General features: G+C 60.0%; 56 protein-coding genes, 6 tRNA genes and 1 pseudogene (2 of these 63 only partly in view). 13 read left to right on the plus strand and 50 right to left on the minus strand.

Annotation, left to right across the window (positions count from 1 at the left end; genetic code table 11):
* The 13 genes from AB4N44_RS09240 to AB4N44_RS09300 form a co-directional block, all read right to left on the minus strand.
* Positions 1-89, minus strand: the 5' end (the start) of a protein-coding gene (locus AB4N44_RS09240; protein ID WP_460109184.1) for a TatD family hydrolase. 703 nt of this gene lie to the left of the window's left edge; only the first 89 of its 792 coding nucleotides appear in the window; it begins with the start codon at positions 87-89; the stop codon falls past the left edge of the window.
* A gap of 14 nt (positions 90-103) precedes the next feature.
* Entirely contained in the window at positions 104-460 is a 357-nt protein-coding gene (locus AB4N44_RS09245) for a PilZ domain-containing protein (protein WP_460109181.1), read from the minus strand.
* A gap of 42 nt (positions 461-502) precedes the next feature.
* Complete coding sequence (locus AB4N44_RS09250; RefSeq protein ID WP_127929330.1) at positions 503-1486, minus strand: DNA polymerase III subunit delta'; 984 nt, start codon at positions 1484-1486, stop codon at positions 503-505.
* A complete protein-coding gene (gene tmk, locus AB4N44_RS09255) occupies positions 1479-2111 on the minus strand; it encodes a dTMP kinase (RefSeq protein WP_127929331.1) in 633 nt (210 codons plus the stop codon). Before tmk ends, AB4N44_RS09250 begins: the two co-directional genes overlap by 8 nt.
* A 19-nt stretch (positions 2112-2130) precedes the next feature.
* Entirely contained in the window at positions 2131-3312 is a 1182-nt protein-coding gene (gene mltG, locus AB4N44_RS09260; RefSeq protein ID WP_316916911.1) for an endolytic transglycosylase MltG, read from the minus strand.
* A 2-nt stretch (positions 3313-3314) separates the two neighbouring features.
* A complete protein-coding gene (pabC, locus tag AB4N44_RS09265; RefSeq protein WP_460109178.1) occupies positions 3315-4130 on the minus strand; it encodes an aminodeoxychorismate lyase in 816 nt (271 codons plus the stop codon).
* The gene (gene fabF, locus AB4N44_RS09270) at positions 4130-5374 is read right to left on the minus strand and encodes a beta-ketoacyl-ACP synthase II (RefSeq protein ID WP_064120373.1); all 1245 of its coding nucleotides are present in this window, start codon (positions 5372-5374) and stop codon (positions 4130-4132) included. The genes pabC and fabF overlap by 1 nt, the downstream gene beginning before the upstream one ends.
* A 108-nt stretch (positions 5375-5482) precedes the next feature.
* Positions 5483-5719, minus strand: coding sequence for an acyl carrier protein (acpP, locus tag AB4N44_RS09275; protein ID WP_003175607.1), 237 nt, complete (start codon positions 5717-5719; stop codon positions 5483-5485).
* A 196-nt stretch (positions 5720-5915) separates the two neighbouring features.
* Entirely contained in the window at positions 5916-6659 is a 744-nt protein-coding gene (gene fabG / locus AB4N44_RS09280) for a 3-oxoacyl-ACP reductase FabG (protein WP_034155354.1), read from the minus strand.
* 16 nt (positions 6660-6675) lie between these two features.
* Positions 6676-7614, minus strand: a complete 939-nt coding sequence (gene fabD / locus AB4N44_RS09285; RefSeq protein WP_460109175.1) for an ACP S-malonyltransferase — start codon at positions 7612-7614, stop codon at positions 6676-6678.
* A 123-nt stretch (positions 7615-7737) separates the two neighbouring features.
* A complete protein-coding gene (gene plsX, locus AB4N44_RS09290; RefSeq protein ID WP_150775179.1) occupies positions 7738-8748 on the minus strand; it encodes a phosphate acyltransferase PlsX in 1011 nt (336 codons plus the stop codon).
* 4 nt (positions 8749-8752) lie between these two features.
* Positions 8753-8935 carry a 50S ribosomal protein L32 gene (rpmF, locus tag AB4N44_RS09295; RefSeq protein ID WP_003179396.1) on the minus strand — a complete coding sequence of 61 codons (183 nt, stop codon included), beginning with the start codon at positions 8933-8935 and terminating at the stop codon, positions 8753-8755.
* A gap of 13 nt (positions 8936-8948) precedes the next feature.
* Entirely contained in the window at positions 8949-9476 is a 528-nt protein-coding gene (locus AB4N44_RS09300; protein ID WP_038364482.1) for a YceD family protein, read from the minus strand.
* A gap of 105 nt (positions 9477-9581) precedes the next feature.
* Between AB4N44_RS09300 and AB4N44_RS09305 the strand changes: the two genes are divergently transcribed.
* Entirely contained in the window at positions 9582-10160 is a 579-nt protein-coding gene (locus AB4N44_RS09305) for a Maf family protein (protein ID WP_460109173.1), read from the plus strand.
* An 86-nt stretch (positions 10161-10246) separates the two neighbouring features.
* On the opposite strand, the gene sppA is transcribed toward AB4N44_RS09305, so the two are convergent.
* The 3 genes from sppA to rluC are packed head-to-tail and all read right to left on the minus strand — an operon-like array spanning position 10247 to position 12869.
* Positions 10247-11236, minus strand: coding sequence for a signal peptide peptidase SppA (gene sppA / locus AB4N44_RS09310; protein WP_273915748.1), 990 nt, complete (start codon positions 11234-11236; stop codon positions 10247-10249).
* Between the two features lie 24 nt (positions 11237-11260).
* A complete protein-coding gene (locus AB4N44_RS09315) occupies positions 11261-11923 on the minus strand; it encodes an HAD-IA family hydrolase (RefSeq protein ID WP_053122618.1) in 663 nt (220 codons plus the stop codon).
* The gene (gene rluC, locus AB4N44_RS09320; protein WP_038364486.1) at positions 11910-12869 is read right to left on the minus strand and encodes a 23S rRNA pseudouridine(955/2504/2580) synthase RluC; all 960 of its coding nucleotides are present in this window, start codon (positions 12867-12869) and stop codon (positions 11910-11912) included. Before rluC ends, AB4N44_RS09315 begins: the two co-directional genes overlap by 14 nt.
* A gap of 699 nt (positions 12870-13568) precedes the next feature.
* On the opposite strand from rluC, the gene rne reads away from it, so the two are divergent.
* A complete protein-coding gene (gene rne / locus AB4N44_RS09325; protein WP_460109170.1) occupies positions 13569-16805 on the plus strand; it encodes a ribonuclease E in 3237 nt (1078 codons plus the stop codon).
* Between the two features lie 270 nt (positions 16806-17075).
* Here rne and AB4N44_RS09330 read toward each other — a convergent pair whose 3' ends face one another.
* The 12 genes from AB4N44_RS09330 to AB4N44_RS09385 form a co-directional block, all read right to left on the minus strand.
* Positions 17076-17672: a nucleotidyltransferase family protein gene (locus AB4N44_RS09330; protein ID WP_460109167.1), complete on the minus strand. Its 597-nt coding sequence runs from the start codon at positions 17670-17672 to the stop codon at positions 17076-17078.
* The gene (locus AB4N44_RS09335) at positions 17669-18649 is read right to left on the minus strand and encodes an XdhC family protein (protein WP_316916917.1); all 981 of its coding nucleotides are present in this window, start codon (positions 18647-18649) and stop codon (positions 17669-17671) included. Before AB4N44_RS09335 ends, AB4N44_RS09330 begins: the two co-directional genes overlap by 4 nt.
* On the minus strand, positions 18649-20970 hold the full coding sequence (locus tag AB4N44_RS09340; protein ID WP_460109164.1) for a xanthine dehydrogenase family protein molybdopterin-binding subunit: 2322 nt from the start codon (positions 20968-20970) through the stop codon (positions 18649-18651). Before AB4N44_RS09340 ends, AB4N44_RS09335 begins: the two co-directional genes overlap by 1 nt.
* Positions 20967-21437 carry a (2Fe-2S)-binding protein gene (locus AB4N44_RS09345; protein WP_003227073.1) on the minus strand — a complete coding sequence of 157 codons (471 nt, stop codon included), beginning with the start codon at positions 21435-21437 and terminating at the stop codon, positions 20967-20969. Before AB4N44_RS09345 ends, AB4N44_RS09340 begins: the two co-directional genes overlap by 4 nt.
* Before the next feature lie 314 nt (positions 21438-21751).
* Positions 21752-22771, minus strand: a complete 1020-nt coding sequence (gene murB, locus AB4N44_RS09350; protein ID WP_460109162.1) for a UDP-N-acetylmuramate dehydrogenase — start codon at positions 22769-22771, stop codon at positions 21752-21754.
* On the minus strand, positions 22768-23232 hold the full coding sequence (locus tag AB4N44_RS09355) for a low molecular weight protein-tyrosine-phosphatase (protein WP_127929342.1): 465 nt from the start codon (positions 23230-23232) through the stop codon (positions 22768-22770). Before AB4N44_RS09355 ends, murB begins: the two co-directional genes overlap by 4 nt.
* Positions 23232-23996 carry a 3-deoxy-manno-octulosonate cytidylyltransferase gene (kdsB, locus tag AB4N44_RS09360; RefSeq protein ID WP_127929343.1) on the minus strand — a complete coding sequence of 255 codons (765 nt, stop codon included), beginning with the start codon at positions 23994-23996 and terminating at the stop codon, positions 23232-23234. Before kdsB ends, AB4N44_RS09355 begins: the two co-directional genes overlap by 1 nt.
* Positions 23993-24178 carry a Trm112 family protein gene (locus AB4N44_RS09365; RefSeq protein ID WP_003174668.1) on the minus strand — a complete coding sequence of 62 codons (186 nt, stop codon included), beginning with the start codon at positions 24176-24178 and terminating at the stop codon, positions 23993-23995. Before AB4N44_RS09365 ends, kdsB begins: the two co-directional genes overlap by 4 nt.
* Positions 24179-24199: 21 nt before the next feature.
* On the minus strand, positions 24200-25210 hold the full coding sequence (gene lpxK / locus AB4N44_RS09370) for a tetraacyldisaccharide 4'-kinase (protein ID WP_150750552.1): 1011 nt from the start codon (positions 25208-25210) through the stop codon (positions 24200-24202).
* Entirely contained in the window at positions 25210-25638 is a 429-nt protein-coding gene (locus tag AB4N44_RS09375) for an ExbD/TolR family protein (protein ID WP_127929345.1), read from the minus strand. Before AB4N44_RS09375 ends, lpxK begins: the two co-directional genes overlap by 1 nt.
* Complete coding sequence (locus tag AB4N44_RS09380; RefSeq protein WP_007908216.1) at positions 25635-26270, minus strand: MotA/TolQ/ExbB proton channel family protein; 636 nt, start codon at positions 26268-26270, stop codon at positions 25635-25637. The genes AB4N44_RS09375 and AB4N44_RS09380 overlap by 4 nt, the downstream gene beginning before the upstream one ends.
* Positions 26271-26370: 100 nt before the next feature.
* A complete protein-coding gene (locus AB4N44_RS09385; RefSeq protein ID WP_460158206.1) occupies positions 26371-28605 on the minus strand; it encodes a DNA internalization-related competence protein ComEC/Rec2 in 2235 nt (744 codons plus the stop codon).
* 136 nt (positions 28606-28741) lie between these two features.
* Here AB4N44_RS09385 and AB4N44_RS09390 point away from each other — a divergent pair, with 136 nt between their 5' ends.
* The gene (locus AB4N44_RS09390; RefSeq protein ID WP_007908202.1) at positions 28742-29260 is read left to right on the plus strand and encodes a DUF2062 domain-containing protein; all 519 of its coding nucleotides are present in this window, start codon (positions 28742-28744) and stop codon (positions 29258-29260) included.
* A gap of 135 nt (positions 29261-29395) precedes the next feature.
* Here AB4N44_RS09390 and AB4N44_RS09395 read toward each other — a convergent pair whose 3' ends face one another.
* The 4 genes from AB4N44_RS09395 to AB4N44_RS09410 form a co-directional block, all read right to left on the minus strand.
* Positions 29396-30175 (minus strand): ABC transporter permease, encoded by a 780-nt coding sequence (locus AB4N44_RS09395; RefSeq protein WP_008087860.1) that lies wholly within the window; start codon positions 30173-30175, stop codon positions 29396-29398.
* Complete coding sequence (locus AB4N44_RS09400) at positions 30172-31104, minus strand: ABC transporter ATP-binding protein (protein ID WP_127929347.1); 933 nt, start codon at positions 31102-31104, stop codon at positions 30172-30174. Before AB4N44_RS09400 ends, AB4N44_RS09395 begins: the two co-directional genes overlap by 4 nt.
* Positions 31105-31227: 123 nt before the next feature.
* On the minus strand, positions 31228-31851 hold the full coding sequence (locus tag AB4N44_RS09405) for a glutathione S-transferase family protein (protein WP_460109158.1): 624 nt from the start codon (positions 31849-31851) through the stop codon (positions 31228-31230).
* A 43-nt stretch (positions 31852-31894) separates the two neighbouring features.
* Entirely contained in the window at positions 31895-32554 is a 660-nt protein-coding gene (locus AB4N44_RS09410) for a transglutaminase-like domain-containing protein (protein WP_127929349.1), read from the minus strand.
* Between the two features lie 248 nt (positions 32555-32802).
* Here AB4N44_RS09410 and AB4N44_RS09415 point away from each other — a divergent pair, with 248 nt between their 5' ends.
* Both AB4N44_RS09415 and AB4N44_RS09420 read left to right on the plus strand, forming a co-directional pair.
* Positions 32803-35250, plus strand: a complete 2448-nt coding sequence (locus AB4N44_RS09415) for an acyl-CoA dehydrogenase (RefSeq protein ID WP_127929350.1) — start codon at positions 32803-32805, stop codon at positions 35248-35250.
* Positions 35251-35324: 74 nt separating this feature from the next.
* On the plus strand, positions 35325-35732 hold the full coding sequence (locus AB4N44_RS09420; protein ID WP_103307272.1) for a PA2817 family protein: 408 nt from the start codon (positions 35325-35327) through the stop codon (positions 35730-35732).
* A gap of 63 nt (positions 35733-35795) precedes the next feature.
* Here the strand turns inward: AB4N44_RS09420 and AB4N44_RS09425 are convergent, their stop codons facing one another.
* Entirely contained in the window at positions 35796-36794 is a 999-nt protein-coding gene (locus AB4N44_RS09425; protein ID WP_127929351.1) for a LysR family transcriptional regulator, read from the minus strand.
* Positions 36795-36884: 90 nt separating this feature from the next.
* Here AB4N44_RS09425 and AB4N44_RS09430 point away from each other — a divergent pair, with 90 nt between their 5' ends.
* The 3 genes from AB4N44_RS09430 (at position 36885) to AB4N44_RS09440 (ending at position 39010) form a co-directional block, all read left to right on the plus strand.
* Entirely contained in the window at positions 36885-37511 is a 627-nt protein-coding gene (locus AB4N44_RS09430) for an alanyl-tRNA editing protein (RefSeq protein ID WP_460109154.1), read from the plus strand.
* 88 nt (positions 37512-37599) lie between these two features.
* The gene (locus tag AB4N44_RS09435) at positions 37600-38370 is read left to right on the plus strand and encodes a 2OG-Fe(II) oxygenase (protein ID WP_127929353.1); all 771 of its coding nucleotides are present in this window, start codon (positions 37600-37602) and stop codon (positions 38368-38370) included.
* A 1-nt stretch (position 38371) separates the two neighbouring features.
* A complete protein-coding gene (locus AB4N44_RS09440) occupies positions 38372-39010 on the plus strand; it encodes a LysE family translocator (RefSeq protein ID WP_460158207.1) in 639 nt (212 codons plus the stop codon).
* A 127-nt stretch (positions 39011-39137) separates the two neighbouring features.
* Here AB4N44_RS09440 and AB4N44_RS09445 read toward each other — a convergent pair.
* The 6 genes from AB4N44_RS09445 to AB4N44_RS09470 form a co-directional block, all read right to left on the minus strand.
* Positions 39138-39213 (minus strand) — tRNA-Gly (locus tag AB4N44_RS09445).
* 2 nt (positions 39214-39215) lie between these two features.
* A tRNA-Glu gene (locus tag AB4N44_RS09450) sits at positions 39216-39291 on the minus strand.
* Positions 39292-39348: 57 nt separating this feature from the next.
* Positions 39349-39424 (minus strand) — tRNA-Gly (locus AB4N44_RS09455).
* Positions 39425-39427: 3 nt separating this feature from the next.
* A tRNA-Glu gene (locus AB4N44_RS09460) sits at positions 39428-39503 on the minus strand.
* 104 nt (positions 39504-39607) lie between these two features.
* Positions 39608-39683, minus strand: a tRNA-Gly gene (locus AB4N44_RS09465).
* A 2-nt stretch (positions 39684-39685) separates the two neighbouring features.
* Positions 39686-39761 (minus strand) — tRNA-Glu (locus AB4N44_RS09470).
* Between the two features lie 383 nt (positions 39762-40144).
* Between AB4N44_RS09470 and AB4N44_RS09475 the strand changes: the two genes are divergently transcribed.
* Positions 40145-40903 (plus strand): hypothetical protein, encoded by a 759-nt coding sequence (locus tag AB4N44_RS09475; protein WP_460109151.1) that lies wholly within the window; start codon positions 40145-40147, stop codon positions 40901-40903.
* Between the two features lie 906 nt (positions 40904-41809).
* Here AB4N44_RS09475 and AB4N44_RS09480 read toward each other — a convergent pair.
* The 4 genes and pseudogenes from AB4N44_RS09480 to AB4N44_RS09495 all read right to left on the minus strand — a co-directional run bounded on the left by AB4N44_RS09480 (position 41810) and on the right by AB4N44_RS09495 (position 46239).
* The gene (locus AB4N44_RS09480; protein ID WP_410479234.1) at positions 41810-42691 is read right to left on the minus strand and encodes a methyl-accepting chemotaxis protein; all 882 of its coding nucleotides are present in this window, start codon (positions 42689-42691) and stop codon (positions 41810-41812) included.
* Between the two features lie 27 nt (positions 42692-42718).
* Positions 42719-43777, minus strand: a pseudogene (locus AB4N44_RS09485) (methyl-accepting chemotaxis protein); the annotation flags it as partial.
* Positions 43778-43886: 109 nt separating this feature from the next.
* A complete protein-coding gene (locus tag AB4N44_RS09490) occupies positions 43887-45287 on the minus strand; it encodes an aminotransferase-like domain-containing protein (RefSeq protein WP_127929357.1) in 1401 nt (466 codons plus the stop codon).
* A gap of 190 nt (positions 45288-45477) precedes the next feature.
* Entirely contained in the window at positions 45478-46239 is a 762-nt protein-coding gene (locus tag AB4N44_RS09495) for an SDR family oxidoreductase (RefSeq protein ID WP_016983635.1), read from the minus strand.
* 237 nt (positions 46240-46476) lie between these two features.
* Here AB4N44_RS09495 and AB4N44_RS09500 point away from each other — a divergent pair, with 237 nt between their 5' ends.
* Complete coding sequence (locus tag AB4N44_RS09500; protein WP_150750545.1) at positions 46477-47481, plus strand: NADP-dependent oxidoreductase; 1005 nt, start codon at positions 46477-46479, stop codon at positions 47479-47481.
* 127 nt (positions 47482-47608) lie between these two features.
* Here the strand turns inward: AB4N44_RS09500 and pyrF are convergent, their stop codons facing one another.
* The gene (pyrF, locus tag AB4N44_RS09505) at positions 47609-48307 is read right to left on the minus strand and encodes an orotidine-5'-phosphate decarboxylase (RefSeq protein ID WP_162483045.1); all 699 of its coding nucleotides are present in this window, start codon (positions 48305-48307) and stop codon (positions 47609-47611) included.
* Between the two features lie 296 nt (positions 48308-48603).
* On the opposite strand from pyrF, the gene AB4N44_RS09510 reads away from it, so the two are divergent.
* The 3 genes from AB4N44_RS09510 to xopAW all read left to right on the plus strand — a co-directional run bounded on the left by AB4N44_RS09510 (position 48604) and on the right by xopAW (position 51492).
* Positions 48604-49353 carry a response regulator gene (locus AB4N44_RS09510; RefSeq protein WP_446730731.1) on the plus strand — a complete coding sequence of 250 codons (750 nt, stop codon included), beginning with the start codon at positions 48604-48606 and terminating at the stop codon, positions 49351-49353.
* On the plus strand, positions 49353-50402 hold the full coding sequence (locus AB4N44_RS09515) for a sensor histidine kinase (protein WP_077574101.1): 1050 nt from the start codon (positions 49353-49355) through the stop codon (positions 50400-50402). Before AB4N44_RS09510 ends, AB4N44_RS09515 begins: the two co-directional genes overlap by 1 nt.
* A gap of 235 nt (positions 50403-50637) precedes the next feature.
* Positions 50638-51492, plus strand: a complete 855-nt coding sequence (gene xopAW / locus AB4N44_RS09520) for a XopAW family type III secretion system calcium-binding effector (RefSeq protein WP_460109145.1) — start codon at positions 50638-50640, stop codon at positions 51490-51492.
* Positions 51493-52054: 562 nt separating this feature from the next.
* On the opposite strand, the gene AB4N44_RS09525 is transcribed toward xopAW, so the two are convergent.
* From AB4N44_RS09525 to AB4N44_RS09550, 6 genes are all read right to left on the minus strand, one after another.
* Positions 52055-53107 carry an AI-2E family transporter gene (locus tag AB4N44_RS09525; RefSeq protein ID WP_150775981.1) on the minus strand — a complete coding sequence of 351 codons (1053 nt, stop codon included), beginning with the start codon at positions 53105-53107 and terminating at the stop codon, positions 52055-52057.
* Between the two features lie 69 nt (positions 53108-53176).
* Complete coding sequence (locus AB4N44_RS09530) at positions 53177-53983, minus strand: DUF4892 domain-containing protein (RefSeq protein WP_095120607.1); 807 nt, start codon at positions 53981-53983, stop codon at positions 53177-53179.
* A 115-nt stretch (positions 53984-54098) separates the two neighbouring features.
* Positions 54099-54953, minus strand: a complete 855-nt coding sequence (locus AB4N44_RS09535) for an alpha/beta hydrolase (protein ID WP_160041438.1) — start codon at positions 54951-54953, stop codon at positions 54099-54101.
* A complete protein-coding gene (locus AB4N44_RS09540) occupies positions 54950-55756 on the minus strand; it encodes an alpha/beta fold hydrolase (protein WP_127929363.1) in 807 nt (268 codons plus the stop codon). Before AB4N44_RS09540 ends, AB4N44_RS09535 begins: the two co-directional genes overlap by 4 nt.
* A 275-nt stretch (positions 55757-56031) precedes the next feature.
* Positions 56032-56475: a hotdog fold thioesterase gene (locus tag AB4N44_RS09545; RefSeq protein ID WP_077574107.1), complete on the minus strand. Its 444-nt coding sequence runs from the start codon at positions 56473-56475 to the stop codon at positions 56032-56034.
* Positions 56476-56506: 31 nt separating this feature from the next.
* On the minus strand, positions 56507-57003 hold the 3' end of the coding sequence (locus AB4N44_RS09550) for an AMP-binding protein (protein WP_460109141.1). It continues 1159 nt past the right edge of the window; the window shows 497 of its 1656 coding nt (coding positions 1160-1656); its start codon lies beyond the right edge, outside the window; its stop codon occupies positions 56507-56509.

Consider the following 57003-nt stretch of genomic DNA (forward strand, 5'->3'; position numbering starts at 1 on the left):
TGCCGGGCTGCATCAAGTGCGGCATCCAGCGAACCGTCATGGGCGGCGAGGTCGAGGCGATCAAGGTGACAATGGGAATCTACGAGCATAAAAAGACGGCTACTTACATCGTATGAGTGGGACGGTCGGACTTGAGGGCTCCGGCCAGATGGGTTTCGATGCGACTGCGCGCGGTGTTGTCACCATCGTTGAACTGCACGCCGACACCGGCGGCGCGGTTGCCTTGCGCACCTTTGGGAGTGATCCAGGTGACTCTGCCGGCAACCGGAATCTTCTCGGCCTCGTCCATCAGGTTGAGCAGCATGAACACCTCGTCGCCCAACTTGTAGCTCTTGTTGGTCGGGATGAACAAGCCACCGTTCTTGATGAACGGCATGTAAGCGGCGTAAAGCACCGACTTGTCTTTGATGGTCAGAGACAAAATACCGTTGCGCGGGCCCGGGCTGACAGATTCATTCATGCTCACCTCCACTGCTGATGCTCAGAGTCTAGGTACACATTCTTATCTTTGACCAGGCAATCCCGCCCATTGCACCAACAATGCTTCAAGCAACAGCGCCGGATTGAGGTTGGCCTTGCTCATGACTTTCTGGCGCTGGGCGAGGATCCAGTCCTGAATCTCGAGTACTTTGCCTTGCGCACTTTTCTGCGCCAGGTACTGCACGACTTTACGCATGTCGGTCAAACCAAGACCCGCTTCATCCTGCGTCAATTGATAACGCAGGATCAGGCTCGACCAATCGCAGAACCAGTCGAACAGGCGCAGCATCGGAATGCTTTTCCATTCTTCGGCCAGTTGCGTCGGCGATTGCTGCTGTTTGAGCAACTTCTTAACGCCTTCGACCACTTGCGCACGCTGCTCGCGCACGCCCTGAGACTGCAGACTGACCGCCATCAGCGGCGATCCGGCGGCCAGCGTCAGCAGTTCGACACGTTCGTCTTCGGAGCAATCCGGCAAAGCCTGAGCCAGCCATTGCAAGCTCATCGCCTCGCCCGGCAATGGACAGGCCTGCTGCACGCAGCGGCTCTTGATCGTCGGCAGCAAACGGCTGGTCTGATGGCTGACCAACAGCAAAACCGTATCGCCGGACGGTTCTTCAAGGCTTTTCAGCAAGGCGTTGGCAGCGTTGATATTCATCGCCTCGACCGGCTCGATCAGCACCACTTTGCGCCCGCCCAGTTGCGCGGTCTGCACCACGAAGCTGACCAGATCGCGCACCTGATCAACCTTGATGGCCTTGTCGGCTTCTTCAGGTTCGAGGATGTAATTATCCGGGTGACTACCGGCCTTGAGCAGCAGGCAGGATTTGCACTCGCCGCACGCGTCCGGCGTCGGCCGCTGACAAAGCAGGCTGGCCATCAACCGTTCGGCCAACGCGCGCTTGCCGATGCCTGCCGGGCCGTGGAGCAGATAGGCGTGCGCGTGCTGCTTACGCCCGGCCAGTTGCTGCCAGAGGCTGTCCTGCCACGGGTAGGCCTCAGCCACGGGCCAGCTCCAGCAAATTCGGAATCAGGGTATCCAGCGATTGTTGAACCTTGACCAATGGCTGACCGGCATCGATGCGCACATAACGCGCAGGATCCGCTTCAGCACGCTTGAGGAAGGCACTACGCACAGCCTCGAAAAACGCCCGACCTTCCAGCTCGAAACGGTCCAGACGACCACGGGCACTGGCGCGGGCCAGGCCGATTTCCACCGGCAGATCGAAAATCAGCGTCAGGTCCGGTCGCAGGTCACCCTGTACAAAGGTTTCCAGCGTGGCGATACGCTCCAGCGACAAACCGCGACCACCGCCCTGATAGGCATAAGTCGAATCGGTGAAGCGATCGCACAGCACCACCGCACCACGGGCCAGCGCCGGGCGAATCACTTCGGCCAGGTGCTGGGCGCGTGCAGCGAACACCAGCAACAGCTCGGCATCCGGGTTCATGACTTCGTCGGCCGGGGCCAGCAGCACGTCACGGATTCGCTCGGCCAGCGGCGTACCACCGGGCTCACGAGTCAGTACCACTTCGATACCGGCGGCGCGCAGGCGCTCGGCGAGGTATTCGCGGTTGGTGCTTTTGCCGGCGCCTTCCGGGCCTTCCAGCGTAATAAACAAGCCAGTCACAGGCAGTCCTTAATCAAAGTCATTGCGTGTTTTGTGGGGCGGCGGCTTCCGGTGCCGGGGTCGGCGCAGGCTCCTGAGCTGGAACCTGCGGCAACGCTTCCGGCGCCGTATCCGGTGATGCACCTGGAATCGCTTCTTCCGTCGCCGGAGCCGCTTCAGGCGCTACCGCCGGCGCTGGGCTGGAACGGTAATCCGCGCGGCGCTTGAGCTGATACTCACGCACTGCATTGTTATGCGCATCGAGATCATCAGAGAAGACATGGCTGCCGTCGCCACGTGCTACGAAGTACAGGCTGGTACCTTCGACCGGATTCAGCGCTGCGTGAATCGCCTCCCGACCGACCATCGCAATCGGCGTCGGTGGCAAGCCGGGAATCACGTAGGTGTTATACGCCGTCGGCTCCTTCAGGTGTGCGCGGGTCAACTTGCCGGTGTAGCGATCGCCCAGGCCATAGATGACGGTCGGATCGGTCTGCAACTGCATCCCCAAGGCCATGCGACGCACGAAGACACCGGCGATCTGCCCGCGCTCCTGCGGCACACCGGTTTCCTTCTCGACCAGCGAAGCCATGATCAGCGCTTGATAAGGTTCGGTGTACGGCACATCGGAGGAACGACTTTCCCATTCTTTCGCCAGAACTTCATCGAGGCGGTCAAAGGCTTTCCTCAGCAACTCGGCATCAGACATGCCACGCACGAAGCGGTAGGTATCGGGGAAGAAACGGCCTTCCGGGAACAACCCTTTATGACCAATCTTCGCCATGACGTCGCTGTCGCTCAAACCGTTCAGGGTCTGCTCGACCTTGTCATCCTTGGCCAACGCCGCGCGCACTTGATGGAAGTTCCAGCCTTCAACCAGGGTCAGGCTGTACTGAACCACATCGCCACGCTTCCACAAGTCGATCAGACCGTTAACGGTCATGCCTGGCTGCATGCGGTATTCACCGCTGTGGATCGGCGTGCCAGCGAGGTTGAAGCGCCAATACACCCGCAGCCAGAACGCGTCCTTGATGACGCCATCCGTTTCGAGTGAAAGGAAAGTCCGGGTTGGTGTAGAGCCTTTCGGCACATCCAGCAGTTCTTCCTGCGTGATGTTCAGAGGCTGTTCCAGTGCACTGTGAATCTTCCAGGCGCTGGCGCCCATCAACAGCCCTGCCAGAACCAGTCCGGTTTCCAGCAGCAGCAAAAGTTTACGTCTCAAAATCAGGCATCCAATAGGGCGCGGGCAATGGTTTGCAGTTTACGGGTGAGCGGGCCAACCGGCCAGCTCAGTGCAGCACAGGCGCGTACCGGCCAGACGCCATACACGCTGTTGCAGACAAACACTTCATCGGCCCATTGCAGCTGTTCGAGGCTGATGTCGGCGATCTGCGTGGGGATGGCCAGTGACTCGGCCTGAAACAATATTTCGGCGCGCATCACACCGGCGACACCGCAGCGTTTCAGATCAGGCGTAATCAACACGCCGTCGCGCACGACGAACAGGTTGCTGAATACCCCTTCAATGACGCGACCGGCCTGATCGAGCATCAAGCCCTCGGCGTGCTCGCTGTCCTGCCATTCGGCACGGGCGAGAACCTGTTCAAGGCGATTGAGGTGTTTGAGTCCAGCGAGTAATGGCTGTTTCGCCAGGCGTGTGCTGCACGGGAACAGGCGAACGCCTTGTTCAGCATGAACCGCAGGATAAGCCGCAGGAGGATTGCCTTGCAGAATGCGTCGGCCCGGCGCCGCCGGATCGGCAGCATAACCACGCAAACCGTCGCCACGAGTGAGGATGAGTTTGAGCACGCCCTCGCCCATCGCTGCCGCGTAGTTCAGCAGCTCATGGCGGATCAGTTCGATATCCGCCGCGATGGCCAGACGCGAGCAGCCATCGGCCAGGCGCGTCAGGTGTCGATCCAGCAGGATCGGCTGGCCGCCACGCACGGCGATGGTCTCGAACAGACCATCGCCGTAAGCCAGGCCGCGATCTTTCAGCGACAGAGCGTCAGCCGGTTGACCGTCGACCCAGCAGTCCATCAGCCTGCGAACCGACGGAACGCCAGAGTGCCGTTGGTGCCGCCAAACCCGAAGGAGTTGGACAGCACGACATCGATGTCCATGTTGCGCGCAGTGTGCGGCACGAAATCGAGATCGCAGCCTTCGTCCGGCTCATCGAGGTTGATGGTCGGCGGTGCAACCTGACTGTTGATCGCCAGCACGCTGAAGATCGCTTCGACCGCGCCCGCAGCACCCAACAGGTGACCGGTCATCGACTTGGTCGAGCTGACTGCCAGCTTGTAGGCGTGCTCACCGAACACCGACTTGATCGCGTTGGCTTCGGCGAGGTCGCCGGCCGGGGTCGAAGTACCGTGGGCGTTGATGTACTGCACTTGATCGACGTTGATCTTCGCATCGCGCAACGCATTGGTGATGCAGCGTGCAGCACCGGCGCCGTCGGCAGGAGGCGAGGTCATGTGGAACGCATCGCCGCTGGTACCGAAGCCGATCAGCTCGGCGTAGATGGTCGCACCGCGTGCCTTGGCGTGTTCCAGCTCTTCGAGAACCAGTGCGCCGGCACCGTCGGACAAGACGAAACCGTCACGGCCCTTGTCCCACGGACGGCTGGCGCGAGTCGGCTCATCGTTGCGGGTCGACAGCGCACGGGACGCACCGAAGCCGCCCATGCCCAGACCGCACGCGGCCATTTCGGCACCGCCGGCAATCATCACGTCGGCTTCGTCGTACATGATGTTGCGCGCCGCCATGCCGATGCAGTGCGTACCGGTGGTACACGCGGTGGCGATGGCGTAGTTAGGTCCCTGTGCTCCCAGGTGGATGGACAGGAAACCGGAAATCATATTGATGATCGAGCCTGGCACGAAGAATGGCGAAATTCGACGCGGGCCCGTCTCATGCAGGGTACGGCTGGTTTCTTCGATGTTGGTCAGACCGCCGATCCCCGAACCCATGGCCACGCCAATGCGTTCACGGTTGGCGTCGGTGACTTCCAGACCGGCATTGCGCACGGCTTGAAAGCCGGCAGCGAGACCGTACTGAATGAACAGGTCGAGCTTGCGCGCTTCCTTGACCGACAGGTATTCCTCGACATTGAAGCCCTTTACCGAGCCGCCAAAGCGGGTGGAATAGGCAGAAAGGTCGGTGTGTTCGATCAGACCAATGCCACTGCGGCCAGCCAGAATGCCCTGCCAACTGCTCGGCACATCCGTGCCCAGTGGCGACAACATACCCATACCGGTGACTACGACGCGTCTACGCGACACAGCACTCTCCTTTTTCAAATGACGATTTTGCATCAGGCCTAAAGAAAAAACCGCACGCCATGATGGCAGTGCGGTTTTTCCATGACAGCAAACAACGATTACAAACTATTACGCCTGGTGGCTAGTAACGTAGTCGATTGCAGCTTGTACAGTAGTGATCTTCTCAGCTTCTTCGTCAGGGATTTCGGTCTCGAATTCCTCTTCCAGAGCCATCACCAGCTCAACGGTGTCAAGGGAGTCGGCACCCAGGTCTTCTACGAAGGAAGCGGTGTTGACCACTTCTTCTTCTTTAACACCCAGTTGCTCGGCAACGATTTTCTTGACGCGCTCTTCGATGGTGCTCATACCTTGTTTTCACTCCTAATGGACAAATTCAGGCAGCTGGCCAGTGGGTAAGTGTATAGAAAGACTTTTCAGTTTTTCAACTGAAAGCTTCACTCCTCAAACCCTGCAGCCCTCTGCCTATAAATAGATTGCAGCTTTATAACGGATTTTAGACAGCTCGTATGACATTTTTTTGAAGCAATCCGTCACATTTTACTTACATGTACATCCCACCGTTCACCGGGATTGTAGCCCCAGTGACGTATGCCGCACCGTCGGATGCAAGAAAAGCGACCACAGACGCGATCTCTTGAGCTTGTCCCAGACGACCCAGCGGAATCTGCGTCTGCAAGGCTTCACGCTGTGCTTCAGGCAGCTCGCGCGTCATATCGGTGTCGATAAACCCTGGGGTTACCGAGTTGACTGTAATCGAACGCGAACCGACTTCACGCGCCATTGCACGGCTGAAACCTTCCAGACCGGCCTTGGCGGCTGCATAGTTTACTTGGCCTGCGTTGCCCATGGCACCCACCACCGAGCCAATACTGATAATTCGGCCCCAACGCGCCTTGGTCATGCCGCGCAGAACGCCCTTGGACAGGCGATACAGACTGTTCAGGTTGGTATCGATCACGTCGTACCACTCGTCGTCTTTCATGCGCATCATCAGGTTATCGCGGGTGATGCCGGCATTATTGACCAGGATCGCCACTGGCGCACCGAACTGTTCCTGAATGCCCGCCAGCACGGCGCTGACCGATTCATCGCTGGTGACGTTGAGTTCGAAACCGGCGCCCTGAATACCATTCTCCTTCAGGGTCGCGGCAATGCGCTCAGCGCCCGAAGCGGAAGTCGCGGTGCCAATAACGATGGCGCCCTGACGACCCAGTTCCAGTGCGATGGCCTGGCCGATACCGCGGCTTGCACCGGTGACCAGTGCAACTTTACCTTGCAGACTCATGCAAGTTTCTCCTGATTCAGGCTTGCGCTGCACGGGCGGCAGCGAAAGCGTCTGGGGTATTGAGGTTGGAAGTCGCCACGCCTTCGGCGCAACGCTTGTTCAGACCGGCCAGGACTTTACCCGGGCCGCATTCGACCAGATTGGTCGCGCCCTTGGCAGCCAGAGTCTGTACCGACTCGACCCAGCGCACGGGCTTGTAGAGTTGTTCGAGCAGATCACGCTTGAGGGTTTCCAGATCAGCCGGCACTTGCGCGCTGACGTTCTGTACGACCGGGATCTGCGGCGCCTGCCAGTCGATGGCAGCGATGGACTCGGCAAAACGCTCGGCTGCCGGACGCATCAGCTCGCAGTGCGACGGCACGCTCACCGGCAACGGCATGGCACGCTTGGCACCACGCGCCTTGCAACCTTCGATGGCGCGCTCGACCGCAGCCTTGGCACCGGCAATCACCACCTGGCCAGGCGAGTTGAAGTTAACGGCGCTGACCACTTCACCTTGTGCAGCTTCAGCGCAAGCTGCCAGCACGTCGGCATCTTCCAGACCGAGAATGGCAGCCATGCCGCCCTGCCCGGCCGGAACCGCTTCCTGCATCAACTGACCGCGGCGCTCAACGAGCTTGACTGCGTCAGCCAGTGTCAGACTGCCGGCAGCGACCAGCGCGCTGTATTCACCCAGGCTGTGACCGGCAACAAAGGCCGGACGCGCACCGCCTTCAGCCAGCCACAGACGCCACAGGGCGATCGAAGCGGTCAGAATGGCCGGTTGGGTTTTATCGGTTTGATTAAGCTGCTCTTCCGGGCCCTGCTGGGTCAGTGCCCACAGGTCATAACCCAGAGCCTCAGAGGCTTCTTTGAAAGTTTCGAGGACCAACGGATATTCCGCGCCCAGCTCGGCCAGCATGCCGAGGGACTGCGAACCTTGTCCTGGAAAGACGAATGCGAGGGAAGCAGACATGTAACAAGCCCCTAATGATCTTGTCGTCGGAAAATGACGCCCCACTGGGGGACGCAAGAAACTGACAGTTGGATGGCCCTTTGAACCGGGCGGTCACATTTAAGCATTGTCCGACGAAAACGCCTAAGACAACAAATCCTCCAGACGACCGTGGAGGCGCTCAGGAAGATTTTCCTGAATCTCGATCAGCGCACGCGAAATAGCACTCTGAAAGCCCTGAACCCCAGCCGAACCGTGACTTTTTACGACGATGCCCTGCAAACCGAGGAAGCTTGCGCCGTTATGTCGCGCCGGCGCCAGATCCGCCTGCAAACGCTTCATCAAAGGCAACGCCAAAGCCCCCACTGCACGGGAGGCCAGATTCTTTTTGAACAGCGCCTCAATGCGCGCAGCAATCATCGTCGCCAGGCCTTCGCTGGACTTGAGCAGGATGTTGCCGACGAAACCGTCACACACCACGACATCGGCCTCGCCACGATACAAACCGTCGCCTTCGATGAAGCCGATGTAGTTGATGCCACGCGCAGCCTGCAACAGCGTCGCGGCCAGTTTGACCTGCTGATTACCCTTGATGTCTTCGGTGCCGATGTTCAACAGTGCCACGCGCGGGCGATGGATGCCCAGCGTCTGCGCCGCCACCGAACCCATCACCGCAAACTGCAGCAGATGCTCGGCGCTGCAATCGACATTGGCGCCCAGATCGAGCAACTGACAAAAACCCTTTTGCGTCGGAATCGCCGCCACCATCGCCGGGCGATCGATACCCGGCAACGTCTTCAGCACAAACCGCGACAGCGCCATCAACGCACCGGTATTGCCGGCACTGACGCACGCTTGCGCCTTGCCATCACGCACCAGCTCCAGGGCGACACGCATCGACGAGTCCGGCTTGCCGCGCAAGGCCTGGGTCGGCTTTTCGTCCATGGTGATGACTTCGCTGGCCGCAACAATCGTCAGGCGCGCGCGATCGGCAGCCGATTGGCCGTTGATCAATTCTTCAAGAAGGGAGGGTTGACCGACAAGGGTCAGATGCAGCGAGGGCGTAGCAGACAGGCAAGCAAGGCTGGCCTGAACAATGCTGCGGGGACCGAAGTCCCCGCCCATTGCGTCAATCGCGATGACTTGAGCGGACAAGTGATTACTCGTCAGCGCCCTTGTCGATCACTTTACGGCCACGGTATACGCCTTCTGGCGATACGTGGTGACGCAGGTGAACTTCACCAGTGGTTTTTTCTACAGACAGGGTGCTAGCCTCGAGAGCGTCGTGCGAACGGCGCATGTCACGGGCAGAGCGGGATTTTTTGTTCTGCTGAACAGCCATAATTGATTAACTCCTAAACGTTTGGGTCACGCTTTAACTGCGCCAATACACTGAACGGGTTGGACCGCGTTACCTCGTCCTCGCTCGGTTCGGGCTCATCTGCTCCCGCCGGCTGCTGGCATTCTTCCGGATGATGAGCAGGCACAATAGGCAAAGCGAGCAAAAGCTCTTCTTCGACCAGTGACTGCAGATCCAATGGATCTTCGCCCAGTTCCAGCACGTCATAACCTTTCGGTAACGACTGGGTATTCGCACCCTCCTTCACTACAGCGTAACTGCATTCGCTGTGGATCGGCAGGGTGACCAGCTCAAGACAACGCTGGCAAACCATTTTGACCTCGGTGTCGATAAAGCTGTGGATCACCACAGATTTACGTTCATCTCGTTCAAAAACGAATTTCGCCTGCACCGTACCGACATCGTCGGAAAGCGGGTCGCAGAGTCTCTTCAAATCGGCCAGCAGCAGTTCACCTTGAAGGGTGGTGCCACGGTCAGCCAATTTGCGCGGGTCAACGTGAGGTGGAATCGGGTCATTCAACATAGGCGCAGCATTATAGGGATGCACCCACCCATGTCAAAGGAAATTGTGCCCTGTCCGTCACTTGCGTGCCTCCGCTAGAATTCGCACCTGCCTCAGGAGACGCGAATGCTGCCTTTATTACTCGCTTCAAGCTCGACCTATCGTCGGGAATTGCTCGCCCGCCTGCACCTGCCGTTCGTCTGCAGGTCGCCGGATATCGATGAAAGTCATCGCCCGGGCGAGTCTGCCATCGAACTGGTCAAACGCCTTGCCGAGCAAAAAGCCCGGGCGCTGGCTGACAGCCATCCCGCTCATCTGATTATCGGCTCGGATCAGGTAGCCGTCCTCGGCGAACAGATCATCGGCAAGCCGCATACCTTCGAGAAGGCTCGCGAGCAACTGATGGCCGCCAGTGGCGCCAGCGTGACATTCCTGACCGGCCTTGCGCTGCTTAACAGTCAGACCGGCCAGTGCCAGGTCGATTGCGTGCCGTTCACGGTCCACATGCGCACGCTGGATCAGGCAAGCATCGAACGCTATTTGCGCATTGAACAGCCTTACGACTGCGCAGGCAGCTTCAAGGCGGAAGGCCTCGGTGTGAGCCTGTTTCAATCTACCGAAGGCCCTGATGCCACCAGCCTGATCGGCCTGCCGCTGATTCGCCTGATCGACATGCTACTGGTTGAAGGCGTGCAGATCCCTTAAAGCAAAAGATCGCAGCCTGCGGCAACTCCTACACCGATCTCTGTAGGCGCTGCCGCAGGCTGCGATCTTTTGATCTTTACAACGAACTAACGCAACGAAGGTCCGTGGAAACCCATCCACATCGCCAATTGCTCTGCCACGCTGGCACCGAGCTTCTTCGAGAAGCGATCGAACGGCGATTCTTGAACGGTGAAATCCACCAACTCTTTCTCGCCAATCACGTCCCGCGCCACCGAACTGGCATTGCCCAGCCCGTCGATCAGACCCAGCGGCAGCGCCTGCTCGCCTGACCAGACCAACCCGGAGAACAGCTCTGGATGATCCTTGTCTTTCAGACGATCGCCACGACCCTGCTTGACGCTGTTGATGAACTGCTTGTGCGTGGTATCGAGCACACTCTGCCAGAACGCGGTTTCTTCAGGTTTCTGCGGCTGGAACGGATCCAGGAACGATTTGTGCTCGCCCGAGGTATATGTACGACGCTCGACACCCAGCTTTTCCATGGTACCGACAAAACCGTAACCGGCCGCCGTCACACCAATCGAACCGACCAGACTGGCCTTGTCGGCGTAGATCTGATCCGCCGCGCTGGCGATGTAATAGGCACCGGACGCACCGAGATCGGAAATCACCGCATACACCTTGATCTCCGGATGCAGGCCGCGCAGGCGCTTGATCTCGTCATACACGTAACCGGACTGCACCGGACTGCCGCCCGGGCTGTTGATCCGCAGGATCACACCCTTGACCTTCTTGTCCTCGAACGCTGCCCGCAGACTGCCGACGATGTTATCGGCACTGGCCGGCTCTTTGTCGGCGATCACGCCAGTGACGTCGATCAACGCGGTGTAGTTAGGCCCGCGAGTAGCGCTCTTTTCCATGTCCATCAGCGGCGTGAACAAAATCAGCGCCACAAACAGATAAACAAACGTCAACAGCTTGAAGAAAATCCCCCAACGGCGCGAGCGACGCTGTTCCTGCACGCCGGCGAGCAGCGTTTTCTCCAATAGCTTCCAGCTTTTCTGGTCACCGTCGTCGGCACTTGCCTTGGCCGGTGCTTTCCATTCGTCGGTCATGCCATCCACCCCAGCAAAAACGTATTAAGCCTGCTGCGCCAGCCAGGCGTGTAATTCAGAAAAACGGTCGATCGACAGGCGCGGTTCGAACTGCTGCAGCGATTCGATCGATTGCGCGCCGTAACTGACCGCCACCGAATCCATCCCCGCGTTACGCGCCATCAGCAGGTCGAAGGACGAATCGCCGACCATCAGCGCCTGCTCCGCACGCACGCCGCAATGCGCAAGGATCTGCTCCAGCATCAGAGGATGCGGCTTGCTTGCAGTTTCATCGGCAGCACGGGTGATATCGAAATAATCTTCCCAGCCATTGGCCTTGAGCACCCGATCCAGCCCGCGACGATTCTTGCCCGTCGCGACAGCCAGGTGATAGCCCTGCTCGCGAAAGGACGCCATCGACTCGACTACACCTTCGAACAGCGGCGAAGGCACGGCTTCTGCGGCGATGTAGTGATCGGCGTAATACTCGCGAAACAAGGTCATTTCGGCGTCGCTGATTTCCGGGTACAAGGTGCGAATCGCTTCGGGCAAACCCAGACCGATGATGCCTTTGACGGCAAAGTCATCGCGCAACTCGAAACCGGAACGCCCGGACGCCGAATGCATCGCTTCGACGATCCGGTGAATGGAGTCGGCCAGCGTGCCGTCCCAATCGAAAATCAGCAGCTTGTAATCAGATGGGCGCACTCAATCGCTCCACGGTCTTGGCCCACATTTCATCGACCGGCGCCTGCAAGGTCAGCTTGCCGCCATCGGGCAGCGGCACGGTCAGCATGTAAGCGTGCAGGAACAGGCGCTTGCCGCCCAGATCGCGGATTTCCTTGGTGAAATCCTCGTCGCCGTACTTGCTGTCACCAGCAATGCAATGGCCGGCATGCAAAGTGTGCACGCGAATCTGGTGGGTGCGGCCGGTAACCGGTTTAGCCTCGACCATGGTGGCGAAATCACCGAAACGGCGCAGCACCTTGAACATGGTCAGGGCTTCTTTGCCCTCTTCGTTGACTTCAACCATGCGCTCGCCGGAACGCAGATTGCTCTTGAGCAATGGCGCACTGACTTTCTTGATCGAGGTCGCCCAGTTGCCGCGCACCAGCGCCATGTAGCGCTTGTCGACGCCATCGCCGCGCAATTGCTCGTGCAAGTGACGCAACATGCTGCGCTTTTTGGCGATCATCAGCAGGCCGGAGGTGTCACGGTCGAGACGGTGAACCAGTTCCAGCTCTTTGGCATCGGGACGCAACTGACGAAAGGCTTCGATCACGCCGAAATTCAAACCGCTGCCACCGTGAACCGCAATGCCGGCGGGCTTGTTGATCACGATCAGGGCTTTGTCTTCGAAGACAATCGAGGCTTCCAGGCGCTGCAACAGGCCTTGGGCCAATGGCACCGGCTCATCGCGCTCAGGCACGCGAACCGGCGGCACGCGCACGATATCACCGGCCTGCAGCTTGTATTCGGGCTTGATCCGACCTTTGTTCACGCGCACTTCGCCTTTACGCAAAATGCGGTAAATCAAGGTCTTGGGCACGCCTTTGAGCCGGGCGAGGAGAAAATTGTCGATTCGTTGGCCGGCATACTCCGGCGAGACTTCAAGCAATTGAACGCCTGGAGTCGAAGGGGCAGTAGTTGTCATGCCGCGGATGATAACAATTTTTATGGAATTGAAGCACTTAATCATTGCTGCTATAGTCGCGAACGCCGCCAAAAGCGGCCTGGACAGAGGAACCACGGTCAAAAACCGGCCCTGACCAACGCAATTCACCAGGACGCGAGGCCGTCCTACGGGGCTTTCGCTACGTAACGGTGGAGTTTGCAGTTGTAACAAGCGCAGGTGACATGAGGCCTGAATTACACCGCCGAGCAGAGTTTTTACTCGCCTGGCAGGCACACATTCAAGGCCAGTTCACAAAGTGCAGTCAGCTGCAGATGACCCCGAGCGAATGCTTCGGAAACAACGCCTGAATTAGCCATGATGCGTGACCTCCCCTTTCGGAGCTCACGGTAAATGCCAACCCGCTGCGGATTCTGCGCGCGGCAGCACCCGAATTATCAGGGATACGTGTAGGGTGGAGATGCACAACCGCTGGACTGTGTAGCAATAGGCTTTATCAAGACGCTTCATCTCGTCCACAGCCGCTGGTTGATTCCTCCTCCTGACTGAGTGCTTAAGTAGCCACAGCAAGCAGGACGCGTACGTCGCTATATCGGCCCAATTGGCCGCATATCGCTGGACACGGGAATGGCCAACCACTCCCGACGCACCTGACACCGACCGTGAGAAGTCGTGTGTGCCGAACGCCGTTTCCGGCAGCCCGGAAACCGACGGTACTACATGAAAAGAATGCTGATTAACGCAACTCAACCCGAAGAGTTGCGTGTTGCACTGGTAGATGGCCAACGCCTCTACGACCTGGACATCGAATCCGGTGCACGCGAGCAGAAGAAGGCCAACATCTATAAAGGCCGCATCACTCGCATCGAACCAAGCCTTGAGGCTGCCTTTGTCGATTTCGGCTCCGAGCGCCACGGCTTCCTGCCCCTCAAAGAAATCTCCCGCGAATACTTCAAGAAAGCCCCTGAAGGCCGCGTCAACATCAAGGACGTCCTGAGCGAAGGCCAGGAAGTCATCGTTCAGGTCGAAAAAGAAGAACGTGGCAACAAGGGCGCCGCCCTGACCACCTTCATCAGCCTGGCCGGTCGTTACCTCGTGCTGATGCCGAACAACCCGCGTGCCGGCGGTATCTCCCGTCGCATCGAAGGCGAAGAGCGCAACGAACTGCGTGAAGCGCTGAACGGTCTGGTTGCGCCAGCCGACATGGGTCTGATCGTGCGCACTGCCGGCCTGGGCCGCAGCAGCGAAGAAATGCAGTGGGACCTCGACTACCTGCTGCAACTGTGGACCGCCATCAAAGAAGCCTCGCTGGATCGCTCCGCGCCTTTCCTGATCTACCAGGAAAGCAACGTAATCATCCGCGCCATCCGCGATTACCTGCGCCAGGACATCGGCGAAGTGCTGATCGACAGCGTTGAAGCCCAGGACGAAGCCCTGACCTTCATCCGCCAGGTAATGCCGCAGTACGCCAGCAAGATCAAGCTGTACGAAGACAGCGTGCCGCTGTTCAACCGTTTCCAGATCGAAAGCCAGATCGAGACCGCTTTCCAGCGCGTCGTTGAACTGCCCTCCGGCGGCTCCATCGTTATCGATCCGACCGAAGCCCTGGTGTCCATCGACATCAACTCGGCGCGCGCCACCAAAGGCAGCGACATCGAAGAAACCGCTCTGCAGACCAACCTTGAAGCCGCCGAAGAAATCGCCCGTCAGTTGCGCCTGCGCGACATCGGCGGCCTGATCGTCATCGACTTCATCGACATGACCCCTGCCAAGAACCAGCGCGCCGTGGAAGAGAAAGTCCGCGAATGCCTGGAAGCCGACCGCGCCCGCGTGCAGATCGGCCGCATCTCGCGCTTCGGCCTGCTGGAAATGTCCCGTCAGCGCCTGCGTCCATCCTTGGGCGAAAGCAGCGGCATCGTCTGCCCGCGTTGCAACGGCACCGGCATCATCCGTGACGTTGAATCGCTGTCGCTGGCGATCCTGCGCCTGATCGAAGAAGAAGCCCTGAAAGACCGCACTGCCGAAGTGCGCGCTCAAGTGCCGATCCCGGTCGCTGCGTTCCTGCTCAACGAAAAACGCAACTCGATCACCAAGATCGAACTGCGCACCCGTGCCCGCATCATCATTCTGCCGAACGACCACCTCGAAACCCCGCATTTCGAAGTTCAGCGTCTGCGTGATGACAGCCCGGAAGCCGCGACCAACCAGTCCAGCTACGAAATCGCTGCTGCCGCTGCCGAAGTCGAAGAAGTCCAGCCAGCCGCTGCGACCCGTACCCTGGTTCGCCAGGAAGCCGCAGTCAAGACTGCGCCGGCCCGCGCCAACGCTCCGGTTCCGACCGAAGCTGCCGCACCTGTCGCCGCTGCACCGGCTCCCGTTGCTGCACCAGAGCCAAGCCTGTTCAAGGGCCTGGTGAAATCGCTGGTCAGCCTGTTCGCCACCAAAGAAGAGCCAACTGCTCCGGTTGTGGTTGAAAAACCAGCCAGCGAGCGTCCGGCCCGCAACGAAGAGCGTCGCAACGGTCGTCAGCAGAGCCGCAACCGTAACGGTCGCCGCGATGAAGAGCGCAAGCCGCGCGAAGAACGTGCACCGCGTGAAGAGCGCGCCCCACGTGAGCCGCGCGAAGAGCGTCAGCCACGCGAAGCCCGTGAAGTCCGCGAGCCTCGTGAAGCCCGTACCGAAGCACCGGCAGCCCGTGAAGAACGCGCACCTCGCGCTCCGCGTGAAGAACGTGCTCCTCGTGCACCGCGCGAAGACCGCAAGCCACGTGGCGAGCGTGAAGAGCGTGTACGTGAACTGCGCGAGCCTCTGGACGCCGCTCCAGTTGCTCCAGTTGCTGCAGTCACCGCAGCCGTTGCCGCTGAAGAGCGTCCGGCCCGTCAGCCACGTGAAGAGCGCGCACCGCGTCCGCCGCGTGAAGAGCGTCAACCACGCGCCGAGCAGGCCGCTGCTGCCGTCGCTGAAGAAGAAGTGAACATCAACGAAGAGCAACTGCCGGAAGACGGTTCGGAGAACGCCGAGGGCGATCGCCCACGTCGTCGCTCGCGCGGTCAGCGTCGTCGCAGCAACCGTCGTGAGCGTCAGCGTGATGCCAACGGCAACGTGATCGAAGGTTCGGAAGAATCCGAGTCCGGCGAAAACGCTGAAGAGCCAAGCACTGCCGATCTGGCTGCCGGCCTGGCGGTGACTGCTGCTGTTGCCAGCAGCGTGATCAGCGCTCCGGCTGAAGCACAAGCTCACGAGCAAGCAGAGCGCGCCACTGCCGCCGTTCAGGAAACTGCTGCTGTGGAAGCGCCGGTTGTTGAAGCGACCACTCCGGTAGAAGTGGTTGCTGCTCCGGAAGTCGAAGTCGCACCGGTTCAGGAAACCCTGCCTCAGGTCGAGCCAGCGCCAGTTGTGTTCGCCGAACCGGTGGTTGAAACCGTCGCTGAAACCGTGACCGAAACCGTGCGTGAGGTTCGCGAAGAACAAACCGCTTTCAACTGGGTTGCCGAGCCAACCGTGACTGAAGTACCAGCACCTGCTGCTGAAGCTGAAGTCCCGCAAGCGATGGTTTCCGAGCCAGTGGTTGCGGCTGCCGAACCTGCTCCAGCGCCAGTCGTTGAAGCACCGGTTGTTGAAGCTCCGGTCGTCGAGGCGCCTGTAGTGGCCGAAGCACCAGCCCCGGCAGTTGAAGCACCGGCTCCGGTCAGCGCCCTGACGCCAAGCGGCCGCGCGCCGAACGACCCGCGTGAAGTGCGTCGTCGCAAGCGTGAAGAAGAGCGTCTGCAGAAGGAAGCCGAACTGGCTGCCGCTGCTGCTCCTGTTGCTGAAGTGGTCGAGGCAGCGCCTGCCCCGGTCGCTGAAGAAGCGGTTGTCGAAGCAGTGATCGCTGAAGCGCCACGCTCCGTTCAGGACGCGGTCGAGCAGCACCAAGAGGCCGAGGAAAAAGAACACGAGCCTAAACCACTCGTGTAATTTCCAAAGCCGTTAAAAAGCCCCGCCCGGTGAAAACCTGGCGGGGCTTTTTTATGCCTCGATTTTTTGTGGTGGACTCTAGACCCAACCCCCTCACCCCAGCCCTCTCCCCACGGGGCGAGGGGGAAAGGGAGCCGATCTCCGTGTGCTTCAAGGCCAGAGTTCGACTCGAAGTTTCAGGTCGGTGTAGCTCGAAAGAACACCTCGGTCAGTCCCCTCTCCCTCTGGGAGAGGGTTAGGGTGAGGGCTTCTAAGGAATTCACACAGATCTCAAGACGAGGCAAAAACCAAAGCCTCAGGCACATCGATATCCCACAGAACACCTGGGTCATCGACAGCAATCTCCACCACCCTGCCCTGCTTGAACAAAGGCCTGGCCCCACGATCACCGCTCAACCCCTGCAACCCCAAACCAAACGATCGCCCAAACCCCACCGGATGGCCAAACTCGCCATCCTGCACCGGCACGCTCACCGCATCGTCAGCAATCGCCGCAACCACCCGCTCGATACTCGACGGCAAGATAAACGGCATATCACCCAGCACAATCAACCAGCCATCGGCATCCGGGCAAGCTGCAACCCCGGCGGCAATGCTGTCACCCATTCCGGTCGACTCGATCGAAACAACCTCACAGCCATACGCCTGTGCCATGCGCATTGCCTGCGGCCGCGCTTCAGTGGTGACCAATACACGCTTAACAAGACCGGCCGGCAGATTCACCAACACCTGCTCGATCACCGAACGCACCGCACCATCACGCCCGGTGCAGTCCGCCAGCAACTTGTCCTTGTCCGCACCCGCCACCTGGCGAAAGCGACTGCCCTCGCCCGCTGCCAGCACAATCACTGCAATGGATCGACTCATGCGCCCTCCAGTGTTTTCTTCTGCTTCAACTCGACGCCGTTCTTGATCGCGACGATTTCCGCCAGCAAGGACAAAGCAATTTCTGCCGGCGAATGACTGCCAATGTGCAAACCGATCGGGCCATGCAGTCGATCGATCGCCTGCACCGATAAGCCTAGCTGAGCCAGATTCTCCCGGCGCTTCTGACTGTTGACCCGCGAGCCGAGCGCCCCCACATAGAAGGCTGGCGAATCCAGCGCCGTCAGTAACGCCATGTCGTCCAGACGCGGATCATGGGTCAACGCGACAATCGCTGTGCGCTCATCGGTCTGAATGCTCAACACCGCGTCATCCGGCATGCCCGGGACGAAGCGACCGTGGTGCTCTTCCCAGCCGTAAACGAATTCGCTGCGCGGGTCGCAGATCAGCACTTCGAAATCCAGCAGTCGCGCCATGTCCGCGACGTAGCGCGACAACTGCCCGGCACCGATCAACAACAGACGCCAGCGCGGGCCGTAAATGGCGCGCAGGGTTTTGCCATCGAATTCCAGCGAATCGGATTTACTTGCCGGGGACAGAAACACTTCACCGGTGTCGATGTTCAACTCGCGAGCAACAATCTCGTGGGCCTCGCAACGGGCCAATAGTTCGGCAACCCACGCAGGGTCGCCAACGCGCTCTTCGGTCAGGCGCAACGTGCCGCCGCAAGGCAAGCCAAAGCGCGCCGCCTCCTCTCGCGTCACGCCATAAGTGATCAACTGCACCGGCGGCCCGTCGGTGGCGATGCGGCCGTCGTGCAGACGGGCGATCAAGTCATCCTCGACACACCCGCCCGACACCGAACCAATCACCACGCCATCCTCGCGCAACGCCAACATGGCACCGGGTGCGCGGGGCGCCGTGCCCCAGGTTTGCACCACACTGAACAGCACCACCCGCTGTCCGGCGCGGCGCCATTCGAGGACGCTGCGCAGGACATTGAGGTCGACGCTGTCCATTACGCCTCTGCCTTCTGCCAGCCCTGCAACTGATAACGCACCGGCAGATTGCGAATGCGCTTGCCGGTGGCGGCGTAGATCGCGTTACACAAGGCTGGAGCAATCGGTGGCACGCCCGGTTCGCCGACACCGCCCAAGGGCACGTCGCCCGGCGGTGTCACCAGATGCACGGCAACTTCCTTCGGCGCCAGCGACATGCGCGCCACTTCATACATATGGAAGTTATCCTGCTGGACCTTGCCGTCCTTGAAGCTGATTTCGCCCAGTACTGCGTTGCCCAGGCCCATCACACAAGCACCTTCGAACTGCGAGCGAATGCGCTCGGGGTTGATCTGCGGCCCGCAATCGACGGCGATGTCAGCCTTGTGCACGATCAGCGTACCGTCGTCTTTTACTTCAACCTCAATCACCGCCGCCACGTACGTGACGAAGCTGTAATGCACCGCCAGGCCAAGACCACGGCCCTTGGGCAGTTTGCGTCCCCAGCCAGCAGCTTTGGCTGCGGTTTCCAGCACGGTGCGCATGCGCCCGGTGTCGATCGGATAACGCTCGGGAGATTCGCCATAGTTCCACTCTTCGCTCAGCGTGCGCGGGTCGATCTGACGATCAGGGCCAAGCAGTTTGATCTGGTATTTGAGGGGATCCTCACCAGCCTTGTGCGCCAGCTCATCGACGAAACTCTGGATCGCGAAACCATGGGGAATGTTCGATACCGAGCGATACCAGCCAACCCGCGTGTGCACGGTGGCTTCGGGGTTTTCCAGGCGCACATTGGGAATCGCGTAGGCCATGTTGGTGAAGCCCATGCCCAGTTCGAATGCCGCTTCATGGTTCATGCCCGGCGCGAATAACGCAGTGATGCTCGGTGCCACGGTGCGATGCAGCCAACCGGACGGCATACCGTCCTTGCCCACGCCCGCCTTGAGGTACTCAGCAGACACGGTATGAAAATACGAGTTGTGGATGTCATCTTCACGCGTCCACTGCACCCGCACAGCTTTGCCGGGGAACTCCTTGGCGAGGATCGCCGCTTCGACGACAAAGTCCGGTTTCGACTTGCGACCGAAACCACCGCCGAGCAGCGTGACATTGAAAGTGACGTTATCGAACGGCAGCCCAAGACGCTCGGCAATGCGCTCGCGGGTGACTTGTGGCGCCTGACTCGGTGCCCACGCTTCGCAAACGCCGTCCTTGTAACGGGCGATGGCGACCATCGGCTCCATCGGCGACTGTGCCAGATGTGGCAAATAGTACGACGCTTCGAGCGTACTCGCGGCGCCGCTCAGGGCCTTGTCGATATCGCCGGTGTTGCGCACCACTTTGCCGGGCTTGAGCGATGCGGCTTCCAGCTCTTTGCGATAGGCGATCGAGTCGTAACTGGCGTTCGGGCCGTCATCCCATTCGATCTTCAGCGCCTCACGGCCCTTGATCGCTGCCCAGGTATTGCTGGCCACCACGGCCACACCGCCCAACGGTTGGAATTCCGAAGGCAACGGGCGGCTTTCAATCTGGATTACTTTGAGCACGCCGGGGACTTTCAGCGCAGCGCTGTCATCCACCGATTTGACCTTGCCGCCGTACACCGCCGGACGAGCGATGGTCGCGTACAACATGCCATCGAAATGCACGTCGGCGCCGTACACCGCACGACCGTTGACGATGTCGTCACCGTCGATGGCTTTGGTGCCTTCCTTGCCGATGTAACGGAATTCCGACGGTTGCTTGAGGCGCAGGCTGTCGCGCGCCGGTACTGCCAACGCACTGGCTGCGGCGGCCAGCTCGCCGTAGCCCAGCTCTCGGCCGGACGGTTTATGGATGACTTTGTGCAACTGCGCGTGGCATTCGCCCACAGGCACTTTCCACTGCGCAGCGGCAGCTTGCTCGAGCATGGTTCGCGCCGCCGCGCCGCAACGCCGCATCGGCTCATACCAGTGGCGCATGCTGCGCGAACCGTCGGTGTCCTGGTTGCCGAAACGTACTTCATCACCCGGCGCCTGCTGCACTTTGACGTGCGCCCAATCGGCCTCCAGCTCATCTGCGACAACCATGGTCAGACTGGTGCGCACGCCCTGGCCCATTTCCGAACGGTTGCACACAACGGTGACGGTGCCGTCGGCGGCGATGCTGACGTAGACCTTCGGATCATCAATCCAGCCGTTGGGCATGCCATCGGCGCCGAACTGTTTCGGTTTGTCTTCGGCCAACGCATCCTGCCAGCCCCAACTCGCGGCCAGCACCAGCGCACCAGTGGCGCCGACGCCTTTGAGAAAACCGCGACGGCTGAGATTGCTCAGGGCGAAATCATTCGGAAGACGGCTCATGCCTTGGCCTCCTTCAAATGGGTGGAGGCTTGGCGGATCGCGGTCTTGATCCGGTTGTAAGTGCCGCAGCGGCAAATGTTGCCAACCATGGCTTCCTCAATCTGCTCGTCGCTCGGGTTCGGGTTGGTTTTGAGCAATGCCGTGGCCGACATGATTTGCCCGCCCTGACAGAAACCGCACTGCGCGACGGCTGAGTCGAGCCAGGCTTGCTGGACCACCTGCCCCACCGGGTCAGCATGAAGATTGTCGATGGTGGTGACGTTCTGCCCGATCACCGAGCCGATCGGCGTGATGCAACTGCGCGCCGGCAAGCCATCGATGTGAATGGTGCAGGCGCCGCACAGGCCCATGCCGCAACCGAATTTGGTGCCGTTGTAACCGGCGACATCACGAATCGCCCACAACAGCGGCATGTCTTCAGTGACATCGAGGGGATGGTCTTGACCGTTGAGTTTCAGGGTAATCATGGGCACGCCCGCATATTTTTAGTGGTTATGGGGTCGAGCAATCTGCCGCCGGAAAATCAGCGGTGTGGTTCACGCAGATCGACTCAGGCTAATCAGGCTCTCTTGTGCCGACGCGAACGTCTGCACCGGGCCTTTGGTGGAGCAAATGACGGTTATCGTTAGCTCGCTAAGTTAACCCAACATTAACGAAAAAGCCCTGCTGAGACAGGGCTTTTCAGTTGCAAGCTTTTAGCTACAAGCTGCAAGTAAAGGCAGTAGCTGGCTCACCATCAAGATTGTAGCTTGCCGCTCAAAGCTTGAAGCTCGCAGCTGCTTCAATACCGATTGGGCTCCATTTCCAGCTCGACATTGAAACGTTCTGCAATGTCTTTCTGGATGCGTTGCGCCAGATCGAGCAATTGCAGACCGGTCGCGGCGCCGTAGTTGACCAACACCAGCGCCTGCAATTTATGCACGCCGGCATCGGCCTCACGGAAACCTTTCCAGCCAGCGCGCTCGATCAACCAGCCAGCAGCCAGTTTCATTTGCCCGTCCGGTTGAGCGTAAGCCACTACATCCGGGTGCTGCGTTTTGATTTGCGCGACGACGGCCGCCGACACCAGCGGGTTCTTGAAGAAGCTGCCGGCATTACCGAGCACTGCCGGATCCGGCAGTTTTTCACTGCGGATGCTGCAGATGGCGCGGCTGACGTCACTTGGCGTCGGCTGCTCGATGCCCTGCTCGGTCAGGCGCTGACGCACCGGGCCGTACTCCAGATGCAGATGCGCGACGCGATCGAGCGTAAAACGCACGCGCAAAATCAACCAACGCCCAGGCTGCTGTTTGAACAGGCTGTCGCGGTAGGCAAAGTTGCATTCTTCCAGGGTGAAATCACGTAGCTCGCCAGTCTGGCGATCCAGCGCCGTGAGCCCGGCAAACACATCCTTGATCTCGACGCCGTAAGCGCCAATGTTCTGCATTGGCGCAGCGCCGACAGTGCCGGGAATCAGGCTGAGGTTTTCCAGTCCGGAAAAGCCCAGCGCCAGCGTGTGCTGAACAAACGGATGCCAAGGCTCGCCAGCTTCAGCTTCGATTACCACACGGCTGCCGTCATCGCTGATCACGCGGATCCCGCGCGTCGCCATGCGCAGCACCAGCGCCGGGATATCCGCCGTCAGCAGCAAGTTGCTGCCACCGCCGATTACCAGTAACGGCACGTCGTGCGCGCTGGCATACGCCAGTGCTTCACGGACATCGGCATCGCTGTGGGCTTCGGCGAACAGTTGCGCGCGCACATCGACGCCAAAACTGTTGAACGGTTTCAGGGAAACCTGTGGTTGCACCTGCAAACTCATAACCGGCCCTTCACTTCGATCAACAATTGGTCACAAGCCGCTTCGATCAGATCCAGCACCTGCTCGAACCCCTGATTGCCGTCGTAATACGGATCCGGCACCTCATCGACCAACCCGGCATAACGGCGCAGGAACAGATCCAGTTCGGCCTTGCCAGTGGACGGTTGCAGCGCCTTGAGGTTGCGCAGGTTGCTGTTGTCCATCGCCAGAATCAGGTCATAACTGGCGAAGTCGGCGCGGCTGACCTGCTGCGCGCGTTGCGCCGACAGGTCATAGCCGCGCACTTTGGCCGCGGCCTGACTGCGTTTGTCCGGCGGGTTGCCGACGTGCCAGTCACCGGTGCCAGCCGAGGCCACTTCGACCTGATCCGCCAGCCCTGCGGCACGCAACTTGTGGCGCAACACGCCTTCAGCCGTGGGTGAACGGCAAATGTTGCCCAGGCACACAAACAGAACGCGCATCAGGCCCCCAGCAGGCGACGAACGCGCTCGAGGTCTTCGGCAGTGTCGACGCCAGTTGGCGGTGCGATCAGCGCATCGGCGACATGAATCCGCACGCCATGCCACAGGGCACGCAGTTGCTCGAGGGATTCAGTGTTTTCCAGCCAGCACGGGCCCCAGCTGACGAAGTCCTGGAGGAAACCGGCGCGGTAGGCATAGATACCGATGTGACGACGGTACGGCACGCCTTCAGGCAATTGCTCGCGGCTCTTGGCGAATGCATCGCGCGCCCAAGGCAAGGTCGAACGGCTGAAGGTCAGCGCCAGACCGTTGAGGTCGCTGACAACCTTGACCACGTTCGGGTTGAACAGGGTTTCCACGTCCTCGATCGGCTCGGCCAGCGTGGCCATGCGCGCTTCGGTGTGGGCGGCGAGGTTGGCGGCGACCTGATCGATCACGCTCGGTGGAATCAGCGGCTCGTCACCCTGCACGTTGACCACGATCGCGTCAGGCTCAAGGCCCAGTTTCGCCGCGACTTCGGCCAGACGATCGGTGCCGGAATTATGGTCTTCACGGGTCAGCACCACTTCGGCACCAAAAGCCTTGCAGGCCTCGACGATGCGCGCGTCGTCAGTCGCGACCACGACGCGGGTCGCGCTGCTTTTGCTCGCCTGTTCCCAGACGTGCTGGATCATTGGCTTGCCGGCGATGTCCAGCAGCGGTTTGCCCGGCAGACGGGTCGAGGCGAAACGCGACGGGATGACAACGGTGAAGGCAGTGGTCATTTATCCAGACGCTCGTCGGTGGTCAGAGTGCGGGCTTCGCTTTCGAGCATCACCGGGATGCCGTCGCGGATCGGATAGGCCAGACCGGCACCCTTGCTGATCAGTTCGGTCTTGTCGGCGCTGAGCTTGAGCGGGCCTTTGCAGATCGGGCACGCGAGGATGTCGAGCAATTTGGTGTCCATGAACATTCCCTGAGTAAAGAGTTAAGGCAAAAGCCGATCGGGCAACAGACGCATCAGTTGTGTGTCGAACCAGGCCACGAAGGCCGGCGACGGCACGGCATCGACCGCCAGATACCACCAGTCGGCAGCAGCGAAGGCACGGCACTTCACCGCATCCTTTTCAGTCATCACCAACGGCAATGACGGTGTGAAATTCAACGCCTGCACGCTGTATTCGGCGTGATCGGCAAACGCATGGGGGATTGCCCGCCAGTCTAGCGCTTCGAGGGTATTGAAGAAACGTTGCGGATTGCCGATCCCGGCGACCGCATGCACGCTTTGACCGGACGGAAAATGCTCGAGAGATTTGCGCTCGCCGCTGCGCAGGTTGACCAGCGCCGTCGGCTGCAGGCGAAAGGCGAAACCGTCGTCACGGTCTTCAGTCGCACCATTGAACAGCACGCCGTCGACGCTTTGCAGACGTTCGATCGGTTCGCGCAACGGTCCGGCAGGCAAGCAGCGTTTGTTGCCCAGACCACGGGCGGCGTCGATCAGCACCAGCTCCAGATCCCGCGCCAGACGGTAATGCTGCATGCCGTCGTCGGAGAGGATCAGATCCAGCGGCTCACTGGCGAGCAAGGCTTTGACAGCGGCGCTGCGATTGGGGTCGATCATCAGCGGCACGCCGGTGCGCTGGACGATCAGCAGCGGTTCGTCGCCAGCGATATCGGCGGTTTGATCGGCCTCAACGCGCCACGGCAACTGCGCGGGTTTGGCACCGTAACCACGGCTGACCACGCCGACGCGCAAACCGCTGCGCCGGCAATGTTCGATCAGCCAGAGAATCATCGGCGTTTTGCCGGTGCCGCCGACGGTGATGTTGCCGACCACGATCAGCGGCACTGGCGGCTGGTAAATCTCGCCTTCACCGTCGAGAAAGCGCTGGCGTTTACCCACCACCACGCGGCGGTACAACATTTCCAGCGGCCGCAGCAACGTCAGGGCCGGGTGCCCCTGATACCACGCAGCGAGCAAACGATCGGACAGGCTCATCAGGATTTGGGCGCCGCCTCGACCGTGGTCATGCGCAGATGGCTGAAACCGAGCTTGCCGGCCGCGTCCATGGCGGTGATCACGGATTGATGCTGAGTCTTGCCGTCAGCACTGATCGACAACGGCATGTTGGTGTCACCGTTGGATTCTTTCTGCATGGCTTCCATCAATGTCGCCAGATCGTTCTTCGGCAGAATCCTGTTGTTCACCGAAAACACGCCTTCGGCGCTGATAGCCACGTCGATCTGCTTGAGCTGCTGATCTTCGGCCGGAGAGCCGCTGACCGCTTCCGGCAGGTCGACGCGCAACTGGGTTTCACGGGTAAACGTGGTGGTCACGACGAAAAACAGCAGCAGAATGAACACCACGTCGATCAGCGACGCGAGGTTGATATCGATGGTTTCCCGAGGCTTGCGACGGAATTTCACGCGCGGCCCTCGGCCAGGTCGACGTCACGGTCACCCTGCACCACTTCAACCAGTTTGATCGCTTCCTGCTCCATGCCCACCACCAGTTCATCAATGCGGCGTTGCAGGAAGCGGTGGAAGAACACCGCCGGAATACCGACCATCAGGCCTGCTGCTGTGGTGATCAGCGCCTTGGAGATACCACCCGCCAGCACCGAAGCATTGGTGGTCATACCGGAACCGGTGAATGCGCTGAAGATATCGATCATGCCCAGCACCGTACCCAGCAGACCGAGCAGCGGCGACATCGCGGCGATGGTGCCCAGCGCATTGACGTAGCGTTCGAGTTCGTGGATGACGCGGGCGGCGGCTTCTTCAATGCACTCTTTCATGATCTCGCGACCATGCTTGGAGTTGGCCAGACCGGCGGCGAGGATTTCCCCCAGCGGCGAATTGGCGCGCAATTCCTTGAGTTTTTCTTTATTGAGCTGCTTGTCCTTGATCCAGACCCAGACCTGGCCCAGCAGATGCTCGGGGGTGACGCGACTGGCGCGCAGGGTCCACAGGCGTTCGGCGACGATCGCCATGGCCGCGATGGAGCTCAGAATGATCGGCAACATCATCCAGCCGCCGGATTTGACCAATTCCCACACAGTGACAGTCCCCTCGAAAAAGTGCGCCACTTTACCATACCGATCGACGATTAAGACCCGCCGCCCCGACGACCGTGATACCCATTGACTCATGCCCCGATCAGCGGGCCAGCGCGGGCGGATCACGCCAGAAACGCCGCTGATGACGCATTGTGCGAGGCGGCGCGAAGGTGCCCAGTTGCACCTGAATGGCACCCTGCTCGGCGCTGTCGTAAATGCGCAGTCCCTGTTTGCGATAACGCGCCAGCACGGTCGGGTGCGGATGGCCGAAGGAATTGCCCTGCCCACGGGAAATCAGCACGGCTGCGGGTTGCAACACCTTGAGCAGCGCCATTGACGACGAACTGCGGCTGCCGTGATGGGGCGATTGCAGCCATGGCGTCGGCACGGCCAATGGACTGTCGAGCAGCGCACGTTCGGCGTGGGTGTCGATATCGCCGGTCAGCAACAGACGCTCGCCATTCGCCTCGATCTGCAAGACGCAGGAGCGCTGATTGCTGTCGCGGGCGTCCGCCCATTGCCAGAGTTGAAAAGCGACCCCGTCCCACTGCCATTGCCGGCCGCTTTCGCAGGCTTCGGCGCTCAACGCCTCAGGCAGTCCCGCCGGGTCACCGCTGATCACGCGATCGACGGTCAAACCACGGGTGATCGCCAGAGCGCCACCCGCGTGATCGGCATCCGCATGGCTGAGCAGCATCAGATCGAGTTTTTCCACTCTCAGTTTGCGCAACGCGGGCAGCACCACCCGCTCGCCGAGATCGAAATCACCAGAGCGTGGCCCAGCGTCATAGAGCAACGTGTGATGGCGGGTGCGGATCAGGATGGCCAGGCCTTGGCCGACATCCAGTTGCCGAATCTCGGCCAATCCCTCATCCAGCCGTTCGCGTGGCGGCACCACCAGCAGCAACAGCAATGGCCAGCCCAGCGGGCGCATTGGCACGCCGCGCGGCAACACCAACAACACCGCGCCGAGACCGCCAGCAGCCAAGAACCAGGCGGGTATAGAGGGTGCGATCCATGCAGGCCAATGCCCGGCCATTATCGCCAGCGCGCGAAACAACCCGTCGATCAAACCACCGGCCAGCCACAGCAGCCCTTCGCCGACACAGGGTATGGGCAACAACATCGTCCCGAGCAACGCCGGCGGCAGCACGACAAGACTGACCCAAGGCACTGCAAGCAGGTTGGCCAGTGGCCCGCTGAGACTGATCGGCAGGTTCAATGCCAGCAACACCGGGCACAAACCGATCGCAATCAACCATTGCGCCCGTGTCCAGGTATGCCACCAGCGCCACGCGCCCAGGCGGCCGCCAAAGGTGAAAATCAACACCGCCACCGCCGCAAACGACAACCACAAACCCGGACGCAAACTCGCGAGCGGATCCAGCAACAGCACACCATTGAACGTCAGCAGCAGCGGCCACCATGCCCCCAGATGGCGAAAGCGCAAACGCCACAACAGTACCAGGCCGACCATCACGCAGGCGCGCTGCACCGGCACGTCAAATCCGGCAAGCAAGGCGTAACCCAGCGCCGCCGTAAACGCCAGCCCACAGGCCCATGGCAGCCACGGCCAACGCAGCGGCCACAGGCCAAATCGCGCCAACCCTGCAACCAGCCAATACATCACCGCCGCCAGCAAGCCGATATGCTGACCGGAAATCACCAACAAGTGCACGGTGCCGGTGTCCTGCAGAATCTGCCAATCCTCGCGACTGAGCCCGGACCCATCACCCAACACCAATGCGGCCAGAACACCGGCCCGACCGTGCGCATCCACTGCAAGCAGGCGCTGACGAATGCTGTCGCGCCAGGCCCAACGCGCTTCGCTCAGGCGTTGACCATCCTTGACTGTGCCGGTCGCACCGATGCGTTGCGCCAGCAGCCAAGCCTCGTAATCGAAAGCGTCCGGGTTGAGCAAACCACCGGGACGCTTGAGCTTGACCGCCAAGCGCCAGCGCTCGCCACTGTTGACCGGCGGCCCGGCGTACCACGCGAGTCGCATCAGCGATGGCAGTTTTTCGTGACGTGAGCGTGCATCAGCCAACTCGAAACGCACCACACCGTCGCCGTTCTGCGGCAACCCGACCACCCGCCCTTCGAGCCAGCGGGTTTCGCCATCCAGTTCGGCCGGCAAGCGATCATTCAACGCCCATTGCGCACCGACGCTGGCCCAGGTGAAACCCAGCAGAAAAATCGCCAATGGATAGCTGCGAAACGGCAGCAACATCAAAGCCGTCACCGGCAACAACAGCATCAACCAGACCGGCGGTAAGGCCGGCATAAAAACCGGGGCCAGCAGACCGACTGCCAGCGCCATCATCCCTGTGCGCATAAGCCCGTCCTTGAGAGTCCCGCACTTAGGCATAGCGGGTGTCGGGCACGTGCGTCGTCAACAATTGTCACAAAGTCTGAATGGGCGCTTCGTAGAATCCAGACATACTTGCCGCCTTAACCGACCGAGAAGCCTTATGCCCCGGCGCTTATTCAAACGTTACATGCCCGATCCGACGAGCATCAGGGAACACAAATCCTTACGCTTTCTCGGCAAGTTGCTGCATGACCCGAACCTCTGGCACCTCAATCGTCACTCGGTTGCGCGGGCGATGGCGGTCGGCCTGTTCGCCGCATTCCTGCCGATTCCGGCGCAGATGCTGGTGGCCGCCGCCCTTGCCGTCATGGTGCGGGGGAACATGCCGATTGCTGTCAGTCTGGTGTGGCTGACCAATCCGATCACCATGCCGGCGGTGTTCTTCTGCACTTATCAGGCCGGGGCGTTTTTAATGGACGTGCCCGCCCGGCATCTGCCGGATGAGCTGACCTGGGAATGGATCAGCGGCGAGTTGTCGACGTTGTGGCAGCCGTTTCTGCTTGGTTCGGTAGTGGTCGGCTTGGTGCTCGGCGCCCTCGCCTATTGCCTGGTAATGATGTACTGGCGCTGGTGGGTCGCGCGGCAATGGGCGCGGCGCAAGAAAAGTCGCATGCGCTGAATGCAAAACGGCCTCCGCAGTGGGAGGCCGTTTTGATTTGTGGCGTCTGTATTGGCCCTATCGCGAGCAGGCTCACTGGAATGCGTTCCCCTGTGGGAGCGAGCCTGCTCGCGAAGAAGTCGATGCGGTTCTGGATCAGGTACGCATACCACGCCCACTCACCAGCAACCGCGCACAACCGAGATACAACACCACCGTCGCCACCAGCATGAAGGTGATCGCGATACCAATCTTGATATCCGACACACCCAGAATCCCGTAACGGAACGCATTGACCATGTGCAGCACCGGGTTGGCCAGCGACACGGTTTGCCAGAATGGCGGCAGCAGCGTGATCGAATAGAACACCCCACCCAGGTACGTCAGCGGCGTCAGCACAAAAGTCGGGATGATCGAAATATCATCGAAATTGCGCGCAAATACCGCGTTGATGAAGCCCAGCAGCGAGAAAATCGTCGCCGTCAGCACCACCACAAGGATGGTCACCCCGAGGTGATGCACCTGCAAATGGGTGAAGAACAGCGACAGAATGGTCACGATCACGCCGACCATCAGGCCACGCAACACGCCGCCAATGGTGAAGCCAATCAGAATCGTGTGCGGCGACACCGGCGAGACCATCAGCTCTTCGATGGAACGCTGGAACTTGCTGCCGAAGAAACTCGACACCACGTTGCCGTAAGAGTTGGTGATCACCGACATCATGATCAGCCCCGGCACGATGTACTCCATGTAAGTGAAGCCACCCATGTCGCCGATTTGCCGACCGATCAGATTACCGAAGATCACGAAGTACAGAACCATGGTGATCGCCGGTGGCAGCAACGTCTGCGGCCAGATCCGCGTGAAGCGTTTGACCTCGCGGTAAACGATGGTCTGCAGGGCGACGAGGTTGGGACGGAATTCGGAACTCATACCGCCACCTTCGACAGATTTTTCTCCACCAGGGACACGAACAACTCCTCGAGGCGATTGGTTTTGTTGCGCAGGCTCAGCACTTCAATGTTCTGCTGCGCCAACTGGGTGAACAACGCCGTAATGCCCATGGATTTGTCGACCTGAACTTCCAGGGTGTGGCTGTCGATCAACCGGGCCGGATAACCGAGCAGTTGCGGCGCGGCGCTCAAGTCGTTTTTCAGGTCCAGCAAAAAGGTTTCCACGTGCAACTGGCCCAGCAATTGTTTCATGCTGGTGTTCTCGACGATGGTGCCGTGGTCGATGATGCCGATGTTGCGGCACAACTGCTCCGCCTCTTCCAGATAGTGCGTGGTGAGGATGATGGTGATGCCTTTCTGGTTCAGTTCGGTGAGGAACGTCCACATCGAACGACGCAACTCGATATCGACGCCTGCAGTCGGCTCATCGAGGATCAGCAGACGCGGTTCATGCACCAGCGCACGGGCAATCATCAGACGGCGCTTCATGCCGCCGGACAACGAACGCGACGGCACATCGCGCTTGTCCCACAGGCCCAATTGCGTCAGGTACTGCTCGGCGCGTTCCTTGGCGATCTTCGCCGGAATGCCGTAGTAGCCGGCCTGAGTCACGACGATGTCGAAGGTCTTTTCGAACTGGTTGAAGTTGAATTCCTGAGGCACCACGCCGATCGAGCGCTTGAGCTGCGCAGGATTTTTGTCCAGGTCATGACCGAAGATATTCACCGTGCCGCTGGTTTTGTTCACCAGGGTCGAGAGAATGCCGATGGTCGTGGATTTGCCAGCACCGTTGGGGCCGAGCAAGGCGAAAAAATCACCTTCGGCAACGTCCAGATCGATACCACTCAAGGCCTGGAACCCGTTGCCATAGGTTTTGGTTAGCTGCCGGATGGACAGAGCGGAACTCATATCTGATTTACGCACCATTGAAGGGAAAAAGGAGACGGCGGCGAAGGATCGAACCGCAGCGCAAGTGCGCAATGGTGCTTGCCGCCGCCGTACAAGTACAGTCAAGTGTGTCGATAGTAGGTATTAAGTCAACGCGGTCATGACGGCTTTCTGGTAAGCCGGACGCTGCTTCAGGCGCTCGTACCAGGCTTGCAGATGCGGTTGCGGGGCGCGTTCGATGGGCATCTTGAACCAGGCATAAATGAAACTGCCGAGCGGGATGTCACCCATGCCGATGTCTTTTCCGGAAAGGTAAGGCTGACTGGCCAAGGCACTGTCTGCCATGCTCAGCAACTCGCTGCATTCCTTGATCGCGGCATTGATCGCCGCCCAGTCCTGCGTGTCCGCAGGCGTGCGCAACACGCCCCAGAACACCGTGCGGAAAGGCCCGGCGAAACTCGAGGTGGTCCAGTCCATCCACTTGTCAGCGATAGCGCGGGCTTGCGGATCCGCCGGATACCAAGCGCTGTCGGGCGCATGCCTGGCCAGCAGATAGCGCACGATGGCGTTGGATTCCCACAACACGAAACCGTCGTCTTCAATCACCGGCACCCGACCGTTCGGGTTCATCGCCCGGTACTCGGGCGTGTCGACTACGCCAAACGCGCCACCGGCATCAATCGCCTCGTAAGCCAGACCGAGTTCCTCGGCGGCCCACAATGGCTTCCTGACATTCGATGAGTTTTTCCGTCCCCAGATCTTCAGCATGACCGCCTCTTTTCAAATGCGTGGGCAGGCAGCATACGCCGGATCAGACCCGGCTCAAATCACTCTGCATATCGCCCAGCAATGGCGGCTGCTGATCGGTGAACAGGTGCGGATAGCACTTTTGCAGATGCTCGAAGAAGAAGGTTTCCGGGACGTCGGCGAATTGGCCGTGATCGACCAGATACTCCATCAACTGTGCCCCATCGCGGTTAAACGGGTGGAAAACGCTGTCGTTGATACCGTCGAACTCCAGCGGCGCGACATTGAACAACTCGCAGAGCTTCTGGTTGAACGCCGGCGTGGCCTTGACCCAGCGACCCTCTAGAAAAAACTCGGTATAGCCGTGCATGGCGAACATATCGCTTTTCAATAACTCGAGCAGACGCGGGGTCGACAGGTGATTTTTCACATCGGCCAGACCGATCCGCGCCGCGATTCCGCAATGCCGCGCGCAGCCCGCCAGCAGCGTGGCTTTCGGTACGCAATAACTCTCCCCCGTCGCCAGCGCATAACTGCCGCGCAAGGTCTGCGGATCACGGCTGAAGGTATAGGGGTTGTAGCGCACGGCCTCACGCACCGCGTAATAAAGACTGATCGCCTGCGCGAGCGGATCGCGGCTGGCACCACGGTGCTGTTCGGCGAACTCCACCACCGCCGGGTGGTCACTATCGATGAAGCGGCCGGGGCTCAGATATTCGTGCATGACGACAATCTCCTGGGTGAGCCCCGAGTCTAGCGATAGCGTCAGCACAGAGATAACGACGTTTCGGCCAAACTTGGACGCAAAGGCGCGGATTGATCGAACGATTTCCCACACGTGTTGCCCACCGAACCTACGAAAACCATCCGGGGTTTCCCACGATTTCAATCACCTTGGTCTGACCACCCGGTTTTACAGATGCGGTCTAAGCTCTGGAGGGTCGATTTGCCTTGGTTCACGGAGGACTGAATATGCTGTTGTTGTGGATACTGGTTTTGATCGTTGGCGTGGCGTATCTCGCCCACCGGCGTATCGCCCCGCTGCCCGCGTTGGGCATCGTTGCCGTCTACCTCTTGGCGATGGGGATATTCAGTCACGCACCGGGCTGGCTGTTGCTGGTGTTCTGGGTACTGCTGGCGGTGGTCGCTGCACCGTTGCTGCTGCCCGACCTGCGCCGCAAGCATTTCACGGCGCCGCTGTTCAGCTGGTTCCAGAAAACCCTGCCACCGATGTCGCAGACCGAACGCGACGCGATCGACGCCGGCACCGTGTGGTGGGATGGCGAGCTGTTCAGCGGTCGTCCGGACTGGGACAAACTGCTGGCCTATCCGAAGGTGCAACTGAGCGAAGAAGAGCAAGCGTTCATTGACGGCCCGACCGAGGAACTCTGCGCCATGGTCACCGACTGGCAGATCGGCCAGTCGATGGACCTGCCGCCCGAAGCCTGGACGCACATCAAGGAACACGGCTTTTTTGCCCTGATCATTCCGAAAGAATTTGGCGGTAAAGGCTTCTCGGCCTACGCCCACTCGCAAGTGGCAATGAAACTCGCCACCCGCAGCGGTGACCTCGCCTCCACCGTCATGGTGCCGAACTCACTCGGCCCGGCCGAACTGCTGCTGCACTACGGCACCGACGAGCAACGCAATCACTACCTGCCACGCCTGGCCCGTGGCGATGACATTCCGTGCTTCGCCCTCACCGGCCCGCTCGCTGGCTCCGATGCCGGGGCGATGCCCGACACCGGGATCATCTGCAAAGGTCAGTGGGAAGGTCAGGAAGTCATTGGCCTGCGCCTGAACTGGGAAAAGCGTTACATCACCCTCGGCCCGGTTGCCACACTCCTCGGCCTGGCGTTCAAGGCGTATGACCCGGAGCATCTGCTGGGTGACAAAGAGGACCTCGGCATCAGCCTGGCGCTGATTCCGACCGATACCGCCGGCGTGGAGATCGGTCGTCGCCACCTGCCATTGGGTGCGGCGTTCATGAACGGTCCGAACTCGGGCAAGGACGTGTTCATCCCGCTGGACTTCCTCATCGGCGGTCAGGAAATGCTCGGCAAGGGCTGGATGATGCTGATGAACTGCCTGTCGGTCGGCCGTTCGATCTCGTTGCCGGCAGTCGGCACAGGTGCGGCCAAGTTCACCAGTCTGGTCACCGGCCAATACGCGCAGATTCGTGAACAGTTCAACGTGCCATTGTCGGCATTTGAGGGCATTCAGGAAGCGATGGCACGCATCGGTGGCAACGCGTGGATGATGGACGCGGCGCGGATGCTCACTGCCAACGCGGTGGACCTCGGCGAAAAACCCTCGGTGCTGTCGGCGATCCTCAAGTATCACCTGACCGAGCGCGGTCGCGAGTGCATCAGCCACGCCATGGACGTCCACGGCGGGAAAGCGATCATCATGGGCCCGAACAATTACCTCGGGCGCAGCTGGAACGGTGCACCGATCTTCATCACCGTGGAAGGCGCGAACATTCTCTCGCGCAACCTGATGATCTTCGGTCAGGGCGCGATTCGCTGCCATCCGTTCGTACTGAAGGAAATGGCTCTGGCCGGTCGTGAGGACAAGGATCAGGCACTGAAAGAGTTCGACGGCCTGCTGCTCAAACACATAGGTTTCGCCGTGAGCAACGCCGCCAGCACGCTCGTGCTGAACCTCGGCTTCGGCCACTTCGAACATGCGCCGGGCGACAAGATCAGTCAGGGTTATTTCCGCGCACTCAATCGTCAGGCAGCGGCATTCGCCATGCTCGCCGACTTCAGCATGATGTTGCTCGGCGGCGAATTGAAACGTCGTGAACGTCTGTCGGCACGCTTGGGTGATGTGCTGAGTAATCTGTATCTGGCCTCTGCCGCACTCAAGCGTTACCACGATCTGGATTCGCCGGCCTACATGGAACCGCTCTTCCGTTGGGCGATGGAAGAAAGCCTCGGCCAATCGGAACGGGCACTGGATGAGTTGCTGCGCAACTTCCCGAACAAGGTATTCGGCTGCCTGCTGCGAGGCATTGTGTTTCCGTTCGGCCGTCGTCACAAAGGCCCGTCGGACAAACTCGGGGCCGAAGTGGCTGGCGTCATTGGTCGCGCCAAGGGCGATCCGGCCCTGGAAGAACTGCTTGCCGGTTGCTATCGCCCACAGTCTGCAGACGATGCAGTCGGCGCGTTGCAACACGCCAGCGATCTGCTGAATGCCGCACAGCCGCTGCACAAAAAACTGCACACCTCGCTGAAAAGCGGTCAGGTGAAACCGGTCGCGGGCGAACACGCCATCGATGCGGCGCTGGAGGCCGGGGTGTTGCAACCGGTAGAAGCGCAGAGCTTGCGTGATGCCGAAGCGGCGCGACGCAAGGTGATCGATGTCGATGATTTCGACAAAGAAGAACTGAAACAGGCAGAGGGCAAAGTCCGCTGATCCTGACAAGCATGTCCAAGAGGGCGCAGGGGCTTTATACTCCCGCGCCCGTTTTGCTCTTGAGGACTTATCTCGTGTCCAACGTCGTTGCCGACCATCTTGTTTTGCTCGACCACCTGCGCAGTATCCTGGTCGCCGTAGGTGAGGCCGAACAGGTTCCTGAAGAAAGCCATGCCTTGTTCCTGGAGCGCTTCGACGAACTGCTGGCATCGCTGCCGATCGATCCGATCGAAAGCCAATACCTGGGCCAGGACATCCTGACTCAAGTGATTACCCGTTACCCGCAAATCGCCCATCTGATACCGCGCGACTTGCTGTGGTTCTTCGCCGGCGACTGCCTGCACTACCTGTCCGATGAAGAGATCGACATGTATCAGGCCCTCGAAGAGCGTCGCTACGAAGCCGAACAGAACGACGAACCGTTCGACTGGAATCAGGAAAAGCAGCTGATGGCGATGTCCGCTCAGGACAGCAAGCACTGATTTTCGCTCTGCTACGAACAGGCCCGCACGGTGATCCATGCGGGCCTTTTCTTTGCGCGGGCGTTAAAGCAAGCCTTCGCTTTCGGGCAATTCGTACTCCATCGATACTTTGCTCCCTTCGCCCGACTTGCCCGGCTTGCTCAGGGTCGGCTCCTTTTGCAGACACTCCACCAGGAAATCGATAAACACCCGCAACTTCGGTGGCAGATACCGCGTCGGCGAATGCAGCAACCACAGCCCGCCGTGATAGGACGCAAGGAACGTCCAGTCCGGCAACACCTGCACAATCAACTTCTGCTCAAGTGCATAGCGGGCGGTGAAGTACGGCAGGCTGCCGATGCCGATGTGCTGCAACACCGCGCCCAATCGCACGCCGGTGTGATTGGCGGCATAGCGACCGCGCACACCCACCGTCACAGCCTTGCTGCCTTTCTTGAATTTCCAGCGCGCGTCGCTCGGGGTTTCGCCCAGATAGATACAGCTGTGATTGAGCAAGTCATGAGGGTGAGTCGGCGTACCGTGTTCGGCCAGATACTGCGGCGTCGCGCAGAGCAAATGGTCGATCGTCAGTAGCTGTCGACCGACCAGCCCGGCCGGTGGCCGATCCGTGATGCGAATGGCCAGATCAACATGATCGTCGATCAGATCGACCTGACGATCTTCCAGCAGCAACTCGACATCGACCTTGGGATAACGCCGCAGAAATTCCGGCATATGCGGATGAATCACAAAGCGCCCCACCGCTTTCGGCACGCTGACCCGCACCAGGCCTTCGGCTTCATGGGTGAACTGACCGCTGATTTCCATGACGGACTTGGCTGCGCTGACCATTTCCTGACAGCGCTTGAACACCTCCTCGCCGCCGTCACTCAGGCGCAGTTTGCGCGTGGTGCGCTGCAGCAATCGTGTGGCCAGGGCTTTTTCCAGGCGCGAAATACTGCGACTCACCGCTGACGGCGATGAACCCAGTTGCCGAGCCGCTTCAGAAAAGCTGCCGGTCTCCACGACCTTGACGAAAATCGCCATTTCACCGAGCAGCGGTAGCGGCAGATTGATGCTCACAGCGCACAAGTCCTTTGATGTTTGAACGGATTATCACGTTATTACACGATTCATATAATAAAAACAGAAACTTTAATAAGGGCATGGAATATGACGCTTCGCCTCTTTTTCCATAGTGATGACCTCAAGGCCAATGTGGAAGTCCTCGACTGCACGCCCCAAGAGAACGAATTTGCCGTGGTGCTGCGCGCCACATTGTTCCATCCGCAAGGTGGCGGTCAGCCGTGTGATACCGGCTGGATCGGCGAGAGCCAGGTACTGCGTGTAGTGCAGGAGCCGGACCGGATCATTCATTTTGTCGATCGACCGGTGGCGCTCGGCATGACCTGCATCCGCATCGACGAGGAGCGCCGTCGCTTCAACACACGCATGCATTCGGCCGGACATCTGATCGGGCATTTCGTGCAAGCCCTGGGCTGGACGCCGATCAAGGCACACCACTGGCCGGACGAAGGTCGAGTGCAATTCAAGCCCGGCGATGCCGCGCAGGAAGTCGACGCAGAGTCCGTTCAATACGGCATTGGTCAGTGGATCGAGCATGATCTACCGCGCCTGACGTCGCTGCGCGAAGGCGCGCGGGAAATCGGTTTTGGTGAACTGCCCGCCTACGGCTGCGGCGGCACCCATGTACGTAGCCTGAAGGATCTGGGCACAGTCACGATCGCGGCCCTTTCGCAGAAGAAAGGCACGTTGTCCGTCCACTACAGCGTGGATTGAGCATTTCGGACGCTGCCTCACACAGCGTCCGTCGCCGGGGAACTGCACTCGCAGCTTCCGTAGACTATCGATAGATGGACCTAAAAAAATGATGCTAGACGTCGAGCGTCTCGATGAGACGTGCATAAAAAAACTGGCCAACGAAGAAGTCCTCGCCATCCGCGTCAAAGGCTTTTTGCCTGAGCCACTGGCCATTCAGATTGGCGACAAGATTCTCGCTCCAGGCTTTGAGGGTTACATCAACGCGCCGAGTATCGGCCGCATCGGCATGGCTTTTTATGAGGCGGAAAACCAGCCGCTGCTGATCGAGGATTACTTCGAACGCGCCACCAGCAACATCGCCGAACTGCGCAATCGCTGCGCGCCCTACTCCTCACCCATCGATACCTTGCGCTGCATGCTCGACGAATCCTGGCCGGCCGGCGCGCATCTGGAAAATCTTTATGGCCGGAAAATGTATGTCGGCCTCTCACGAGTAGTGAAACCGGGGGTGTGCTTCCTCGCCCATCACGACATTTTCGCCAAGGATGCCCCGGACAGCTTCCAGGCACGCAGCCTGGAGGCGCAGTTTGCCTGCAACGTCTATCTGAACATGCCGACCGAAGGCGGCGCGCTGCAGGTGTGGGACGACGACATCACCCCGGACCAATTCGACGAGATGCGTGGCGACAGTTACGGCATCGAACCGGCGCTGCTCGGCCCTCCCGCCCTCGAAGTGAGACCGCAACCCGGCGATTTCATCATGTTCAATTCGCGGCGCATGCACTCGGTGACCCCAGGCGTGGCCGATCCGCGCTTGAGCCTGTCCTTTTTTGTCGGCTATCGCGGCAATGCTTCACCCCTGACCTACTGGAGCTGAGATGTATTCGAATTATCTGGGCGAGTTTCTGGCGCTGGCAACCATTCACTTTCTGGCCGTGGTTGCTCCCGGCCCGGACTTCGCAGTCACGATTCGCCAAAGCGTACGCTTTGGCCGATTGGTGGGGATCTGCACGGCGCTGGGTATCGGTGCAGGGATTTCCGTGCACGTGCTCTACACACTGCTGGGGGTCGGGGCATTGATGCACACCACCCCGTGGTTGCTGACCGTGGCCAAAGTGGTTGGCGGTGCCTACATCCTGTATCTGGGTGTCAGCCTGCTGCGCAGCAAACCGAAATCGTCCCTTGAAGGCGAGAAAACCAGCGAGGAACCGGTAGTTGAACAAACCTTGTTCAAAGCCTTCAGCACCGGTTTTCTGACCAATGCGACCAACCCCAAAGCCACGCTGTTTTTCCTGGCCATTTTCACCACGATCATCAGCGCCAGCACCCCCCTGCAAATCCAGGCCTTTTACGGTTTGTGGATGTGCTTTGTGAATGCGCTGTGGTTTGTTGTGGTCGCGCTGTTTTTCTCGAGCAATCGGGTTCGAGTGCTGTTCATGCGCATGGGGCATTGGTTCGAACGCACCATGGGAGTGGTGCTGATCCTGTTTGCCGGTCGCTTGATGCTGTCCTGGTAGCAGACGCAAAAACGCAAAAAGGCCCACCGAATCACTTCGGCGGGCCTTTTTCTTTAGCGCTGACAGCACAGCCACAAATCCCGCGCATACAAAAATGCCGCTCTATTGAGCGGCGTTTTTGTGAATATGGAGCGGGAAACGAGACTCGAACTCGCGACCCCGACCTTGGCAAGGTCGTGCTCTACCAACTGAGCTATTCCCGCAATGGCGTCCCCTAGGGGACTCGAACCCCTGTTACCGCCGTGAAAGGGCGGTGTCCTAGGCCACTAGACGAAGGGGACACAGGCTACAACTTTCACTAATAAAAACGCCGCTCACTGAGCGGCGCTTTTAGAATTTGGAGCGGGAAACGAGACTCGAACTCGCGACCCCGACCTTGGCAAGGTCGTGCTCTACCAACTGAGCTATTCCCGCAAATGGCGTCCCCTAGGGGACTCGAACCCCTGTTACCGCCGTGAAAGGGCGGTGTCCTAGGCCACTAGACGAAGGGGACACGCTACCCGGAACACATGGTGTGTGTTTCGGTGTCCAGATCCTTGCCCGAAGACTTGGTTCTGGTTTCACTCAGCACCGCCCGAAAGCACTGCTGTTTAAAATTGGAGCGGGAAACGAGACTCGAACTCGCGACCCCGACCTTGGCAAGGTCGTGCTCTACCAACTGAGCTATTCCCGCATTGGCGTCCCCTAGGGGACTCGAACCCCTGTTACCGCCGTGAAAGGGCGGTGTCCTAGGCCACTAGACGAAGGGGACACACTACAACATTCACTCCCTGCCGCGCTTCGCTGTGTGCTTTACGCTGCAAGTGGCGCGCATTCTATGGATGGATTGAGAGGTCGTCAACCCCTTGATATAAATTTATTTAAATCAATGACTTCGACCTGCTTTACGGCGGCAATCAGGCTTTTCCGTCGCCCGACGATTGACGCCTATATTCCGCCACTCGCCAAGACGCTATAGTCCACCCACAGTGATGGCAATCTGAACCCGCAGCGCCAGCATTCATATAAGCAGCGTGCGGCCGATACAGATTGAACCTGCCGAACCAACCAGTCGAGCGGCGCTAGGCGGTTAAATGCCCAGTCACTACACTCGCATGCGAACCCTATAAAGAGGTCTTACCGGTGACACCACTCATGATCACCCTGCTAGTCATAGCCGGGATCGCAATTCTGATCGCCATTGGCTACATGAACCATGTGGTGGAAAACAACAAACTGGAGAAGGCCCGCACCAAGGTCGAACTCAACGACCGCCTGCGCCGTTGCGGCGAACTGACCGAAACCTTCCCGGGCCAGTTCATGACCCCGGCACTCAAGCTGCTGCTGACCCGTCTGGAACTGAACGTCTGCCAGCGCCTGCTGAACCTGGAAAAAACCAGCGCCACCACCAAAGCGCGCATCACCGAACTGAGCGCCCTGGTCGCCCAAGGCGAATCGATCCCGGTCAACAACCCGCCGTCGCCGATTCTGACCGAAGCCAAAGCCAAAGACGTGCGCTTCCTGCTCGAAGCCCTCCACGGCCAAATCACCCGTGCCGCTCACGACGGCTTCCTGCCACCGAACGAAGCCAAACACTGGATTCGCGAAGTCCGCCACATTCTGGTGTTGCTGCACATCGAGTTCTTCAATAACCTCGGCCAACAGTCCCTGCAACAAAACCAGCCCGGCCAGGCCCGCCTCGCCTTCGAACGCGGCGTGCAATACCTGCGCAAACAGCAGGATCCACAGATGTATGCAGAGCAACTGCAATACCTGGAAAAACTGCTGGTCCGCGCCAACGCCCAAGTCATGGACAAAATCGCACCGGTTGAAGGTGAAGAGAACCAACTGACTGCCGGCCTCAAAGATGTCGAGGCCGATGCGGACTGGAAAAAGAAAGTGATATACGACTGATTGCAGAAGTTGAAAGAGAAGCCACCGAGAGGTGGCTTTTTTGTGGGCTCGCGGGAGTGAACACGATAGACGCCCGGTGAATGTGAGAACGCTTTCGCGAGCAGGCTCGCTCCCACATGGTTTGAGCACATCTGACAGAGATTGGTCGGCTGTCAGGCCGCTTTCGCGAGCAAGCTCGCTCCCACAGGGTTTGAGTACATCCGGCAGAGATGGGTTGGCCGCCAGGCCGAGATCGCGAGCAGGCTCACTCCTACAATGGGATTGAGCACATCTGACAGAGCTTGGTCGGCTGTCAGGCCGCCTTCGCGAGCAGGCTCGCTCCCACAGGGTTTGAGTACATCCGGCAGAGATGGGTTGGCCGCCAAGCCGCTATCGCGAGCAGGCTCACTCCTACAATGGGGTTGAGCAAATCTGACAGAGCTTGGTCGGCTGTCAGGCCGCCTTCGCCGGAACACCGCCCGGAGCAAGCTTGTTCCCACAAAAGAGCAAGAGCAGACCGTGCATCGCTTCTGCTTCTCACCACTCAACAGGATGAGCGTTAGCTCGGCTGCAGCTCTTGATCTTAAGGCCCGTCGGCAGGCTGAGTGGAGGGATTGATCCGGGGGTGGGAGCGCAGCGACCGTTCGACGAAGTCGAACACATCGAGAGGAGGTGCAGCGAAGCAAACCGTAGGCGATGCCCCCGGATCGATCCCGGAGCGAAGGAACCCCGAGCCCCAGCGAGCGGGCCGAACGTCAGGGCAAAGACCTTTGGTTACTTTGGGGCGTTTGCCAAAGTGACCCGCCGTAAGGGCGGAACCCTAATCAGCAACACCCACAGCAACGGATATACACCCAAAACTCCAAGAGCCTGGTCGGCCCAAAGGCCGCCAAGCCCAAAGCGTCAAAGCGTCAAAGCGTCAAAGCGTCAAAGCCGAAAATGCCCAACCATCCCCCGCAACTCACTCCCCAACTGCGCCAGCTCAACACTCGAAGCCGCATTCCCGCGCATCGCGATCGACGACTGATCCGCACTTGCGCGAATACTCGTCACACTGCGATTGATCTCCTCCGCCACCGAACTCTGCTCCTCGGCCGCCGCCGCAATCTGCTGATTCATCTGCTGAATCAACGACACCGCCGCCGCAATACTCCCCAGCGCACTCTCGGTCTGCAACGCATCACTGACCGCCAGCTTCACCAACTCCCCGCTGCTCTGGATCTGCTGCACCGAAGCATGCGCCGCCGAGCGCAGCGCACTGACCAGCCGTTCAATTTCCTCAGTCGATTGCTGCGTGCGCCGAGCCAATGCACGTACCTCATCGGCCACCACCGCAAAGCCCCTGCCCTGCTCACCTGCCCGTGCTGCCTCAATCGCAGCATTCAACGCCAACAGATTGGTCTGTTCGGCGACACTCTTGATCACTCCCAGCACCGTGCCGATATTCTGGATTTCCGCACTGAGGCTTTCGATGCTGGAACTGGCCGATGTCGCCGAGTCGGCCAATTGTTCGATCCGTGCCATGCTCTGGCGCACCACCTGCTGACCACTCTCGACCTTGTCATCCGCCGTCTGCGCGGCCAGCGCCGCTTCTTCGGCGTTGCGCGCAACGTCATGCACGGTGGCGGTCATCTGGTTCATCGCCGTGGCGACCTGCTCGGTTTCCTCCTTTTGGCTGCTGACCTCGAGGTTGGTCTGCTCAGTGACCGTCGACAACGATTGCGCCGAACTGGCCAGTTGCTCGATCCCCGCCTGCAAACCACTGACGATGGTGCTCAGACCCGCGCCCATCTGTTGCATCGCCAGCATCAACTGACCGATCTCGTCGCGCCGGGTCACTTCCACCGTTGCACTCAAGTCACCAGCGGCAATCTGCTGGGCGACCCGAATCACGCTGCGCAATGGCGCGACGATCAGTCGGGTAATCAGCCACGCCGCGAGCAAGCCGACCAACAACGCCAGCGCCGATGAACCAATGATCAACAGCGAGTTTTTCTTCAGTTCCGCCTGCATCGCGCCGTCTTCAGCGACATACGCCTGATTCACCCGCTCGACCACTTGGTCGGCACGCTGGTGCAATTGCTCGTAGACGGTCTTTTCCTGCGCGAGCAATCCGGTGTACTCGGCCAGTTTGTCGTTGAAACCGGCGATATGCCCGGACACTTCATTGAGCACGGTCAGGTAACCCTCGTCCTTGACCGTGGTTTTCAGTTCTTCGGCCTGCGTCTGGGCCTGTGCGGCCTGTTCGATATTGCCTTTGCCGGCACCGTCGGCATCGCCCTTGCGGCTTTGATCCAGACGAATCCGCGCTTCGTTCATTGCCTGCAGCATCAAGCGCGAAACCTGACTGACCTGACTGGCCTGTTCGATGAACTGCGCCCCGTCCTTGCCCTCGGTGTCCTTCAAGGTATATGCACCGTCGTCGGCAAGCCCGGCCTGCAAGACATCAAGATTATTGGCCACACTGGACACCGACCAACTGGCCATTTCCAGCGCGAGGTCCTTGGCCTGAGTCAACGACACAAACTCGTCGAACGCCTTGCGATAAGCGCCGAGCGACTGCTGCACATCATTCATGACCGGCACATTGGCCGCCGACTGCGCTTTGAGCTGATCAGCCAGAGCAACCAGTTCGTCGACGCCCTTACGCAGGGCATCGGCCGTCTTCGGATCGCCTCGCAAGGCATATTCCTGCTCGAGCAGGCGCACTTTGAGCAGGCCACTGTTAAGCGAGGACATCTGTTTCAGACCATCGAAACGATGACTGATGGTTTGCAGGGACCAGACGCCAATGGCCGCCACCAGCGCGGTCAGAAGCAAAACCAATACAAACCCGATACCCAGTTTTTTTGCCATACCGAGGTTGGCAAAACGTCCTTGCATGGCCGAAATCATTGCGCGTAGTCCCCTGCCATTGTCAGTAGAGCGAAGAGTCGCAACGGCCACTCACCCGCACAAGTCTCTGGCGTCGGAATAATGGCAAAAAGCTACGCCCGCGTCGTTTTCAGAACACTTGAGGTCGATCCGCACCGGTGTTGCGGAAAAACTGCCGAGCGCGCGGGTCGCAGGCGTACGCGACGTTAATCCGCAGCCAGTCGCCCGCCTCGCCACTGGGGCTGAAGGCATCCGGCGCTGACAGCAACACGCCACAGCGCTGCGCCTGCCGGCGTATTCGAGAATGATCGGTCATGCGCGAACGCGCCCAGATGAAAAGCCCGCCTGCAGGTTTGCCGAAAACCTCCCAATCGGCATCCTCCAGGGCCTGCAAAGCGGCAGCCCGGTCAGCATTCAGGCGTTGACGCTGGCGCTGTACCAGTTTGCGGTAAGCGCCACAACCCATCAGGCTGGCCAGTACCGCCTCGGAAAACCTTGATGCGCCCAAGCCGCTGATCATCTTGACCTGCGCCAGCCGCCTGACAATTTCGCTGTCGGCGAAGACGAACCCGACCCGTAACGAACTGCTGAGGGTCTTGGAAAAACTGCCCACGTAGATGACCCGTCCCTCATCGTCCAGCGCTGCCAGTCGTGTACCGTTACCGGTGTGCAAGTCCGCGTAGACATCGTCTTCGATCAAGCGCACATCGTAGGCTTTGCTCAGTTGCAGGATGCGTTGCGCCACGCTTGGCGACAGGCAACTGCCGGTGGGGTTGTGATGATGACTGTTGATGAACACCGCACCTGGCCGAAACTGTTGCAGCAAAGCCTCCAGTGCGTCGATGTCCGGCCCGGTCGGGGTGCGGCGCACCTCAAGCATGCGCACGCCATGCAGGCGCAGCAGGTCGAACAGCGGCGCATACCCGGGGGTTTCGACCACCACGCAGTCACCGGCCTTGAACAAGGTGCGCACGATAAGATCCAGCGCATGGCTGGCGCCACAGGTACTCAGCAACTGCGAACTGCGGGCCTCGATACTGAACAGCTTGAGGCGTTTGACGATCTGCTCGCGCAACGCTGGAAGTCCTAATGGCGTGCTGTAGTTGAACAGGCTGGCCATGTCGGTGCGAGCCACCTCGCGCAGCGCATAGCTGAGGTCGTCAGGCTCGCGCCAGCTTTGCGGCAGACCTCCGGCCCCCAGTTTCAAGCCGCCTGCGGCCTCGCAGACTGCATCGCACCAGGCAAACCGGCCTTCGAATGGCGCCAGTTCATCCTCTGCACCCAGCATCGCTGGCGCGGCAGCGACGATGAACCCGGTGCCTTGGCATGAGCTCAAAACACCCTGCGATACCAGCCGTTCACACGCCTCGACAACACACGACTGGCTGAGCAGATTGCCTCGAGCAATTTGCCGAACCGAAGGCAAACGGGTAGCCGGCGGCACACCACTTTGCAGGATCCACTCCGTCAGTCCGTCAACAATCTGCTGCACGACCGGCACCATTGCCTGTCGATCAATTCTCAATTCCATGAGCAAGCAAACTCCTGTCCGTTTTGCTGGCGGCAGTAAATCACAGCCGCGCCGGACAGGCTGTGCGACAACGCCGCCAAAAGCGACCGTTCTAACGGTTTGATACACATTGTTTAAGGGGCTTCACGGAACTGACCGTGATTCAAAAAAAAGCCCGCAAGGAATGCGGGCTGTTTTTCCTGAGTTCAGTTCAGAATGCGGTGACTCCGCCGTCCACGGCCAGCGAGTGACCGGTGGTGAATGCTGCACCGTCGCTGCACAGATACAACACGGCACTGGCGATTTCCTCGACTTTGCCGATACGACCGACCGGGTGCATGGCGTTGGCGAACTCGCCCTTCTTCGGATCGGCCTCATAGGCACGGCGGAACATGTCGGTGTCGATCACCGCCGGACACACCGCGTTGACGCGGATTTTCTTCTTCGCGTATTCGATGGCCGCCGATTTGGTCAAACCGATCACCGCGTGCTTCGACGCCGCATAGATGCTCATCTTCGGTGCCGCGCCCAGTCCCGCTACCGAGGCGGTGTTGACGATCGCCCCGCCGCCCTGCGCCAGCAACAGTGGCAGTTGATACTTCATGCACAGCCAGACGCCTTTGACGTTGACCCCCATGATCGCGTCGAACTCATCCATCGAGCCGTCGGCCAGTTTGCCTTTTTCGATTTCGATGCCGGCATTGTTGAAGGCATAGTCCAGACGGCCGTAGGTATTGATGACCTCGTCCATCAGATTTTTCACTTCGCTTTCGACGGTCACGTTGCAACGCACGAACGTCGCTTCGCCACCGGCGGTACGAATCAACGCGACTGTGCCTTCGCCCCCTGCCGCATCCAGGTCGGCGACCACCACTTTCAGGCCCTCGGCGGCGAACGCCTGCGCGGTCGCACGGCCGATGCCGTTGGCCGCGCCAGTGACTACGGCAACCTGACCGGAAAACGTCATGCTCATTGTTATGTCCTCGAAGGGCTAGATGCAGGGGATTTGTAGATTCGCAGCATAGTCATTGAGGTCTGCCGCACGTCAGCACTATCCAATGGCTGTTTATGTACCCATGCACCGCAGTGATAAAACCATGCCAGTGATTATCACTGCACTGGATCGGCGTGCATTCGCCGCATCAGCCAACCTTGCGCCAATGCCGCTGAGGGTCTATCAACAAGGCTTCATTCCGTTCGAGTGCCTGCCATGACCAACCAGACCAATCGCCAGTTCCTGCTCGCCAAACGCCCGGTGGGTGCGGCCAACCGCGAGACCTTCACCTATCAGGAAGTACCGGTGGGCGAACCGGCAGCGAACCAGATTCTGGTCAAGAACGAATACCTGTCCCTCGACCCGGCCATGCGTGGCTGGATGAACGAAGGCAAGTCCTACATCCCCCCGGTCGGTATCGGCGAAGTCATGCGTGCACTGGGCGTGGGAAAAGTCATCGCCTCGAACAATCCCGGATTTGCCGTCGGCGACTACGTCAACGGTGCCATTGGCGTGCAGGATTACTTCCTCGGCGAGCCAAGAGGTTTCTACAAAGTCGATCCGAAACTGGCACCGCTGCCGGTTTATCTGTCGGCACTGGGCATGACCGGCATGACCGCTTACTTTGCTCTGCTGGATGTCGGCGCACCGAAGGCCGGCGACACTGTTGTCTTGTCCGGTGCGGCGGGCGCGGTGGGCAGCATTGCCGGGCAGATTGCCAAGATCAAAGGCTGCCGGGTGGTCGGCATTGCCGGCGGCGCCGACAAGTGCAAATTCCTCATCGATGAACTGGGCTTTGACGGTGCCATCGATTACAAGTCCGAAGATGTCGTGGCGGGACTTAAACGCGAATGCCCGAAAGGTGTGGACGTGTACTTCGACAACGTCGGTGGCGACATCCTCGATGCGGTATTGAGCCGCTTGAACATGAAGGCGCGTGTAGTGATCTGCGGCGCGATCAGCCAGTACAACAACAAGGAAGCAGTCAAAGGCCCGGCCAACTATCTGTCGCTGCTGGTCAATCGCGCGCGGATGGAAGGTTTTGTGGTGATGGACTATGCCGCGCAGTACGCGAATGCAGCGCAGGAAATGGCCGGGTGGATGGCCAAGGGGCAGCTCAAGAGCAAGGAAGATATCGTCGAAGGCCTGGAGACTTTTCCGGAGACGCTGATGAAATTGTTCAGCGGTGAGAACTTCGGCAAGTTGGTGTTGAAGGTTTAAGGCCAGCACAAAAACCAATGTGGGAGCGAGCCTGCTCGCGAAAGCGGTGGTTCAGTCGATACTGACTTCGACTGATACACCCTCTTCGCGAGCAGGCTCGCTCCCACATTTGGATCTTCAGTGTGGCTTAGGCGATTTCGGCGACAACCGACGCCAGCGCCTGTGCCGGATCAGCCGCCTGGCTGATCGGACGGCCGATCACCAGATAGTCGGAACCGGCATCCAGTGCCTGACGCGGGGTCAGAATGCGGCGTTGATCGTCCTGCGCGCTGCCCGCCGGACGAATCCCCGGGGTCACCAGTTGCAGCGACGGATGCGCGGTTTTCAGTGCCGTGGCTTCCAGCGCCGAGCACACCAGACCGTCCATGCCAGCCTTTTCGGCCAGTGCAGCCAGTCGCAGCACTTGTTCCTGCGGTTCGATATCCAGGCCGATACCGGCGAGGTCTTCACGCTCCATGCTGGTCAGCACGGTCACGCCGATCAGCAGCGGTTGCGGGCCGCTACGCTTGTCCAGCTCTTCACGGCAGGCGGCCATCATGCGCATGCCACCGGAGCAATGCACGTTGACCATCCACACGCCCATCTCGGCGGCGGCTTTCACGGCCATCGCGGTGGTGTTGGGAATGTCATGGAATTTCAGGTCGAGGAATACTTCAAAACCCTTGTCACGCAGGGTGCCGACAATTTCTGCGGCGCAACTGGTGAACAGTTCCTTGCCCACTTTGACCCGGCACAGTTTCGGGTCCAACTGGTCGGCCAGCTTCAGTGCGGCGTCACGGGTGGGGAAATCCAGGGCGACGATGATAGGAGTCTGGCAGGCGGACATGAATGGGCTCTCAGGCAGGTCGAAATCGGCGCGCATTGTAGCGGAACCGGCGGCAGCGCGGCACCCGATGATCGGTAAATCGTCGCGCCGGCCGTGATCAGCATAGCGCTCGCTGCTATTGTGTCGACTCCGATACACAGCCGACACGCCAGCAACAAGCGCCCGCGCTAGCCTCGCCAGCCGCAACACGTCCTTACATCAGTACTTCCCGCCTCACGGCTGGACGCCTATGCTGAAACCACCACCTCGCAGCCCATCTTTTGTGGTTGGCGGCCTACTGGCAGATGAACAGCCTCATGCACAACAACCAAATGACCGCGACGGATGAGCCTAAAGACGACAAGCGCTGGAGCATTCGTGCGCTGATCGTCGATGACGACGTGCCGATCCGCGAGCTGATGATCGATTACCTCGCGCGCTTCAACATCCACGCCAGCGGCGTCACCGACGGTGCAGCCATGCGCCAGGCGATGCTGGCCGAGCATTTCGACGTCGTCGTGCTGGATCTGATGCTACCCGGCGAAGACGGCTTGTCGCTGTGCCGCTGGCTGCGCGCCGAATCGGACATCCCGATCCTGATGCTCACCGCCCGCTGTGAACCGACCGACCGTATCATCGGCCTGGAACTGGGCGCCGATGACTACATGGCCAAGCCGTTCGAACCACGTGAACTGGTCGCCCGCATTCAAACGATTCTGCGTCGGGTGCGCGATGACCGAACCGAACAGCGGGCCAACATCCGTTTCGACAACTGGCGCTTGAACAGCGTTCTGCGCCAGTTGATCGCCGACGATGGTCTCGTAGTGCCGCTGTCCAACGCCGAATTCCGCCTGCTCTGGGTGTTTATCGAAAAACCGCGTCGGGTGCTCAGCCGCGAACAATTGCTCGATGCTGCCCGTGGTCGCTCAATCGAAGCCTTCGACCGCAGCATCGATCTGCTGGTGTCGCGTCTGCGGCAAAAACTCGGCGACGATCCGAAAGCCCCACAGCTGATCAAAACCGTGCGCGGTGAAGGTTACCTGTTCGACGCGCGAGACATCGGCTGATGCGGGCGCGCTTCGACACGCTGTTCGGCCGCCTGTTTGGCGTGCTGTTCGTGGCGATCGTCCTCGCGCACCTGCTGGCTTTTACCTGGTTCCGCCTCTACGGCCCGCCCCCGCCTCCGCCACCTCCGGAGTTCTCCCAGGGCGCCGACGGCCAACCGATGGCGCAGGACCCGCGCTACCCGCCACGGCCCCCGCGCCCATGGTTCGGTGGGCCGGTGGTGCCGCTGACCTTCCAGTTCATCACGCTGATGATCGCGGCGTGGTACGGCGCCAAACTGCTCAGTCGCCCGATCCAGCGCCTGAGCGACGCCGCCGAACGCCTCAGCGAAGACCTCGACAGCCCGCCACTTGATGAGTCTGGCCCGCGAGAAGCACGGCAAGCGGCGCACACCTTCAACCTGATGCAGCGGCGCATTCGCGAACAGGTGCAGCAACGCGCACGCATGCTCGGTGCCGTATCCCACGACCTGCGCACGCCGCTGTCTCGGCTGAAACTGCGCCTGGAAAATATCAGCGACGAAAAGCTGCAAGGCCAGATGCGTCAGGACCTGGACGACATGATCGGCATGCTCGACGCCACCCTCACCTACCTGCACGAACAACGCACCAGCGAAGCCTTGCAGTTGATGGATGTGCAGGCGCTGGTCGAATCGCTGTGCGAAAACGCTCAGGACCAAGGCGCCGACGTGCAGGTCAGCGGCCATTGCACACCGCTGCCGGTACAACCGATGGCGTTGCGTTCGTGCATCAATAACCTGATGGACAACGCCCTGCGTTACGCCGGGCAGGCGCGGATTGAACTGCAGGATCAGCGCGAACAACTGCTGATTCGCGTGATCGACCACGGCCCGGGAATTGCCGAAGACAAGCGTGAAGCGGTGTTTGAACCGTTTTATCGGCTGGAAGGCTCGCGTAATCGCAATTCCGGCGGTGTGGGGCTAGGGATGACCATTGCTCGCGAGGCGGCGCAACGTTTGGGTGGCCAGCTCAATCTTGAAGAAACCCCGGGCGGCGGCCTTACCGCCATCATTCGCCTGCCACGCCCCTGAGAACGCCACCGACTCACTGTGGGAGCGAGCCTGCTCGCGAAGGCGTCAACTGATCCAACATCTCTTGTTAATGTACCGGCCTCTTCGTGAGCAGGCTCGCTCCCACAGGGTTTGGCGGTGTTCATTCTGCCGTGTGTACCGTCCGGTACAAACCCCACATACCCCGGACAACTTGCGCCCTGACCCTGCATAAGCCGGTGCACCCACCGGTTTGCCATTCCAGGGAGTGAGTCCGATGATCGGTAGCGTCAGCAACTACACGAGCTATACCAGCACCAGCAGCACCTCCACGCAAAACGCGCGCAGCCAGCAACTGCAAAAAGAACTGTTCGCCAAACTCGACAGCAACAGCGACGGCGCGGTGGACCAGGACGAACTGAAAAGCGCCCTGTCGCAGAAGTCCGACGACGGCCTGCTGGTCAACCTGAGCAAACAATTCGGCGATCTGGACAGCGACGACAGCGGCAGCCTCAGCGCCGAAGAAATGACCGCCATGGCGCCCCCGCCGCCGCCCGGTGATCAAGCCCCCGACACCGACCTGGCGGACGCCCTGATCAGCGCCCTCGACACCGATGGCGACGGCGCCATCAGCAGCGACGAACTGAGCAGCGGCCTGACCAGCGCCGGCAGCACCGCCGACAGCAACGAACTCTTCTCCGCACTCGACAAGAACAAGGACGGCACCGTCAGCCAGGACGAACTCACCGCCAGCCTGACCCCACCGCCGCCTCCGCCACCACAAATCGACAGCGACGAACTGTTCAGCCAACTCGACACCGATGGCGACGGCAGCGTGACCGCGACAGAACTCAGCAGCGCACTGCAAACCAGCGACAGCGCGACTTCAACCACCAGCACTGACACCAGTGCCGCGCTGCTCAAGATTCTCGATAGCGACAGCAGCGGCGGTGTCAGCAGCGACGAGCTGAAAGCGGCTTTACAGGCAGGGCGAGAACGGCCGGATGAAGAACAGACCGCTTCGACCCAGAGCACCACTGAAGCGCTGAACCGCATGATTGCCAATTTGAGCAAGCAGTACTCGCTGGAGAAGACGGCGTCGGTGGGCAAGTATTTGAATGTAGCGACTTGAGTCGACGCCATTATTCGCCGCGGAAAATCAAAAGCCCCTCACCCTAGCCCTCTCCCAGAGGGAGAGGGGACTGACCGAGGTGTTTGGGGGAGATACGCCGACGTGAAATACCGCGTCGAACGCAGGCTTTGAAAAGCACACAAATCGGCTCCCTCTCCTTCGGGAGAGGGCTGGGCGGGCGGCGTTCCGATGAGGGGCAAATCCACCACAAAACAGAAGCCGAACACTTGCTCTTCACCACTCAACAGGATGAGCGTTAGCTCGGCTGCAGCTCTTGATCTGTAGGGCGACGTCGGAAGGCTGAGTGGAGGGATTGATCCGGGCGTGGGAGCGCAGCGACCGTTTGGCGAAGCCAAACACAGCGGGAGGAGGTGCAGCGAAGCAAACCGTAGACGCTGCGCCCGGATCGATCCCGGAGCGAAGGAACCCCGAGCCCCAGCGAGCGGGCCGCACGCAGGAGCAAGCCCTTTTGGTTACTTTTGGGGCGTTTGCCAAAAGTGACCCGCCGTAAGGGCGGAACCTTAATCAGCAACACCCGCAGCAACGGATATACCCACAAAAATCAGCGTCGCTCTTCAACCCGCCCCTGACTCTTGCTCCAATCCGTCAACAAACTATAAGCCACCGCCAACAACGTAGGCCCGATAAACAACCCGATAAACCCAAACGCAATCAACCCGCCAAACACCCCAAGCAACACAATCACCAACGGCAAATTCCCGCCGCGACTGATCAGATACGGCTTGAGCACGTTATCCACGCCACTGATGATGAATGTCCCCCAGATCCCGAGAAACACCGCCATCCCATACTCACCCTTCCACGCCAGCCAGGCCGTCGCCGGCACCCACACCAACGGCGGCCCCATCGGAATCAGACTCAACAGAAAGGTGACAATCCCCAGCACCAACGCCCCCGGCACCCCGGCAATCAAAAACCCGATCAACGCCAGAACCGCCTGCGCCGCCGCCGTGCCGATCACGCCGTTGACCACCCGCTGCACCGTACCGGCCACCAGCTCGATGTAATACCCGGCGCGATCGCCGATCAAGCGCTCCAGCAAACTGTGCACAAACGCCGCCAGTCGCGGCCCGTCACGGTAGAAAAAGAACACAAAGACAATGCTCAACGTCAGTTCGAGAATGCCACCACCAATCTGCGCACTGCGCGCCAGCAGCCAGTTACCGACCTGCCCCAGATAGGGTTTGATCGATACCATCAATGCGGCACCCTGCTGATCAATGCTGTTCCACAACCCGACCAGGCGCTCGCCCACAAACGGCACAGTCCCCAGCCACGCCGGCGCCTCAGGCAGACCGTCGACCTGCACATCCTTGATAAACGCCGTGGCATCACGCACATGATCGGCCAGGTTGAACCCCAGCCACACCAGCGGCGCCGCCACCAGCAGCATCCAGCCCAACGTCAGAATCGCCGCAGCCAAGGACTCGCGACCATTGAGCCAACGGGTCAGCAGGCGCATCAGCGGCCAACTGGCAAACGCCAGCACCGCGCCCCAGAACAGCGCCGACCAGAACGGCGCCATCACCCACAGGCTGGCACCAAACAACACCAGCAGCAGGATCTGCACCAGCAGGCGATCGTTATTGAGCATGTAAGGTCTCGAAAAAGTCAGTCAGGCAAAGAGTAGGCGAACACGCGGTTCGTGCTCGCCCGCAACAGCTTAACGCAACAGATCGATGCGCAGGCCAGAGCCTTCGACACTGCCGGTTTCCATGCGTGCCGCCCGAACACCCTGATTGATCAGCGCCTCACGCCAGGCTTCGGCCTTGGGCCCGGATACCGTGACGCGCAACGTCGTGTCAAGGTTAAGACCTCGGGAAATCAGGCGTAGCCAGGTGTCATCCGGCTCATTCACGCGATCAGGGAAGTCCAGCTCACCGGTGCTTTTGAGCTGACGTAACAGGGTCGCCGAGGTCGGCAGCAACTCACCCAGCGGTGCCACTGCCTCGAATTGTTCGACATGCAGATAGGCTTTGCGATTGCCGCGGGTGATGCTGTAAAGCGCCACCAGCGTGTTGTCCCGCGGTGCCGCCAGCCTCAACAGCAGATAGGCCTGTTGCTCGTCGGCGCCATACAGTTTGGCGTTACCGAACACCTCGTTGGCCCACAGGCTGCTTTCGCCGCAATCACGCGCCTGACACCAGAACAGCAATTCGGCGTCCTGTTTTTGCAGGGCTTCGCGAGCAGCGGTAAAGGCTTCGGTGGCGGAGTGTTCGGGCGGCAATTCGTAGGTCACCGAAGTGGTCTGGCCACGGGCGGTGACCTGACCGTCGAAACGCAGCTGGCCACTGATCTTGCGGATCGAGCCCAGCGGATAGATGCGCTCCAGTTCAACCGGAGGGCGATAGTCGACGATCTGTGCATCGGCCAGACGCGGCACGATCTGCAGATCCTGACTGCCCGGCACATCGGCGGCGAACGAAACGGTACTGAAACAGCACAGTGCCAACAGACTGAGTGACCGCATAGTCAGGCTCATCGGATCGGCATGACTGGGTAATTCGAGGTCGCAGCGGTATAGAAATCCATCGTGGTTGTCTCCCATTTCAACCCGACCAGCCTCGACAGTTGCCCGCAGCAAGTCAAGGAATGGCGAAGAACCGATTGAAACAGTCTGCGACAAGGTCGGCCCCGGCCTCATCGTTCAGGTGCAAATGGTGCCCGCCCGCCAACTGTTCCCGGCTAAAGGGTAGACGTTCCAGCAACTCGGGATGTTTGGCCAGCATGCCCTCAGCCGCGACCACCAAGTGCGCCGGGCAACTGACTCGCAGCGCGAAAGCCATCGCCTGTTCCTCGGTCAGGCGCAGCGGCGATGGCAGGGTCAGGCGATTGTCGGTGCGCCAGGTGTAGCCACCGGGCACCGGCATCAGTCCGCGCTGAGCCAGCAATTCGGCGGCCTCACGGCTGACTGCGACCAGACCTTTCATGCGCGCTTCGATAGCGCGGTCGAGGGTGTTGTAGACCGGTTTGCGTTTCTCGTGCAGATCCAGTTGCGCTTGCAGGGCCATGCCCATACGTTCGGCGGCGTTTTCGCCTTTGTCTGTAGGCGGAACCACGCCGTCAATCAGCGCCAGATGGCTGATGCGTTCCGGCAACGACCCCGCCAGCACCAGCGAAACAATCGCGCCCATCGAATGCCCAAGCAGGCCGAACCGCTTCCAGCCCAGTTGCTCGGCGACTTGCAGCACGTCATGGGCATAGTCCCACAGTGCATACCCGGCACCGTTCGGCCGATGCCCGGAATGCCCGTGCCCGGCCATGTCCAGCGCGATGATGCGCAAGCCTTTGAGCTTCGGCGCCAAACGGGCAAAGCTGTTAGCGTTGTCGAGCCAGCCATGCAGCGCGATCACCGGCACACCGTCCTCGGGCCCGAACAAATGCGCGGCCAGTTCGATATGCGGCAGGCTCAGGCGCACTTCTTCGAAGGTCGGGCTCATGCGCAATCCTTGTCCTGGCGGTTTTCCCAGCGGTTGAACAGGTTTTTCAACAGGCGCGCGGTGTCCTGCGGACGCTCAAGCGGGAACATGTGTCCGCCGGGCATGCTCAGTGCCTCGCCTTGGGCCAGACGTGAAACGAAACGGGTGTGATGGCGCATGACCACGCGACTCTTGTGCCCGCGCACCACCGCCAACGGCACCTGCAATTGACGCGTACGGCCAGGGCTGGTGTGCGGCACGCCGCGATAGATGCTGATCTCGGTCGCCGGGTCGAAGCGCAGGCGCAGCTTGTCGCCAACCTGATGCAAACCGTGCTGCAGGTAGGCATCGAAGCATTCCGGATCGAAACCACGGAACAGTGTCTTGCCAGCAAAATAGCTGCGCGCACTGTCGAGGTCGGCGAACTCTTCCCGTCGACCAAGGGTGCGGCCTGCCGGAGTCAATTTGTCGATGAAACCAAAGCGCTTGGCGGCACGGATCACCCATTGATCGGTGCGGGTCAGCACCGGCGAGTCAAGCATCACCACGCCGCGATACAACTCAGGACAACGCAGCGCTGCGTGCAAATGCAACACACCGCCAAAGGAATGGCCGACGCCCCACACCGGTTGATCCTGCTGCTGCAAATGGTGGATCAGCTCATCAACGAGGTTGTACCAGTTGTCGTCCGCCGGAAAACGCGGGTCATGGGCATGCTGTTCCAGATGTGCAACCCGATACTCGGGCGCCAGCGCCGCGAACAACTTGCCATAGGTACCCGAGGGAAACCCGTTGGCGTGGGCGAAAAAGATCGGTTGCGACATGCTGGTAAATCCATGAGCAGGAAACGTGGCGTTGATTGTCCGTAAGACCGCGCCCGACAGCAATGACCGTAACTGCCAGTAATGATGACAGTCCGGTCAGGGCTATGGTGAGTCAGTCGGATCGCTACCCCCTCACCCCAGCCCTCTCCCCCAAGGGGGCGAGGGGGAAGGGAGCAGATTTGCATGAGTTTCAAAACCTGAGTTCGGCTCGATAACTCAGGTCGGCGCAACTCGAACATCCAGCCCGGTCAGTCCCCTCTCCCTCTGGGAGAGGGTTAGGGTGAGGGTGGCTGCTCACCCAGCGGTACCACTGCCATGGTCAACCGCGACACACAACTGGCCTTGCCTTCATCACTGGTCAAGCGAATGTCCCACACATGGGTGGTGCGTCCGATATGAATCGGTTTGGCCACCGCCGTGACCCGTCCACTGCGCAATCCGCGCAAATGGTTGGCGTTGATTTCAAGCCCCACGCAATAAAACTTGCTGGCATCGATGCACAGGTAACTGGCCATCGAACCGACGGACTCCGCCAGTACCACCGACGCGCCGCCGTGTAGCAAGCCATACGGCTGATGAGTGCGATGGTCGATGACCATGCTCGCGGTCAGCGATTCTTCGTCGAACGCTTCGAAGCGGATGTCGAGTACTTCGCCGATGGTGTTTTTCTGGATTGCGTTCAACTGCTCGATGTTCGGGGTGGTGCGCCACAAGCTCATCGCAGACTTCCTTTGTTGTTTTAGTGGTCGCTCAATCCTGCCACAGCACCGCCTCGCTGCGCTCGCTCCATTCTTCGAAGCGCGCACCGTAAGTGTCCTCGATGACATTGCGCTTGATCTTCAGGGTCGGTGTGAGAAAGCCGTTTTCCACGGCCCAACTGTCTTTGACCACTACCAGTCGGCGCAGGCGTTCGTGCTTGTCGAGTACGGCGTTGACCTCTTCCAGGAGTTTTTCCAGGCTCGAATGCAGGCTTGCCCGGCCCTCTTCCTGATTGACGCTCGACAGCACACACAAGCCCAGCGGCGCACTCAAACCGTCGCCAACCACACACACCTGTTCGATCCGTGAATGCACCGCCAGGCGATTTTCAATCGGCGCCGGGGCGACGTATTTGCCCTTGCTGGTCTTGAAGATTTCCTTGAGCCGACCGGTCAGGCGCAGGTGCCCTTCTGCATCCTCTTCGCCCTTGTCGCCGGTGCGCAGAAAGCCATCCGCGGTAATCGTTTCTGCGGTTTTCAGCGGCTCCT

The organism is Pseudomonas sp. S3_C06 (genome assembly GCF_054667675.1).

Bases quoted from the DNA above. Each gene is read 5' to 3' on its own strand.
- AB4N44_RS09540 (WP_127929363.1), bottom strand. From the start codon at position 55,756: ATGTCGCAACCGATCTTTTTCGCCCACGCCAACGGGTTTCCCTCGGGT.
- rluC (WP_038364486.1), bottom strand. From the start codon at position 12,869: ATGACAACTACTGCCCCTTCGACTCCAGGCGTTCAATTGCTTGAAGTC.
- AB4N44_RS09300 (WP_038364482.1), bottom strand. From the start codon at position 9,476: ATGTTGAATGACCCGATTCCACCTCACGTTGACCCGCGCAAATTGGCT.
- AB4N44_RS09495 (WP_016983635.1), bottom strand. From the start codon at position 46,239: ATGAGCATGACGTTTTCCGGTCAGGTTGCCGTAGTCACTGGCGCGGCC.
- AB4N44_RS09415 (WP_127929350.1), top strand. From the start codon at position 32,803: ATGCTGTTGTTGTGGATACTGGTTTTGATCGTTGGCGTGGCGTATCTC.
- AB4N44_RS09475 (WP_460109151.1), top strand. From the start codon at position 40,145: ATGATCACCCTGCTAGTCATAGCCGGGATCGCAATTCTGATCGCCATT.
- murB (WP_460109162.1), bottom strand. From the start codon at position 22,771: ATGAGTTTGCAGGTGCAACCACAGGTTTCCCTGAAACCGTTCAACAGT.
- AB4N44_RS09500 (WP_150750545.1), top strand. From the start codon at position 46,477: ATGACCAACCAGACCAATCGCCAGTTCCTGCTCGCCAAACGCCCGGTG.
- sppA (WP_273915748.1), bottom strand. From the start codon at position 11,236: ATGACCGACGAATGGAAAGCACCGGCCAAGGCAAGTGCCGACGACGGT.
- AB4N44_RS09510 (WP_446730731.1), top strand. From the start codon at position 48,604: ATGCACAACAACCAAATGACCGCGACGGATGAGCCTAAAGACGACAAG.
- AB4N44_RS09355 (WP_127929342.1), bottom strand. From the start codon at position 23,232: ATGCGCGTTCTGTTTGTGTGCCTGGGCAACATTTGCCGTTCACCCACG.
- AB4N44_RS09340 (WP_460109164.1), bottom strand. From the start codon at position 20,970: ATGAGCCGTCTTCCGAATGATTTCGCCCTGAGCAATCTCAGCCGTCGC.
- AB4N44_RS09535 (WP_160041438.1), bottom strand. From the start codon at position 54,953: ATGAGCCCGACCTTCGAAGAAGTGCGCCTGAGCCTGCCGCATATCGAA.
- AB4N44_RS09365 (WP_003174668.1), bottom strand. From the start codon at position 24,178: ATGGACACCAAATTGCTCGACATCCTCGCGTGCCCGATCTGCAAAGGC.
- AB4N44_RS09530 (WP_095120607.1), bottom strand. From the start codon at position 53,983: ATGCGGTCACTCAGTCTGTTGGCACTGTGCTGTTTCAGTACCGTTTCG.
- AB4N44_RS09410 (WP_127929349.1), bottom strand. From the start codon at position 32,554: ATGCACGAATATCTGAGCCCCGGCCGCTTCATCGATAGTGACCACCCG.
- AB4N44_RS09430 (WP_460109154.1), top strand. From the start codon at position 36,885: ATGACGCTTCGCCTCTTTTTCCATAGTGATGACCTCAAGGCCAATGTG.
- pyrF (WP_162483045.1), bottom strand. From the start codon at position 48,307: ATGTCCGCCTGCCAGACTCCTATCATCGTCGCCCTGGATTTCCCCACC.
- fabG (WP_034155354.1), bottom strand. From the start codon at position 6,659: ATGAGTCTGCAAGGTAAAGTTGCACTGGTCACCGGTGCAAGCCGCGGT.
- AB4N44_RS09395 (WP_008087860.1), bottom strand. From the start codon at position 30,175: ATGAGTTCCGAATTCCGTCCCAACCTCGTCGCCCTGCAGACCATCGTT.
- xopAW (WP_460109145.1), top strand. From the start codon at position 50,638: ATGATCGGTAGCGTCAGCAACTACACGAGCTATACCAGCACCAGCAGC.
- AB4N44_RS09385 (WP_460158206.1), bottom strand. From the start codon at position 28,605: ATGCGCACAGGGATGATGGCGCTGGCAGTCGGTCTGCTGGCCCCGGTT.
- rpmF (WP_003179396.1), bottom strand. From the start codon at position 8,935: ATGGCTGTTCAGCAGAACAAAAAATCCCGCTCTGCCCGTGACATGCGC.
- fabD (WP_460109175.1), bottom strand. From the start codon at position 7,614: ATGTCTGCTTCCCTCGCATTCGTCTTTCCAGGACAAGGTTCGCAGTCC.
- AB4N44_RS09435 (WP_127929353.1), top strand. From the start codon at position 37,600: ATGATGCTAGACGTCGAGCGTCTCGATGAGACGTGCATAAAAAAACTG.
- rne (WP_460109170.1), top strand. From the start codon at position 13,569: ATGAAAAGAATGCTGATTAACGCAACTCAACCCGAAGAGTTGCGTGTT.
- lpxK (WP_150750552.1), bottom strand. From the start codon at position 25,210: ATGAGCCTGTCCGATCGTTTGCTCGCTGCGTGGTATCAGGGGCACCCG.
- AB4N44_RS09515 (WP_077574101.1), top strand. From the start codon at position 49,353: ATGCGGGCGCGCTTCGACACGCTGTTCGGCCGCCTGTTTGGCGTGCTG.
- AB4N44_RS09390 (WP_007908202.1), top strand. From the start codon at position 28,742: ATGCCCCGGCGCTTATTCAAACGTTACATGCCCGATCCGACGAGCATC.
- AB4N44_RS09335 (WP_316916917.1), bottom strand. From the start codon at position 18,649: ATGGACAGCGTCGACCTCAATGTCCTGCGCAGCGTCCTCGAATGGCGC.
- AB4N44_RS09330 (WP_460109167.1), bottom strand. From the start codon at position 17,672: ATGAGTCGATCCATTGCAGTGATTGTGCTGGCAGCGGGCGAGGGCAGT.
- AB4N44_RS09400 (WP_127929347.1), bottom strand. From the start codon at position 31,104: ATGAGTTCCGCTCTGTCCATCCGGCAGCTAACCAAAACCTATGGCAAC.
- AB4N44_RS09490 (WP_127929357.1), bottom strand. From the start codon at position 45,287: ATGGAATTGAGAATTGATCGACAGGCAATGGTGCCGGTCGTGCAGCAG.
- AB4N44_RS09440 (WP_460158207.1), top strand. From the start codon at position 38,372: ATGTATTCGAATTATCTGGGCGAGTTTCTGGCGCTGGCAACCATTCAC.
- AB4N44_RS09245 (WP_460109181.1), bottom strand. From the start codon at position 460: ATGAATGAATCTGTCAGCCCGGGCCCGCGCAACGGTATTTTGTCTCTG.
- AB4N44_RS09345 (WP_003227073.1), bottom strand. From the start codon at position 21,437: ATGATTACCCTGAAACTCAACGGTCAAGACCATCCCCTCGATGTCACT.
- AB4N44_RS09405 (WP_460109158.1), bottom strand. From the start codon at position 31,851: ATGCTGAAGATCTGGGGACGGAAAAACTCATCGAATGTCAGGAAGCCA.
- pabC (WP_460109178.1), bottom strand. From the start codon at position 4,130: ATGGACTGCTGGGTCGACGGTCAACCGGCTGACGCTCTGTCGCTGAAA.
- AB4N44_RS09480 (WP_410479234.1), bottom strand. From the start codon at position 42,691: ATGCTGGCGATGCAACAGATGGGCGCGGGTCTGAGCACCATCGTCAGT.
- kdsB (WP_127929343.1), bottom strand. From the start codon at position 23,996: ATGACCACTGCCTTCACCGTTGTCATCCCGTCGCGTTTCGCCTCGACC.
- AB4N44_RS09525 (WP_150775981.1), bottom strand. From the start codon at position 53,107: ATGCTCAATAACGATCGCCTGCTGGTGCAGATCCTGCTGCTGGTGTTG.
- acpP (WP_003175607.1), bottom strand. From the start codon at position 5,719: ATGAGCACCATCGAAGAGCGCGTCAAGAAAATCGTTGCCGAGCAACTG.
- AB4N44_RS09305 (WP_460109173.1), top strand. From the start codon at position 9,582: ATGCTGCCTTTATTACTCGCTTCAAGCTCGACCTATCGTCGGGAATTG.
- AB4N44_RS09545 (WP_077574107.1), bottom strand. From the start codon at position 56,475: ATGAGCTTGTGGCGCACCACCCCGAACATCGAGCAGTTGAACGCAATC.